Origin of the sequence: Pleurocapsa minor HA4230-MV1, assembly GCA_019359095.1 — a bacterium.
In the GTDB taxonomy this organism is placed as follows: domain Bacteria; phylum Cyanobacteriota; class Cyanobacteriia; order Cyanobacteriales; family Xenococcaceae; genus Waterburya; species Waterburya minor.
In genome coordinates, this window is sequence record JAHHHZ010000013.1 from 230,687 (window position 1) to 285,311 (window position 54,625).

The window sequence follows — 54,625 nt, forward strand, 5'->3', positions numbered from 1 at the left end:
CCAAAACGAAATGGTGGCCCTTGATAGGTATAGCCCAAAAAACAGCACAATAAAACTAAAATTGCTACCGTTGGGTCATGCTGCCACCAGGATAAAGCGAAAATCCCACCAATGCCGACACTCAGACACAGATTAGCAACCCAAAACACTAAGCTTTTGTTGCCTGTTAAATTTACTACGGAATGGGCTTTATTGATGTCAATACCTGTCTCGGAATCAAAGACATCATTGCTAAGATTTAACCAGGCAATAATCAGGATTGCCGAACCGAGAAAGGTAAAGAAATATTGAGTATTAAATAGACTTGTTGCTGCAAAAGCTACTGCTGTCCCTACGGCAATGGGAGCGATCGCTACACTGTAGATTGGAGGCTTAATTGCAGCTAGCCACAATTGATTTTTCTGAGTTATTTGCTTAGTGGTCATAAAACAAATTGTGTAACAGCGAAAAACTCGGATATTACACGATTAGAGACAACATTTAGTACCCTATCAGCTATGACCGCTAGTATTGAGCAAGTTTCACGAAAGTTAAAGTTTTACTAGCACAACTCAGATTTAAGCTGGATTAATCAACTGAATCAAATGTTTACTCCTGTTTGCTACCCAAAGATGATATTTATTCAGGTTCTAGTTGGGGGTATTGGCTAGAACTATTGCAGACAGTATCTTATAATGAAACTCATAAAATTATCTTTTTTAGTAACTATTTACTAATAAGCAATTAACTTAACTTTTATTTCCTGCCGAAACTTTGAGGAAATGACACAAACTACAAGCTCTATGTCTTTTGCAACTCAGCCTGGTAATTTAATTTTAGATAATAATATTAATGCAGAAATAAATAATTTTTGGCACGGTGAAAAACTGAGTTTTGCTGTAGATCGGGATACAGAAATTATTAGTTTGGCGATTCAAATTCCTACTGTCGATCCTCTTGTTTGTCTGCAAAAACTAGGTCATAGTAAGACACTAAACTTCTATTGGGAAAACTGTAGTAAGCAGGAAGCTGTAGCTGCTTGGGGAACAACTATTAGGGGCAATACCCAGCCTGATTCTAGATTTAGTTCGGCTCAAGACCTAATTCAAAGCTGGTTTAAACAAATCACCAGAGAAGGAGCAAATACCCTGATTCTAGGGAAGCCCAGCGTATTCTGTGGGTTTACCTTTTTTGCAGATGTTGAAGAATCTGAACCCTTTAAGTCAGGAACTTTATTTTTACCTCGTTTTCAAATAGTCAAAAAAAATAAAACCTGCTGTTTAATTGTTAATTTTCCTTTACACAAAGCACAAGATAAAAGTTATGTTTTAGAGCAAATTAAGCAAAAGGTAAATACTATTAATTGGTCTAGCTTAAAGTGCTTAGATGAGAACGATCATAGTTTACTGTCTGTCGATCGCAAGCAGTCTCAAGACCCTGATTACTTTAAATCTGTAGTAAAATCCGCCTTAAGCTCAATTGCTGCGGGAGAAATGAGTAAAATTGTAATTGCTCATACCACAGAGATTAAATCGGCAATTCCCTTTGACGTGATTAAGTCTCTAGGCAATTTAAGAAAACTTCATCCCGACTGTTATATTTTCTCCACTAGCAATGGTCAAGGGCAAAATTTTGTTGGTGCAAGTCCCGAACGTTTGTTGAGCGTACAAAACCAACAACTTGTGACAGATGCTCTAGCAGGCTCTGCTCCTAGAGGAAATAATAGTACTGAAGATCTTCATCTAGCAAATCTGCTCCTAAAAAATCGCAAAGAAAAACGAGAACATCATGCCGTGCGTGATTTTGTGATTGAGCGTCTTAAAAATATTGGTTTAAAACCCCAGCAGCTACCTCTACAAATTTTAAAACTGTCGAATATTCAACACCTATGGACACCAATTTATGGACACCTCCCCGCAGATATCGAGCCATTAGAAATTGTGGCATTACTTCATCCCACTCCTGCTGTTGCGGGAGTCTCGACTGAATCTGCCTGTGAAAAAATTCGTTACTACGAAAAATGCGATCGCTCTCTTTATGCTGCGCCTTTTGGTTGGGTAGATTATGAAGGAAACTGTGAATTTATTGTTGCTATTCGTTCGGCTCTAATCGATGGTAAACTGGCGCGGCTATATGCTGGTGCGGGAATTGTGTCTGGTTCTAATGCTGATAAAGAATTTGACGAAGTACAGTTAAAACTACAGTCTTTGCTAAAAGCGTTAGTGTGATTAGTAATTACTGAGTACTGATTACTGATTACTGACAATTATTGTTTAGTAATCTTCTACTGATTGCATGATTGATTTTCGTAACGTAAATACTTTATGGGCATCGGTACTAGTAGAAACATTACACCGTTGCGGTGCGACTACGGCAGTGATTTGTCCTGGTTCTCGTTCTACGCCTTTGACCATAGCCTTGGCTAATCATGCCCATATTATCGCTATTCCTATTTTAGATGAGCGCTCGGCTTCTTTCTTTGCCCTTGGTAGAGCGAAAAAAACGGGTTTACCCACAATCTTAGTCTGTACTTCGGGAACAGCAGGGGCAAATTTTTATCCCGCCGTAATTGAAGCTCAACAAAGTGGTGTTCCATTGATCATCTTGACGGCAGATCGTCCAGCAGAACTCCGTAATTGCCATGCAGGACAAACTATCGATCAGGTAAAGCTCTATGGTAATTTTCCCCACTGGCAATGTGAACTTGCCCTCCCTGAAGCTAGTTTAGCCATGCTGAGCTATCTACGACAAACTATAGTTCAGGCTTGGCAGCAGTCTTTATTACCCACTCCAGGAGTTGTACATCTCAATCTACCTTTCCGTGAACCTCTTGCACCGATCAAGCAGCCGTTATCGCAGATCGAGACTCAATTCCCCGCAGATTTTTTTGAGACAATAACTAGTCATCTACCAGCTAAAAATTTTATTTCCCTACCCTGGCAGAATTGGCGAGGAAAGTCGGGCATAATTATCGCAGGATTAGCTCAACCTCAAGATCCTGAAGCTTATTGTCGGGCGATCGCATTTTTGTCTCAACAGCTATCTTTTCCTGTCTTAGCTGAGGCTTTATCACCGCTAAGAAACTATGCTCAACTTAATCCTTATTTGATTTCCACTTATGATTCAATTCTGCGTCAGCCAGCAGCACAGCAGTTAATTCCTGAAGTGGTGATTCAAGTTGGCGAATTACCCACCAGTAATCAGTTGAGAAATTGGCTCAAGGACATTGATGTACCTCGATGGGTGATTGATGCTAGGGTTGATAACTTCGATCCACTACACGGTAAGACAATTCATTTTCATGCTTCTATTACCCAAGCGATCGATCATACAAAGGCGGAAAATAATCCACAATCGCCCTATTGTCAGCAGTGGTGTAAGTTAGAAGCAATAACCAGAGTAAATATCGATCGTACTTTGACATCTCTCAATCAAATGTATGAAGGCAAAGCAGCTTGGTTGATTTCTCAGACTCTGCCACCAGGTACACCGATTTTCCTGGCTAATAGTATGTCAGTGCGCAATGCTGAATATTTTTGGCAACCTAACTACAAAAAGCTAGTTCCTTATTTTAGCCGTGGTGCTAATGGCATCGACGGGACTCTTTCAACTGCCTTGGGCATTGCTTATCAAGATGCAGGAGTATTATTAACAGGAGATTTAGCATTATTGCATGACACTAATGGCTTTCTGATTCAGCAAAAGTTTCAGGGACATTTAACAATTATCTTGATCGACAATGACGGTGGTGGTATTTTTGAAAACTTACCTATTGCTGATTTTCCCTTGTTTGAGGAATATTTCGCCACGCCTCAAACCGTCGATATCGCTAAACTCTGTATTGCCTATGATCTTGAATATCTTAAAATTGATAACTGGCAGCAGCTAGCAGATTTAATCGCCGACTTACCTAAGACAGGTATTCGAGTCTTAGAATTAATTTGCGATCGCCATGCTGATGCTGCTTGGTTAAAAAGTAATTTAGCTCTATTTGGCAAGCATAATCTGAGTAACCCTAACGAGCTTGGAGTGTAAATGATCACCAGCTTTCCACTCCAAGCTCGTTTGGCTATTGATGATCAATTGATGAGATCAACATCATAAGACTTGAACTTGCGATCGCGAGTAACAATAGTTAGATTGAGACATTGAGCTTGAGCGATTAAAATACGATCAAAAGGATCTTGATGGTGCATTGGTAGTTTTTCCACTGCTAAAGCTTGTTCGATAGTAATCGCCAGTGGTTGAAAATTTTTGGCGTTGATTTGTTCAACTAAATCATCTGGAGTTTCTAGTTTCTTGATTGATTTTTTGATAGCTATTTCCCAAGCAGATGCAGCAGAGACAAAAACTAAATTACAGGGATTGGCAATTTCTTTATAGGCTCGTGCTGATAGTTTGACGTCTTTACTTAACCACCAAATTAAAGCATGAGTATCCAAAAGAAGTTGCACTATTCTTCTTCTCCCATAAATCTAGCTAAAAGTTGGGGTGGAAGTTCTTCATCAAAATCATCCGCCATGATTACTTTGCCTTCCCACCCTCCAGGGATTCTTAGTTTCTGTTCTTCTTGATAGGGTATGAGCTTTACTAAAGGTTTTCCTGCTTTGGCAATAATAATTTCTTCTCCTGCTAATGCCGACTCAATTAATTTAGATAGTTGAGACTTAGCCTCATGGATATTGGCTATTTTCATTTATCGAATTATTTTAGCTAAACTTAGCTAAGTTTAACATACCCTATTTTTCGCCTTGTTGAGTAAAAAAGAATTGTTTTAAAAATGCGTTTTATAAGCATCCAGTTTTATCAGTTGAGGATGCGGTATTTATTGGTCAGCGCTTCTATAGATTTGTGGCTGACGATATTTATCTACCAGCGCTTTTATAAGTTGGTGGCTGGCTCTGTTTATATAATTATATTAATGAATATTAAGTTTTTTCGCAACAAAATCATAAATATTTTTAAAGCTATAAATTTGAATGAACAAAATTATACTTATAAAGCTATAAAAGACAAAGCTCACAAACATATTGGCGCTGAATTTCTTTTTTCACACACTTTCTCATAATTAATACATAAATATTTGACTGATGAGAGAGATGAACAAAATTTACCTCAAGACAAGCTAGAGACAATCAGCCTCAACATTTACAGTTGCAGAAGCACAAGTTTAGGGATTTTTCTAGTAATTAAGCAGCCGTATTTTGCTTGGCTTCTCGTAGATAATTACGCCACTTTGCTGCTAGTAAGATATCCGTAAAGGGGATACGAATCGATGTTTGGTTATGTAAGTCAAATTCTAGGCTAGGTTTTCCTTGAGTTGGTAAATTTTCCAAATCTGCATCAACAAGGCGATCGCTTACCAAGAGATTAATCTGTTCAACCTCATCTAGAGAAAAACTTTCTAGTTTCATCATTCCCTTGCGAGTAGGTTTTCCCCAGGTGATTTGACGTTCTTTTCGACCTAACACGGCATAGATGTCAAATTTAGCATTATCAAAATCTGTTGCCCAAATTTTATAAGCCTCTAACTTTTGATATTCATTTCGACCACTCCAGGCTAACCAGATAAACGCTACCAGTAAAGGTAGCCATAACAATCCTCGTTCCATATTTAATTGCTCGCAAATTTTGTATGAGGAAAGCAAAATATCGCCTTCCCCCTAACCAAATTCTAATCTTCAGCTATTTCAATAATCCCGCCACCCAAAACCAGATCTTCGTTATATAAAACCGCTGCTTGTCCTGGGGTGACACCAAACTGATGCTCTTCAAACATGATTTTGATCCGCGAGTTGCCTAAAGGAATAATTTGTGCGGGTACAGACGCAGAACGATAACGAATTTTGACTTGAGCGCGAATTGGCGTGGTGGGTTCAGCAATTGAGACCCAGTTCATTCTAGCAGCAGTACATTCTAGTCTACCTCCCGTATGGCGATCGCCTACGATAACTCGGTTCATGACCGCATCTAACTTAATTACATATAAAGGTTCTGGTGCAGCAACACCTAAACCCCTGCGTTGTCCAATGGTGTAGTGATGGATGCCTGTATGTTTACCCAAAACATTTCCTGCCATGTCGACAATATCGCCTTCTTTCTGGTTAATATAGCGATCCAAAAAGGTCTGCATTGAACCATGAGCTTCAACCAAACATAAATCTTGGCTTTCTGGCTTCTCTGCCGTAGCCAAGCCAAATTCAGCAGCGATCCGTCGAGTTTCCTCTTTAGTCTGATTTCCCAGGGGAAACACCGAACCAGCTAATAATTCTTGAGTTAAATCGTATAAAAAATAAGACTGATCTTTATTGAGATCTACGGCTTTTAATAACTGATAGCGATCGCTGTTTTGATCGTATTGAATTCTGGCGTAATGTCCTGTGGCAATTTTGTCTGTCCCTAGTTCTTGTTGAGCATAATTTAACATCGGCGCGAACTTCACGGTACGGTTACACTGAGAACAAGGCAGAGGGGTAACTCCTGCTTCGTAACCGTTTACCAGATAATCAATAATGTGTTCTTGAAAAACATCTCGACTATCGACAATATGATGGGGAATTGCTAATTCTTCGCATAGCCGTGCAGCATCTACCATGCCTTCGGAGCAGCACTGTCCCTTACCCTTCATTAACCAAAGAGTAAGACCAATAACTTCATAACCTTGATGATGGAGGGTGGCAGCGGCAACTGAACTGTCTACGCCACCTGATAAGCCGACAACGACCTTATTCATGGAACTGATTCGGGAATATTTAACGTTTATTAAAGATAGACTATCTATTATTATTGCTTGTCCTTAGTGAGTCTGCTCAAGAATATGTCCATCATAATAAATCCTGTTGGTATACCACATTTGAAAGTTGAGCAAAGGTAATGGGTAATTTGAAAATCGGATTTAATATCACAACTCTTAGCTGGCTAAAAATAGGTTTAAATCTTCAATTAATTGAGTTAGTTCAGCTTCACTGGTTAAGCGAATGCGATCGTCTCTTAGAGTCAAAAGAATTTTGGCAGCAAAAGGACTGGGGTAAATATTTGGATTACAAAAGATTTCTAAGAACACATCTCCTGTATAACGATATTCCATTGATTCTTGTTTCACAGGACGATTACCCGCTCCCGTAGTAGCTGTGGCGATCGCCTTAAGACTTTGCATTAGTGTAGCTATTTCTTGTTGTAACTGTTTGGCAGCATCTTCAGAGAAACTGAAACTAACTGCCCCTTGAACTAAATTGAGGGTTAACTGAGCCATAGGGAAAAACTTAATTTAAACTTAATTTAATTTAATAACTAAGAATTAATGCTAATTTATCTTGTTAAATTCTTAGTTTGAATCTATCAGATCTCTGAGATTTAATGATTTATTTGTCAGAAAATATCTCAATAAGTTACGTTTTTCTAAATAACTCAACATTGCGATAAGCACGGTCAAATAGAGACCACGGCTGGTTTTTAAACTATGATTATAGAGCAAAGCATCTGGGAAAAATTTTCATTCTTATATGGTGCAGGATAATCGCTCGCAAGTTCGCCGTGTTCTTTGGCTTACTTTACTACTAAATTTGTTTGTGATGACCCTCAAGTTTGTTTTGGGGATAGCCACTGGCTCCTTAAGCCTCCAAGCAGACGCTCTTCACAGCGTTACGGATAGCGCCAATAATATTTTAGGTTTGGTAACCAATCGGTTTTCTTCCCCCAAACCAGATCGCGAACATCCTTATGGACACCAGAAGTTTGAGGCAATCGGTGCATTAGGTATTGCTGCATTTTTAGGAATTGCCTGTTTTGAAATCCTGCGGGGTGCTGTAGAAAAGATCTTTTTGACCTCGGAAAATGTTGCCGTCCAGATAGCGCCGACGGAGCTGTGGCTATTACTAGTTGTTTTAGGAATTAATATTTTTGTCGCTTTTTATGAACGTAGTGTCGGTAGAAAAGTCAATAGTCCAATTTTGATTGCCGATGCCAAACATACGATGAGCGATATTTGGGTGACAATTATTGTGATCGCTGGTTTGATTGGAGTCTGGCAGGCAGAAAAACTTAATTTACCGCAATTACTCTGGCTGGACGTAATTTTAGCTTTTCCCGTGGCGCTATTGGTGTTTTATAGTGGCTGGGAAGTAATTAGGGAAAATCTCCCCTGGCTAGTTGATGAAATGGCGATCGCTCCAGAAGCAATTTATGATGTGGTAATGAAAGTTCCAGGGGTAATCAACTGTCATGATATTGCCTCGCGAGGAATGTTAGGTAGGCAAGTGTTTATTGAGATGCACCTGATTGTCAATACTGATGATTTAATCATTGCTCATGAAATTACCGAACAAATTGAAGCTAGGTTAGAACAGCGTTTTGGTACGGTAAGGGTCATAATTCATGTCGAACCACGGGAATATGAAGAAGAAAGCATTAGCTTTGGCAGTACCGATGCGATCGAGTAGTAGATCGTCAAGTTTGAATTGATGGGTTGAGATTAGGTAGTCCTAAAGGACTTGTCTCGCATAGTTGGAGATACCGCTTCGCATATAGGTAGTAGGTAGTAGGTAAAGTTAAGTCAGCTTAATTCATCACTTTCAAAACACTTAAACCAAATAAAGTCCAGCCAGCAAGAGAACCGATCGCAAACATTAAAGATCGCCCTAAAGGAACATTGATAATATAAAAGACAGAATAGAGTAAACGAGCTACTACCCAAGCGATCGCTGCAATTCTTGCCCAAGTAGATTCTACTCCTGTAGCATAAGCCATCAGCGCAGCTAAACCATAAATAGTTAAAGCCTCAAAGCTATTTTGGTGCGCCCAGGTAGCACGCTTGGCGTAATCAGGTAGTTGCTCAAACATAGCGCGGGGTGCTGATTGATCGTAACCAACCTTTAATCGCCCCCAAGCAACCACTAGAAAAGGTGCATAAGTCAGAATTACTGCTCCCATAATTGAGTAGAGCAAACTTAAATTAACGGGTAAATTCATCAAGATATTAAGATTAATAAGATAAATAAAAGTAATTGGCGATCGCTATAAGCAAAAGCGAGAACATCCTGCATTGTATAGCAAACAAAGCCTAAAGATGGAACAAAATCAAGAAACTATTGTCAAGATCCCAGTTGTCATCGTTGATAAAATAACGCAAGATATTGATGACGATCTTTTATCGTAGCAACCATCAAAAGAATGATATTTCAAAATTTAAAGTCGGTTAATTTTATTGTTCAATCCTTATTTTTAAATAAACTATCTTGGCTATCTTGCTCGATCTGGTTTTTAATTATCCTGCCTACTCAAGCAGTCGAATTAAAAGTAGCGATCGAGAAAGAAGTTGAAAGCTTAAAAGTAGGTAGTTCTACTGCTGCCATTGTTAAAGATGGTGCAGGCAGGCAGCTTGGCGAACTTAATCCCATGTCGGCTCTGGCAGCTAAGTTAGACGGCAACAGTATTATTATTGCCGATCGCGTTGGTGCAGGAGAATTAGTCATTGAGCCAAAAAATAATGGTTATGTTTGGATTGGCGATCGCTGGTATCGAGGAACAACTCGTTTAATTCGTCAAAACAACGGCATTACAGCAATTAATAAGGTTGATTTAGAGCAGTATTTATATAGTGTCGTCGGTGCTGAAGCAGTTTCTAGTTGGCCAATTGAGGCTCTCAAAGCTCAGGCTGTTGCTGCTCGTTCCTATGCTCTTTATAAGCGTAAAACAGGAACAAACGGTCTTTATGACGTTGATACGACAATTGGGACTCAGGTTTATAAGGGTTTAGACACCGAATATACCACCACTCATCAGGCGGTTGACAGTACTTTGGGTCAGATTATGACCTATAACAACCAAGTGATTTTAGCTGCGTTTCATTCTTCTTCTGGCGGATATACAGAAAATGTCGAAGATGTTTGGACTTCTCCCCTACCTTATTTGCGAGCCGTAGTCGATTACGATCAGCAGTCTCCTGTATTTGAATGGCAGCAAATAGTTCCTGTCAGTAAAATTCAAAGTTTAGTAGCTGGAGTGGGTAAGATCAAAGCTTTTCAGCCCAAGGAAATGACACCTCGTGGTCGAGTGGTGACGATGAATATAACAGGCGATCGCGGTAGCACAACTGTTAGTGGAAATGACATCCGAAAAATTCTCGATCTCCGTAGTACTCTATTTCGTGTTTCTACTCAGGGGGATAACCTGGTGGTTAAAGGGCGGGGTTTTGGACATGGACTTGGCTTAAGCCAATGGGGTGCTTATTATTTGGCAAAACAAGGAATTAACTATCATCAAATTTTGGCACACTATTATCAAACCGCTCATTTGAGTCGTATGAAGCAATAAAACAAGATTTTCACAATTTGTATTAACTGCATTAATAATTGGCTTAGCACGTACACAGAGCATGATGCTTGGCAAAATTTTGCTGTAGTAAATTTAATTCAAACAATAGTCAAAAAGTAGCTCGGTAGGTTAAAAATATATATCACTACCAAATATTAATTTATCGAGCTTTGTCTTACTAAACTATTGAAATTTTTCTACTATGTCTAATAGTTCTTCTACAGATATAAATCGAACGCCTCGTATTTTAGTTGTCTCTGTTCGTGGATTCCGTTTTCAGGTAGCAAACTGCTGCATCTATGAGTTTGAAGATTTATTAACCGACTTAGAGTCAGCACAACTGCATGTATCAAATCCAACTCGCGACTTTGACATTGCTTGTAAGATCTATCGTGGGGCTAAATATTTCGGTAGTTCAGACAATCTTGCTTTAAAAGCCACTCCTTTTCCCACAGAATTGGTGCTAGAACATGAATATGATCTACTTTTTGCCGTACTAGATAATCCATTTCAGTTTCATCTTCTAGAGTCGATTAAAGGATGGCGCGAAAAATGCCGTCACACAGCCTGTTTCATTACTGAGATGTGGCAGCCTGACTTGCAGATTAAACGTTTATTTAGAGAGCCTTGGTCAAATTTCGACCACGTATTTTTAGGTGTGACTCAATGTGTTGAAGGATTGAGCAAGCTAATTAAGCCCCCTGTTACCTATATTCCTCCAGCAGTTGACACCCTCCGCTTTTCACCTTATCCCAATCCACCTCAACGTTCGATTGATGTTTCTTATGTAGGTAGGCGATCGCCAAATATTCATGACGCTTTGGTTAAAAGAGCTACCCAAGATAATTTCTTTTACTATCACGACACCTTAAAAGGTAAATTAGAAATTGATAATCCCAGAGAACACCGCGTCTTACTCGCCAACCTCTTCCAAAGAAGTCGCTATAACATTACCAACTACGCCAAATTCAACTCCACCGCAGAAACAGGGGGAACCCAAGAAATTGGCTATCGCTTTTTTGAAGGAGCAGCAGCAGGTACCGTAATGGTAGGTATGCCCCCTGCTGGAGACGCTTTTGCGCGTTATTTTGATTGGTCAGAACCAATTATTCAAGTCGATCTATCTGGTACAGATGTGGTAGAGGCGATCGCCGAATTGGATGCTCAACCAGAAAGACTAGAGCGCATCAGTCGCCGTAATGTGGCTAATTGCCTACTTAAGCACGATTGGTCTTATCGCTGGCGAGATATACTGGCTGCTTTTGATTTAAAACCCAGTCAGGCAATGATTGAGCGAGAAAAATATTTACATCAATTAGGTCATAGTATTTTGGCTGAAGATAACGAAGGCTGAAAGGGAAGATTTGCTCGCTTTAATTATTTATTCTCAAAGTGGTAACATCAGAACCCAAGGTTACTAATACGTTTATTTTTAATAGGGCTCTATTTTTAAGCCACTGTCTTTCAATTCCAATACCTACCGCCAAGAAAAATCCTATTAGCAGACGAATTGCAAAAGTCGTCCAGGTTATGGTCATATTGAGATGCTACAACTGATTTCTAATCTAAGATTTATTGATGGACTAAGTTGGTAAGTTAAGTACTAGTAGAGATCGCCTCGCCCAGGAGGAGCTAATACTGCTTGAATTTCACTTTTAAGAATTTCACGATCGCATTAAGAATTGGTAATTATCAATTTATCAATTGCTCAATTTAGAAATTTTAAGCTTTTTGTTACAGGTTTTACACTTTGCTTTTGCTCAACCCCTCTTTTAATTAGCCAGAATCAATTATTAGAGTCGATCTATTGGGTACAGATGTGGTGGAAGCGATCGCCCAATTAGATGCTTAATCAGAAAAACTAGTATTTTATAGTTGTGTAAATTTAAGCTTGAATTTTATTGATTTAAAATAACATTGTTCTTAACAAAGATTAATACTGTATACTTTTATTAACAAAAAAATTTAGACACGGAAACTTACACATGGTAGATCAATTTCCCTGGCTTACCGCGATTATTTTTTTACCTCTAATAGCAGCTTTAGCAATTCCGCTCATTCCTGATAAAGATGGTAAAACCGTACGTTGGTATGCTCTCAGTGTCGGTATTATAGATTTTATCTTGATGGGATATGCCTTCTGGAATAACTACGATGCCAGTAGCGCCCAATTCCAACTAACCGAAAGCTATAGCTGGATTCCTCAACTAGGCGTTAGTTGGTCAGTCTCAGTAGACGGCATCTCTGCACCTCTAGTTTTATTAGCAGGATTCGTTACAACTCTGGCAATGTTATCTGCTTGGCAAGTAGATCGCAAGCCTCGCTTATTCTACTTCCTCATGCTGGTACTTTATTCAGCGCAGATTGGGGTATTCGTGGCGCAGGATATGTTGTTATTCTTCGTTATGTGGGAGCTTGAGTTAGTTCCTGTATATTTGCTTGTTTCAATCTGGGGTGGTTCTAAGCGTCGTTATGCAGCCACTAAGTTTTTACTCTATACCGCAGCAGCCTCGATCTTCATCCTGGTAGCAGGTTTGGGTATGGCTTTCTACGGCGACAACCTCACTTTTGATATTGCTGCCCTAGCTTTAAAAGATTATCCCTTGGCTTTAGAAGTTCCTTTATATGCAGGTTTACTAATTGCCTTCGGGGTTAAATTAGCTATTTTCCCTTTGCATACTTGGTTACCTGATGCTCACGGTGAAGCTTCTGCTCCAGTATCAATGATCTTAGCTGGTGTACTTCTTAAAATGGGTGGCTACGGTTTAATTCGCTTCAACATGGAACTGTTGACCGATGCCCACGTTTACTTTGCTCCTTTATTAGTCACCTTGGGAGTAATCAATATTGTTTACGGCGGTTTTAGTTCCTTTGCTCAAACCAACATGAAACGCCGTTTAGCATACTCCTCAGTGTCACACATGGGATTTGTACTGATCGGAATTGCTTCCTTTACAGATATTGGCACCAGTGGCGCAATGCTACAGATGCTATCCCACGGTTTAATTGCCTCTGTATTGTTCTTTTTAACAGGAGTAACCTACGATCGCACCCATACTTTATTCATGGATCGTATGGACGGTATTGCCCTAGTCATGCCCAAAGCTTTCGCTCTATTTACCGCAGCGGCAATGGCTTCTTTAGCTCTCCCAGGAATGAGTGGCTTTGCTAGTGAAATTGCCATATTTGTCGGCATGGCTACCAACGATGTCTACAGTCCAGCCTTTTCGACGGTAACCATCTTCTTGGCTGCGGTAGGAATTATCATGACCCCGATCTATTTACTGTCTATGCTCAGATTAGTGTTCTTCAACTCTAATGAAGCTCTAGCCTGCGACATTGACCAAGCCAAAATGAGAAAGCCAACTAACGAACCTGCGGTATGTTTTGGGAATAGCTGCGTCTTACCTGGAGAAGCTCCCTTTAATGATGCTAATCCCAGAGAAATCTTCATCGCCGTCTGTTTCCTCGTCATGATTGTAGGTATCGGACTTTATCCTAAGCTCTTTACTCAGATGTATGACATTAAGACCGTAGCGATTAATGCCGAAGTTCGTCAATCACAAGTAATTGTTGCTCAACAAAAGCACATGACCTTAGCTCAAGCACCAGTAATCGGCGGGGTGGCTAAATAACTATCGATTATTTAAAAATTAAGACCGATTTTCCAAGAGACTGATTTGCTCAATTTGTAGCTATTGTTAGTCTCTTACTTATTTTTAATCGATATTTTTGTGACTAGCGCTCGCCTGTAGTTAAATCTTTGCTTTTTGTTGGTTTTCACTTCGTTCTACCTAATCCGCAAGATCTTATTTAGTGTTTAATAGAGCGATCGCCAATAGAATAAAAGGCTAAATGCTAAAATTTTATGGCTAGTATGTTCTTTTAAATCAAGCTTATATATTTCGGCTTTTTTTCAGAATAACTATCTGATGAAAGTCTACAGCGATCGCTTTTTGATGCAACTTACCCTCGAATTGACATAGGTAGTCTTGGTTTAAAATCTAATATTTTTTTTTCTTTTCCCAAATCCCACTCAAGTTCTATGTGGTGTTCAACACCTTCAGCAATAGAAATAAGATTCTGCTCACAAAACCACTTAACCCCTGGTGAAATATTTTGAGCTGACGGCATCTTTATCTTTACCTGGGTTATTGTACGTTTACTTCCTCGGTGTTCAGTTGAAAAGCGCTCAAATGGTGCTTTGGCTACTGGAGACAAAAAAATTAAAGGCTCTTGAATTGAATTGGGAGGTGTAATTATGGGAATACTTGCACCATCAGGCAAAAAGGGGGCATGATAAGACCACGTTGACACAGGGAGGTTTTGGTTTGTATCTTTCACAAATCTAAAAGCTACTCCGAAGGGATTTGCGCCTGTATGTTTCCATCTTAACCGTTCCCATAAAGATATAGGTTTTACTGGCTGAGATTGTAATTCTCGATCATTGTTGCGTAAAAGCAACTCTAAATAAGCATTATTGAAGAAAGCGCATTTATTAGCTGTTCCTTGACCTGGATAAATTCGTCTAGCTGAGAAATTTAAGCCAAATTCACTTGGGATATTGGTAATATCAAGTTCATTAGGAATACAAACGAATATATGGTTTAATTCCAGCATTGTTCTAGTATTTATCTACAACGAAAAGTCTAATCCAAATTTACAGTCAGTCAGCAATTTCAATTACTGCATTAGACAAAAAGTGCGATCGCACTTGGCACGATCATTCACCGTAATGAGACCACATTCGGATAATTTTGACAGTTTTTTCAGAATCGATAACCTCATAAACTAAGCGATGTTGCACATTTATCCGTCTGGAATATGCTCCTTTAAGATCTCCCTGTAGCTTTTCATAAGATGGAGGATTCATAAACGGGTTTTGCTTGAGAAGTTCCAAAAGCCGTTGCGTTTTGACCTTTAAACCAGATGCAGCAATTTTTTTGGCATCTTTTTGAGCTTGTTTCGTAAACTTCAGTTGCCATTTAGGCTCTACCATTCCAATTCTTCTTCAGAAACACATTCAGACAAAGGGGTGTTCATTCCCTCGGCGATAGATTCCCTCATACCTGGAATAGATTGTAGATAGAGCGTTTCCTGGATACTTTCCCAATCGTCTTTGGAAATCAAAACTCCATCTCCTCGGCGTGAAGTTATGATCCGTGGTTTGCTATCTTGATTAACCTGCTCTAATAGTTTAAACAAATTAGCTCTAGCTTGACTGGCACTAAAAATATCCATGATCTGGTTTATTTATTGTACTTTTTATTGTACCATTTAGATTGAAATTTAATTCAACTACCAATTTAATAAGTAAAGATAAATTGTCAAACAAAAGAGCGATCGCCATCCTAAATAAACAATCCAACATCTTTGTCTAATTGTTCGCCAAAAAAATAGCGCCCTATCGAAATAGAGCGCTGTTAAACCTAACTAATGGAGGTTAGAAAATTTTTAACCGTTAATAGCGGGTGCAGTCATTGCCACAGGAGTAGCTTCACCACTAGCTAAATCTAGAGGGAAGTTGTGAGCATTACGTTCGTGCATTACCTCAAAACCAAGGTTAGCGCGGTTTAGTACGTCAGCCCAAGTATTAATTACACGACCTTGGGAATCAAGAACGGACTGGTTGAAGTTAAAACCGTTAAGGTTAAACGCCATGGTAGAAATACCCATAGCCGTAAACCAAATACCAATTACAGGCCAAGCACCAAGGAAGAAGTGTAAAGACCTTGAGTTGTTAAAAGAAGCGTATTGGAAAATCAGACGACCAAAGTAGCCATGAGCAGCAACAATGTTGTAAGTTTCTTCTTCTTGACCAAACTTATAACCATAGTTTAAAGACTCAGTTTCAGTTGTTTCACGCACTAGAGAAGACGTTACCAACGAACCGTGCATCGCCGAGAATAAAGAACCACCAAAGACACCAGCTACACCCAGCATATGGAAAGGATGCATTAAAATGTTGTGTTCAGCCTGGAATACCAACATGAAGTTGAATGTTCCACTAATTCCTAAAGGCATTCCATCGGAGAAAGAACCTTGACCCAAAGGATAGATTAAGAACACGGCGGTTGCTGCGGATACGGGTGCAGAATAGGCAACACAGATCCAAGGACGCATCCCCAGACGGAAGCTAAGTTCCCACTGACGACCCATCCAGCAGAAAATACCGATGAGGAAGTGGAAAATAATTAGCTGATAAGGGCCACCATTATAGAGCCACTCATCTAAAGAAGCTGCTTCCCAAATAGGATAAAAATGCAGACCGATCGCATTACTGGAAGGAACAACTGCACCAGAAATAATGTTATTTCCGTAGATCAGTGAACCAGCCACGGGTTCGCGAATACCGTCGATATCTACAGCGGGTGCTGCAATGAAAGCGATGATGAAACAGATAGTAGCTGAGAGAAGACAGGGGATCATAATAACGCCAAACCAACCGACATAAATACGGTTATTGGTGTTAGTAACCCAGCGGCAAAATCTTTCCCAAACACTATAATTGCCATCTTGGCGGATAGTAGTTGTCATGGATTATGTATAGCTGAATATGTTTTTTATCATTTTGAGATAGAGTAACTATCTCACTTCCTCAGTATATTTACATCTCTTCTGATTGGAGCATATAATTTAGTGAAATTTTTCTACTTTATATTAAGTAATTTAATTATTTTGAAATAGTTAGCAATATATAAAAGTTTTGTTGCTAATAATTAATAAAATTAAATGAGACTGATGTATTTATTTAAAGTTAAGTAACTTTTTTGTTTCACTGGGTGATAATTCGCGCCATTCACCAGGATTTAAATTAGCAAGATCTAATTTGCCAGCATCACTACCAATAGATACTCTAACTAATCTTAAGGTAGGAAAACCAACCGCAGCCGTCATTCTCCTAACTTGGCGATTTTTTCCTTCGGTGAGAATCATTTCTAGCCAACAGGTAGGGATGGATTTGCGATCGCGTATGGGTGGAACACGAGGGGGTAAATTAGGTTCAGGAGACAACAGGCGTACCTTGGCTTGACGAGTGCGATAGTTTTTAATTGTTACACTACTACGTAATTTATCTAGCGCTGACTCATTAGGAATTCCCTCAACCTGAACATAGTAAGTACGGGGATGGGCAAACTTGGGATTAGCTAAGCGGTTTTGTAATTGACCATTATCTGTTAACAATAAAAGCCCTTCACTATCTCGATCTAATCTACCTACGGGATAAATTTCAGGAATGGAAATATAGTCTTTTAAAGTTGCACGAGGGTTATCACTATTGTCGGTAAACTGACACAACACTCCATAGGGTTTGTAGAACAAAAGATATTTCATAGCGATCGCTAGTAATTTAACTAGATCATTTAACCAGAATTTGAGATTGGTTACTAAACTGCAACTTTTTTGACTGAATTATTGACCAATCTGCCATCTTCCAGGTGAACAAGGCGATCGGCAATATCTAAAATGCGATCGTCGTGGGTTACCAATAAAATAGTGCTACCCTGTTCTCTAGCGAGCTTTTGCATAATATTAACTACATCTCGCCCTGATTTGCTATCTAATGCTGCCGTCGGTTCATCAGCTAGAACAATTGCAGGGTGGGCAACTAAAGCACGAGCGATCGCCACTCTTTGTTTTTGTCCCCCAGAAAGGTTATCGGGATAATAATCAATTCTGTCTCCCAAGCCTACCTGTTCTAACATAGCTATGGCGCGATCGCGTCTTTCTTTTTTGGAGTATATACCCTGTACTTCTAAACCCATCTGGACATTTTCGGTAGCAGTTAAACTATGGTGTAAATTATGTGCCTGAAAGATATAACCATTATTACGTCTAGCTTGCACCAATTCTGCTTGGCTTGCACCACAAAGTTCTTTACCGAGTATTTTGCAGCTTCCAGACTGAGGCGATCGCAAACCACTAACAAGGGTTAATAATGTTGTTTTACCTGAACCAGATGGCCCTGTCATTAAGACAATTTCGCCTCTATTTATGGTTAAATTAATGCCAAATAAAACTTGTTTATAAAGTTCACCTTTACCAAAGTAATGATCGAGATTTGTAATATTAATTACTGGTTGGCTTAATTGTTGATTGTTCATGATTTGTTGATTGTTCATGATTTGTTGATTGATAATTGTAATTGTGATGTAAATATAACGAATAGCAAATTTACCAAAATTACAGAACTGGATGAAATACAAAATGTTAAAGAACAAGCAAATTCTTATTACACTCGTCTTTCTCGACTACTATTACAAATTGCCCAATCCCAGCTTGCAGCTAATTCTGCTACGCTAAATCTATTGTCTCAATCATTAGCTCAAACTAAGGCGATCGCTGATGCAGGACAAGCAAGTTTAGTAGAAATCAAAAGAAATTGGAACTTGATATGAATAACCAGCCTAAAATACCTGATTCAGTTACCAGAGAGCGTTCTATTACTAAAATGCGAGAAATATCCATGATGTTTGATGCTCAAATTATGGTGTTAGATGAATTAATTGCTCAAGTAGAAGCTCAAAATCGTCAAAATCCAATTAATGTTTACCGTCAAAAACAAGGGAAACGTTTATTAACATCTCTTCAGCAAGAAATAGAAAATTAGTAACTTTAGCTAGTATTTAGAGCAAAATTTAGTTTGAGTAAGCATTAATTTACCACTTGATATAATTATCGAAACAAGTAGGTGTAAGCTTAGTTGATTTTTCTGAATACACATTGTCTATTGTATTAAGGCTCATCTGACATTTACGTATTTCTAGAAAAATATGTTTAACGGCTTCGCCAATGATTTGCAAATTATAAATTACAGCATCAAATGTTAGTTCGTCTGCTATTAATTGCTCTCGATTCATTCCTTTTTTATAGCGTTCAATTTTTTTGATACTGTTAAGAATATCGTCTGGGTAAAGTTTGAAATTACGTGACATCGATCGCTTCTTGGAGAATTTTTTGACTAATTTCTTTTCTTAAAGAACGCTTCGTAACGAGATCGACGGGTTTATTAAACAGATCTTCGAGCCAGAATTTTAAATCCATGTAACGATCAAAGGTAGTTTCACCTTCAAACTCGACTAAAAAGTCTAAATCACTGTTGATAGTATTATGACCACGAGCAAAAGAACCAAACAAGGCTAATGAACACACACCAAAATTCTGGATTGTTTGATGATGTTTACTTAAAGTTTTTAAAATATCATTAGTATTTAGCTGGTTAGAAACCATACTTAATTCACTCCAAGTTTACGAATTAATAAACTTTACAAATCACTATTACATCATCTTAAAAGATGTCTGCTGGATCGGCTGAGTGGAGTTTACGAGTTGCGATCGCTCCTGAAATACCACACATTGTCATCGTCATAATCAAGACAGTGACAGCTCTAGATGCAGGTAAGACGATAGGTAAAGCAGTTGCTGCTGCGGTTAATTGATATAACCCTGCTGCGATCGCTACACTGGGAATAAAGCCAATAATGGAGAGAATAATTGCTTCTTCAAACACCACACCGAGTAAATAGGAGTTTTTATATCCCATTGCCTTAAAAGTGGCGTATTCTGCCATGTGATCGTTAACATCGGTGGACAGCACTTGATAGACAATTACAATTCCGACAATAAAACCCATCATTGTCCCCAAGGTAAAGACAAAACCAATTGCCGTACTACTTTGAATGTATTTTAGTTCGGCATCGACATATTCTTGATAGGTATAAGCCTGAACATCATCGGTAAGATAATTATTGAGATATGTTCTTACTTTTTCTATATCCTGACCATCTTTGAGATTAATTACGCCTAAACTAACTAATCCTGGTTGTTTGCGCGGAAATAAGCGCATAAAGGTCTGATCGCTGGTGATTAATGCCCCATCATCAGCAAAAGAAGCCCCAACTTTAAATAAACCAACAATAGTTAGGGTAGTGCGATCGCTTTCTGTCGTCACAGTTTTTCCCTGTTGGATCTGACTGATAACTTGGTCATATTCCCCCCTAGAAGCCTGATCGAACAAGACTGTATCGGGAATTTTGAGTTTATCTAATTGACGATTAACTTCTGGTAGATCAAAAGCAGGTTTAGCTGGATCGAAACCAACCACCATCATCGAAGTTTTTTCTTTAGTTTGGGGGTTACGCCAGTTAAGAGAACCAATATATACAGGTTCTGCCGATTCTACTCCTGGTATATCCATCGCTTGATACAATCTGCGACGGGGAAAAGTATAGGGTTCATTAAAATTAGTTGCTTGGGTACTGGTTAAAACTAGATCGCCCTTAATTGTGCGCGGATATTGAGTATTAGAAGTATACAAAGCATTCATAAAACCCAACTGCATAAAGATGAGGATGTCTGCAAAAGCAATCCCCGATAATGCAGTTAACAATCGAAATTTATCGTGTTTGAGTTGCAACCAACCCAAGGGAGTACGGTTTTTTAAGGATTTGAACATTGTTTTTAATTGATAATTGCTGATTAGGGACTGGGGAATGGTGACTGGTAATTAGGCAATAGGTGTTACTCATTACTCATTACTCATTACTTTGCAAACCAATCCTGACATCCACCAACAAATTAGTTAGCCCTGCTACTTGCTTACTAGACTCTGGATCTAACTTGACTTTCACTTGGACAACTTTGGCATCAATATTAGCTGTCGGATCTGTATTAACTACTTCTTGTCGTTCGACTTCCAAACCAATGCTATCTACTGTACCTGTAAGTTTTTTAGCCAAAGCACTACTGGTAACATTAACTGGTTGTCCTAGTTTTACTTTCCCAATATCGCTTTCATAAACTTCTGCCACAGCATACATCTGACTGGTTTGTCCAATTCTGACTATCCCCTCATCACTTGCCACTACCTCCCCAGGGCGAGTCATAATTTCAATTACTGTTCCTGCTTGAGGAGATTTAATATATGCCTGATCTAACTCTGCTTGGGCGGTTTGGACTGCTGCTTGTGCCTCTCTTACCTCCGCTTCAGCTACGGCTATATCTACTGGGCGTACTTCGGCGATTTGATCTAAGGTTGCTTTGGCTTCAGCAAGTTGCTCTTGTTGTCCTGATTCAATACGATTTAAATTAGCTTGGGCTTCCGCTAGCTGTTTTTTTGCCGTTTCGAGAGTGAGATATTTGCTGTCTCTTTCTGATGCCGAGATTGCCCCATCTTGATATAGGGTTTGATAGCGTTGATATTCTACTTGAGCATTATTTAATTCCGCTTGCATTCTTGCCACCATTGCCGTTTGGGCAGCAATATTGTTATCTCTTTCAATTTGGATGCGAGCGATCGCTGCTTGTTGTGCCTGGATTTCTCCTGTTTTTGCCCCTGCTTTAACTAAGGCTAAATTTGCCTGGGCTACTCTTACCTGTTCTTGTGCTTGATTTAATGCTGCTTGCAGGCGATCGCGACTGTCCACAACTGCAATTACATCACCCTGTTTAATTTGATCTCCCTGTTTGACTAACAACTCCTCAAGCCGATTTCCTGATGATGTCGAGTCAGCAGATATTTCAATGATTTCCCCACTAGGTTCTAATCTCCCTAATGCAGTCACAGTTTTGATTTCTGGCATTACTGGCGGTGGTACTTCCGTTTCAGATACCGAAGCCTGACGCAATCTATATATAGTTGCGCCACCCAGAATTAAAACCAAACCAATCATAATTGCAGGGAGGTTTTTAATCAGGGGTTTAGAGGGTTTATTTTGTTTGTCTGTAATGTAGTCCATGGCGATCGGGTTCGTTTACGACTAAACCGTTTAGTTCAATTAACTATATTATAAAACTAGACCGATTAGTTTAGCAATAATCAATTTTGACTCAATTCACCAGAGTCACTAGTCGAGCGATAAACACGTACGGTTATAGGAAAAACCCAAAAATTGACTCCCTAGTATCAGCTTATTTGTTCACACTTTTTAAACAAAATCGAGTTTTTAATTTAAAGATATCGCGATCGCTCTCCTTAAAGATTGTCTTCAAATTTGTCACGCTCCATACTAGAAGTAATATTGTAATATTTATAGAGTTTAAATTAATGAAAATAACTTCTTTTGAAATATTGATGCAGTTATTGCGCGATCGCACCAGTTTTTTAACAGAAATCGAACAACAGAAAAATTTAGATAGAAAAATTGTAGCGCTACTGTTTTGTAGTTCACTTTTTCTAGCACTATATGGTGCAATTATCGGTTCGACTAATGGTGTATTGCAGATGTTAGCTTCTGCTTTTAAATTACCTGCTTTATATCTACTGACTCTTTTAATTTGTTTGCCGACTCTTTATTTTTTAGATATTGTTTTTGGCTCTAAGCGAACTTTTAATCAATATGTTGCCTTGTTAATGGCTTCCATGGCAATGATTAGTGTAATGTTATTTGGGTTTGCTCCTGTAACTTTATTCTTTCGCTTATCTATTCTTGATTATCGCTTTTTCTTATTATTAAATTTAGTGGTTTTATCGATTACTGGTGTAATTGGTATCAAGTTTTTCTATCGTTCAATGATGTCTTTAATCGAACAAGAAACCGACTCTGTGCCAAATAGACATAAATTAATTAAAGCTTGGTTATTTCTTTATGGCTTCGTCGGTAGTCAGTTAGGATGGACTCTGCGACCTTTTTTTGGTTCACCAGATTTACCTTTTGAATTATTTAGAGAAATAGAAAGTAATTTTTTTGTACAAGTAGTTAAAATAATTGGTGCTTTTCTAGGACTAAACTAATTATATAATATCTATTTAATCAGCTATAGAAATGTCAGTCAACTGGGAAGAACTAGAAATTAATTCAATAGAATTAGAAGAATTGATGAGCTTCAATCTAATATCGACTTGGGCGCTCGATTTCAGTCGAGTCTTTTGCTTGCGTAATCGCGCATATATTAGTTCTTTATTATTTACTGAAGGTTGCAGTTTATTTTTAGCTTATTTATTATTTTTTCCCATACTTTTAATTTTATTTCGCAATCTGGGCTGGCTAAATAATAATTTTAATGGCTTGCTTCTAGTGTTACTTAGTACGGCGGGTTTATCTTTAGTATTAGTTTTCCTATTAAATTTTCATCTTTGGCATCAAGCTAAACAACTCAAAGTATTTGCAATTTTATTAGAAAAAGTAAAGCAATATAATGGTTTAATTGCGCATCTTAAATTATTTGCTGAATTAGATTCCCTAAGTTCTACTACTCAGATTAATCATAATTCTCAAGGACAAATAGAATTAAAAGCAGCTCTCGAACTAACCAAAAATAGTTTGCTTAAAAGTATTGAACTAGAAAAAATCCTGAATCGCGATCGCCATTTAGCCAATAATCGTTATCAGTTACTAGCTAATTTAGAATCTAGTTTAATTAATCTAGAATCATTTTCTCAAGATGAAGCTAATAATTATCAGCAATTACTAGCTGAAGTAATCGAAATTGGTTTAAGCGTTCATAAAGAAGTCCGTAAAACGCGCATTTTACGGGAGTAATTAACTGGACTTTAATTATTGCAATTGGATTTGGTATGACTATGCTATCAACTTGAGCGATCGCAATCAAGATTTTTTAAAGAATTGGCGATCTCTTGATCTAATGTAGAGCGTAATTACACGCTTGCAAGTTATAGGCTCAATCCACTACATTTTATTTAGAAAATTACTAGTTTTTCCGAGATGTTTTCATGGTAATTCCATACAATGTGTCATTTGCTTGTTTGAAGTGTTGTAAATCGTTTAAAAGAGAATATCAAATTGTATCTAAAAATTATTTTGATACACTAAAATGCCCAAATTGTGGTGATAATGCACATAATTTTGGTCGTCACTTTAAAGCTCCAAAATCAACTGATAAAAAGCAATGGGAAAAAATACGCTTTCTATTTGACAATGGATTTATATTTCAAAAAATACGGATAGGCAGTAGTCATCATGATATAGTTACCTATCCTAAAACATTAAAAGATGCTAAGAATTTTGTCATAAAGTATAAAAAATATGCGTTAAATCAACCTAAAAAGAACTTATAATTTATTTATAGAAAAGAAAATGATTCATAATTAAATACTAGAAGAATTTCCTTGAAGATAAATAGTTGTGATCGGTGAAAGTGTCTGGGTAATGGAAGTAGATCTCCTTTGTTATATATTTACATTTACAACTTATTCAACAAAAAAGAACTTCAAATCTATTATTAATGATTAATCTTCTTGTTCTAAAATAGCCTTTTTTAAAATCTGCTCTTGTTCCTCCGCAGTAGTATTAGCAGCTATAGTAATTACATTGTGTTTTGGTCTTGACTTTAATTCTCTTAAAGCTTCTTTGTCATTTCGATTATCTAAAAGATACTGCTTTAGTTGACTTTTGGTCATTGATTTATATTGCATCTTCAATTTCTACTCCTACTGTCGAATCTGGATATATAGTTACTTCTATTCTCGCTCTTTTTCCTGCCAGGATAAAAAATTCACTCGTGTTTTCATCATAAAGAAATAATAATATGTCTTGCCTCATATCTGAGAGAGCATGGCATATCTGAACAGTTTTGAGTAGCTGATCGTAATTTGGCATTCGTTTGAATTCATACCAGTTTAATTGTGCATCTTGTAAATCAGCTTAAAATAAATAGGACTAAATAAAGATAAAAATGAGCAAAACCAAGCAAAATTTAGAACGTTCCAAATCAGTAGAGAAAAGTGCCATTATTTTACAAGGTGCAATGCAAGAATTCCTCAAACATGGCTATGCAGGCACTAGCATGGATCAAATAGCCAAAGTTGCGGGAGTTTCTAAAGCGACGGTTTATAGTCATTTTGGTGATAAAGAAAGCCTGTTTAACGCTGTGATTCAAGATTTGGTTCAGGAAAAATTCCAGACAGTAATGAGTTTAGATCGACCTCAATCTTTAGGACAAGATCCCAAAAAGGTGTTGTCGGAGATGGTAACTAAAACGCTGGAAAATACTTTAAGCGATCGCAACTTCCATAATTTTATTCGCATCATTATTGGTGAATCAGGACGTTTTCCCGAGTTAGCTAAAGCCTATGTTTACAATCTTGCCAAGCCAGGGATTGAAGCTTTGACCAAATATCTTAAATCTCATCCCGAATTGAAGCTTGAAGATCCTGAAGCCACCGTCAGAATTATGGTGGGTAGCTTAGTTTACTTTGTAATGCTCCAAGAAATGCTGCACGGTAAAGATATGTTACCGTTAGAAAGCGATCGCCTGACTAAGACTTTGATTGATTTAATTATTAGAGAGCGAGATTGAAACTTAGATACACTTGGCATTACGACTACTACTTTGCCGATCCTTGGGTGCCAAGCTGAATCAACTCAATTTTATAACCGTTGGGATCTTCAACGAAAGCGATTACAGTACTGCCGTGCTTCATCGGGCCAGGCTCACGAGTTACTTTGCCTCCTTGAGCTTTAATGCGATCGCAAGTACCATAGATATCATCGACACCCAAGGCAATATGCCCATAACCTTTACCCAAGTCGTATTCCGATACGCCCCAATTGTAGGTAAGCTCAATTACGGTGTTGTCTTGCTCCGATCCATAACCCACAAATGCCAGGGTGAACTCGCCACTAGGATAATCTTTGCGTCGTAAAAGCTCCATGCCCAAAATATCGCAATAAAAGGCGATCGACTGATCCAAATCTCCCACGCGCAACATGGTATGTAGCATTTTCATGTTATGTTCTCCTTGGTCAATAACTTTTCAACAACCATTAAGTAATCTTAGATTAGCGAATTTTATCTTTAAAGCGGAATTAACTCAGGGAAGTTTAATAGTAGTTGTTCACCATCAAGTTCATCACCTAATCTGGCGGGGGAAAAGTGGATTTGAATTGCCCGCAGCTTTTCTTGATAGTGCAGATTAATTAAAGCTTTCAGTCCATATTCTAAGGCTTCAATGTCCGCCAAATTATTTTCTAAATCGGCTGATTCTCCTTCAAAAGCAACAGTTAGCATAATCACCAAGTTGCGCGTCACAGGTAAAGACAAAGGCTCGTCATCATCGGTAGATTCAGCAGTATCCGTTCCACTTAAATATCTTTGCGCAGAATCAGTAAAGAGTTCGTTCACATAATCTCCTGCTTCCCCCTCATCCCAGAAAACATCGCCTTCATTCCCCGCCGATTGCCAATATTCACTCATCTGGAGTATTTCTTGAGCCAAGGAGACTAAACCCTCTCCCAGTACTGCTAAATCTCCGTCTGCTTCTACTGCTTCTCTGGCAACACGATTGAGAGTACCGAGCATGGGAGCAATTTCTGAACCTGCCAGGTGGATAAAGATGCGGGATACTACAAAGCGAGTTTTACCGCTAAATTGGGAAATGCGATCGCGCCAAGAAGTCATAGTATTACTAGATGCTTATGCTAAAGAATACTTAATTAAACTACCATTTTTGTGGTGGCTAGCTAGATTATCGTTAGAATTGTGGCGAATTATTAGCTTCTAGTTTGATCGAGTATTCATGAAGATTTTATTTTTACATCCTAATTTTCCCGCTCAATTCCGCCACCTCGCTACGGTTTTGGGTAAAGATCCGCACAACACAGTAGTTTACGCCACGAATCGTCTTGAAGGCAGTATTCCAGGGGTGAATAAGGTGGTGTACGAAAAGTCCCGCACTGCTCGTCCTGAGACTCATCATTATGTTAGACCATTGGAAAATGCTGTCCTAGAGGCTCAAGGGGTTTATCGGGTAGCACAGAAGTTAAAAGAGCAGAATTTTTATCCTGATGTAGTTTATGGTCATTCAGGATGGGGGCCAACTTTGTTTATGAAGGATATTTTTCCCAGAGCAACTTTACTTTGCTATTTTGAATGGTATTACAACGCTTATGGCTCGGATGCCAACTTTGACCCAAGTGACCCGATTAATGCTGATGATGAAGCCCGAATTCGCACGAAAAATGCACCAATTCTGCTAGATTTAGCTAGTTGCGATCGCGGTTTATCCCCCACAGCCTGGCAGCGATCGCAATTTCCCCAAGAATTTCAGAGTAAGATTAAAGTCCATCATGATGGCATTGATACTAGCTATTTTCGACCAGTTTCTGGGGCAAAATTAAATCTGCCGCGAATTAACCTCGACCTCAGTGAAGCGGAGGAGATTGTTACTTATGTGGCTAGAGGTATGGAGCCTTATCGCGGTTTCCCACAATTGATTGAAGCGATTTTTCTGTTGCAAAAACAACGACCTCAGTGTCACTTTGTGATCGTCGGCAAAAACCGAGTGGCTTATGGTAAAACTCTGCCTGATGGCAAAACCTATAAAGATGCCATGCTGGAGAAATTTCCTTTAGATCTCAGTCGGGTACACTTTACCGATCTATTACCTTATGATGAATATCTTCAGGTACTACAGGCTTCCTCGGTGCATATTTACCTGACTCGTCCTTTTGTGCTGTCTTGGTCGATGCTCGAAGCTTTATCTACAGGCTGTTTGATTTTGGCTTCTGATACTGCTCCTGTAACCGAAGTAATTGAAGATAATGTTAATGGTTTGCTAGTAGATTTCTTCTCTCCTCAACAAACCTGCGATCGCGTAATTGAAGCCTTAGATCGGCCTGAAAAAATGGCAATAATTCGCACTAAAGCCAGAGAAACTATTCTCGAGCAATATGATTTAGCTAAGTTACTTCCTCAACACTTACAATGGGTCAAAGATTCAGTCTAAGCTAAATTATCAATTATTGGTTACCGTCGATGAAAAATAGATCTAAGGGAAAACTCAGAAAGTTTGAGTTATTTTTTGAAGCCTTAATTTGGAATTGTCGTTTTTTTATTTTAATTCCCGTTATCTTTAGTTTACTCAGTGCTTTACGCCTAATTTTTATTGGCACGGTTGACGTTTGGGTAGGATTAAATATAGCTTTGAATTATCAAGATCCTGAAGGGGAAATGACGATTAAGACAGTTACTTATATTATCGGCGGTGTAGATTATTATCTAATTGGCATTGTGCTATTAATTTTTGCGTTTGGAATCTATGAATTATTTATCTCAGAAATAGAACTTAAACATCGAGATGATTCCAGTATTCTTCAAAGTAATAGTTTAGAAGAATTAAAAGATAAGCTGGTTAATGTTATTGTGGTGGCATTAATTGTTAGCTTGTTTAAACAAATGCTGAGTATTGAAATTGGCAAACTAAGCGATATACTTTATATTGCTGTAGCAATTTTACTAATTTCTATTAGTCAATATTTATTGCACTTGGGCCACACAAAATCTACCATACATCTACCAAAAAGCGATCATTCCAATACTGGCTCTATTAAACTTGAAAAATGAGAGACAAAAGAGTTGTTTGCCAATTGTCTCTCTTAGAACGCCAATCTTTACGTAATTAACTAGACAACTTTACTCAAACTCAAACTATTTGACGATGCGGCTTAAATATTAGTACTGATTTACTGCTCGTCTTCGATTACTTGACGAATACGCTGTTCCAGTCGATCTAAATCCAAACCACCCTCATCACGGTTGATTCGGCGTACAGTACCGTTGATCTGACTCAAATCACTGAGTAAATCCCGTAAGATTTCTTGCTGTTGTCGAGATTGAGTAATTTCTTTGGGTTCTTGAACAATATCTCGCACAATAGTTGACTCTGAACGAGATGCAACTAGTGGTAAATCTTCACCTTCTAAATAAACAAAGGTACGTCTTCCTGAACCTCTTTCTTCTTCAATTGGGACTAAAGCAGTAACGCGATCGCTACGGACATATTTACCAAAACCAAGAGGAACTAGTACCGATGATTGTATTTTCATAAAATATTTAAGTTGCAGATATATATTCATTGATTGCACTGCATTAATATTATTATAGAAAACTCACATGGCTTATCATATCTAGTTTTCACCTATTCTAGATAGTGGTTTCTCCCCTGGAATTAAACTAATTTTTCTGCTAGTTTTTAGTTAACTATTATGATGAGAATGAATCTTTAGATAGAAGCGATCGTAGTCTTAATTAACCTAAATTTTAGTTAAAGTTATTAATAAATATTAGCTCGATGATTTATACAGATGCTTTAACTATTGAAGGAATTACCAAGCCAGCTATTATCAATTATTTTGTGACAGTTAATCAGGCAGAATTTTTGAAAACAGCATCTTTATTTGCTGATCGGGGAACTTTGTTAGCGCCTTTTGAAAAACCCATTGTTGGTAGAGGAAAAATAGCAGCTTATTTAAGTAAAGAAGCCAAGGGAATGAAACTGTCCCCGCAGCAGGGAATTTGTGAAACTGAATCAGCAACTGAATCAAATTGTGAAACATACAAAATATTAGGCAAAGTTCAAACTGCTCTATTTAGCGTCAATGTTGCCTGGTACTTCACTTTTAACCAAGACGATCAAATTGCTACAGTCCAAATCAAGTTACTAGCCTCGCCTCAAGAGTTATTAAGCTTGAAGTCAAAACGTAATCAGTAATTACTCACAATATCTATCTCTAGTTGAAGATCGATTTAAATACTTATCTATCTTGTTATAGTTTCCTGTCATTTCAAACACCAATAAGTTAGTAACTAGTGAGCTTTAACAACAAAGCTGAAAAATATTAAATTGGAGCTGAAAAAATAACATGGCTACAGGAACTTCAGAGCAGAATATCTCCCGCGCACTCGGTTCTTACGGTAATCTATCGACAGATGATAAATTAGCCTTTCTTTGGTATGTATACACAAAAATGGGAACATCAGTTACCCCAGCAGCACCAGGCGCAGCATCAGATGAAATTGTGGAAGGACTATTTAATCAAGTCAAAGAACTGTCTCATGAGGAACAGCTAGACGTACAGCGTAAAATTATCGAATCGCAAGATAGCCTTATTTCCCGCGAGTATGGCGCTTTTAGTGAAAACAGCAAACTATATTTTTGGTATCGTTTGGCGCAAGGAATGGAAGCAGGAACAATTATTCCCATGCCTGAAAATTACCAGCCTAGCGGTAGTGTAACCGAGCTATTATCTCAAATTGAAAGTATGGAGTTTGAGCAGCAAATTACTTTACTAAGAAATGCAGTTGTAGACGCTGGTGCAGAAACAAAACCTGGCGCAGAAATCTAAGCATCAAGCGATCGCGATTAGTAAAATAACTAACTAACTACACTGTATTTGGATATTCGTCTCGGCTACGGATGTCCATATTTTTTGTTTATTTTTTGCTCAACAGACATTTTTAAAATACTACTTCCGTCTTACGAAATTTCCTCAACGCGGGAGACCCGCGCAACGGAATTTCGCGCTATTTCCTACTTCCTAAAAATATCTGTTTAACTGTTGTCAATAGTTTCTATCTATCAAAAGAATTGGTAAATACGATCGCCATCAGTGCCGAAATTTCGATAAGGTATTTCTAGAGATATTTTTAACTGACGCTGATAATTTTTGGGTTGTGCTTTTGGCTTAATCAGTCTTGAAAAATTGGTCTGGTTTAACTTAAAACTTATCGCTATCAAAAGGAGATGTAATTTAGATGTCTGACAATCGAAGAAGCCGAGCAGTAACTCAAGGAAACCAGCGATCGCCTAACCGTGCGATGTTGCGAGCAGTGGGTTTTGGCGATCATGATTTTAATAAGCCTATTGTTGGTTTGGCTAACGGCTATAGCACGATTACTCCTTGCAATATGGGAATTAATACCCTGGCGCTACGTGCAGAATCAGCATTAAAAGACGCGGGGGCAATGCCTCAGATGTTTGGCACAATTACGATCAGCGATGGTATTTCGATGGGTACGGAAGGGATGAAGTATTCCTTGGTATCCCGTGACGTAATTGCCGACTCGATTGAAACCGCCTGTAACGGACAGAGTATGGATGCGGTGCTGGCTATTGGTGGCTGTGATAAAAATATGCCAGGAGCGATGTTAGCGATCGCCCGCATGGATATTCCTGCTATTTTTGTTTATGGTGGCACGATTAAACCAGGTAAGCACAACGGTGAAGATTTAACGGTAGTCAGTGCTTTTGAGGCTGTAGGTAAGTTTAGCGCTGGTAAGATCGACCAGGCAGAATTGGACGCGATCGAGCATAAAGCCTGTCCAGGAGCGGGTTCTTGTGGGGGTATGTTTACCGCTAATACTATGTCTTCGGCATTTGAAGCGATGGGGATGAGTTTGCCCTATTCTTCGACGATGGCAGCAGAAGATGCAGAGAAAGCTGAAAGTACTGAAAAATCTGCCTTTGCTCTAGTTGAAGCCATTAAAGCGCAAATACTACCCAGTCAAATTCTGACTCGTAAAGCTTTTGAAAATGCCATCACTGTAATTATGGCGGTGGGGGGTTCGACTAATTCTGTTTTGCATCTCTTGGCGATCGCTAATACCATCGGTGTAGAACTAACCTTAGATGATTTTGAGACTATTCGTCAGCGCGTCCCCGTACTTTGCAACCTCAAGCCATCAGGAAAATACGTCACCGTGGATTTACATAACGCTGGTGGTATTCCTCAAGTGATGAAAATGCTTCTAGCACATGACTTATTACATGGCGATGCTCTAACGATTTCGGGTCAAACCATCGCCGAAGTCTTAGCCGATATCCCCGAAAATCCTCCCACAGAGCAAGACGTAATTCGTCAGTGGTCTAATCCTGTATATCCAGAAGGACATTTAGCAATCCTCAAAGGCAATCTAGCGAGTGAAGGTTCGGTAGCCAAAATCAGCGGGGTTAAAAATCCTGTAATCACTGGGCCAGCTAGAGTATTTGAATCTGAAGAAGCATGTCTAGCTGCCATTTTAGAGGGCAAAATTAAAGCGGGGGATATCATCGTCGTACGTTATGAAGGGCCAAAAGGTGGGCCAGGAATGCGGGAAATGCTAGCGCCAACTTCCGCGATCATTGGTGCAGGATTAGGCGATTCTGTCGGCTTAATTACCGATGGTCGTTTTTCTGGCGGGACTTACGGAATGGTTGTCGGTCATGTTGCCCCAGAAGCTGCTGTAGGCGGGACAATTGCTCTAGTTCATGAGGGAGACAGCATTACTATTGATGCTCGTCAAAAACTGTTGCAGCTAAATGTTGACGATGCAGAGTTAGCACAACGTTACAGTCAATGGCAAAAACGTCAGCCTAAATACCCTAGAGGTGTTTTAGGTAAATACGCCAAGCTAGTTTCTTCTAGTAGTCTGGGTGCGGTGACAGATTTAGATTTGCATAGCTAACTGATGTTAGGCAAAGAAAAACTAGTAGCTGTTAATTACTTAGGGAGTTCGGGGGTTATACCAACTCTCTATGAAAATGCACTAAATGAAATTTAATTCTTTGCCCCAACAGCGCGATTATTCAAGGCGAAATGAATTCGCCGAATCTCGCGCTCAAACTAAGCGGGATAAACGTCTCTGCGTCTTTGCGACGCGAAGCTAGTGCTAAAGCACATTGTACCCTTGTGGTATACCGCTTCGCATATCCTTTAGGGCGCGAGATTTACAATCAAAATATTAAGTGCAACTTTAAGGAGAAATGGTATTAAGGAGTTGATTTATTGCCCCATATCCCCATATCCCTATCATTTAATTTTAAGCATCATCGAACTCGCTTTAATTCGCCCTAGACGTTTAAAATATAATTTAGATTGACAAAGCCATCAAGATATAAATAGGTATGCCACTAATCACTACGGGAAAATCATTTATTCGCGCCCTCGAAAAAGCTGGAGCATTGGGGCTATATATGCCCTTAGAAGGAGGTTCAGAAGGACGTTACCAAAGGCGTTTGCGTGCTTATGGATACCATACAATTAATATTACTGCTAGAGGATTAGGGGATTTAGCAGCTTACTTAACCAGTGTACACGGAGTACGTCCAGCTCATTTAGGTAAAAAAACAATCGGCAGAGAAGCCTGTGTCGGTGACATTTACTACATTCCACCGATTGCTACTTACGAATTAAATTCTCTACCTGCTAATGCTAAAGGATTAGCCATGTGGATTATGGAAGGACAAATATTATCCCGTCAAGAAATTCAATATTTGGTTAATTTGACCAAAGAAGAGCCAAAATTAAAGATCGTGCTAGAAATGGGTGGCGATCGCTATGTAAACTGGAAACCTTTGGCAGACACTTTAGCAGCGGCATAATTCATAATATAAATAAGCGTCAACTAGATCTTGTGAATAGGTTACGGGGTGGTATCGGTGTCAGATAAAAATATGGATGATTTACTGGCTCAGTTAAAAGCAGAATTTGAGCCACAGCAGCCACAGTCAAAATCACAGCCAAAATCAAAAGCTAATCAATCCTCTGCTAGTAATAAGTCTAAATCGCCACCACCCCAAACAGCTACTCAAGCCTCAATGGAACAAATGTTAGGGGAACTGAGGCAAGAGCTGGAATCTGGTAGAGGTAGAGCAAATAGTACACCTAGTACGTCTAGTACATCCCCGCAATCATCGGCTTCCGCACCACGGCAGCTAAGCGCTAAAGATGCAGCGCAAGCTCGTCAACGTCTGAATGCTTTAATCGACCAAGATTACCAAGCACAAGCCCAAAAACGAGAAGCTAAACTAGCTGAAATTAAACGTCAAGCAGAAGCCAAGCTAGCCGAGGAAAAGCGCCAAGCAGAAGCCAAGCTGGCAGAAGAAAAACGTCGCCAACAAGAATTAATTGAACTTCAGCAGCGAGAAGAATTGCGCGATCGCCGAAGACAAGAAGCTTTACGCGAAGAAGCTAAAACATGGCTACTAAAATTAAATCCTCGCAGCGAAGAAGGTAAATGGTTTCAAGAATTTTCCTATTCCTACGAAAACAAACTTCAGGCAGCGATCGATTATCTTGAAGCCATGCAAGAAACTGGGCTTTAATATCCTGGATATTTTTACTAGTTTTACTTCTACTTGCCAAAAATACCTAACTCAATTGCGATCGCTCTTTCAATTTGCGCAAGATAGCTATTTTCTAAAACCCCTAATTTAGAGCCAAAGCGACTATAGTGAGCTACCCGCATCTGGCTAAAATTCAAACCTCGTCGGCGATCTAATCCATTCTCTGGAGACGGCTCTATGTTGACGACAAAAGGATATGACTTTGGCTCTAGAAAAGGTACGATCATGGTGAGATCACTGTATTGATTGCCCAGATCATTTTGTAAAATTAAACACGGTCGAGTTTTTTGAGCTTCATTTCTTTTAGTCGGGTCAAGATCTATCCACCAAATCTCAAGTCTACGATAATCAGGCTTCTTCATCTAAGCCATCCCCAACAGTTGAATCCCATAACTCAAATTCTGACCAAAAGTGAGGATCATTATTTTGGTCAATATAGGCAGCTTTGAGATCGGCTTGCAACTTTTCTTGTTGAGCTTTAATCAATAGATCATTAATTGTTTTACTGCGATTACCTCCTTGAGAATCAATAAAACTGACAACTTCATCGTCTAAGGTAATTGATATTTTAGTAGTCATCTGCTAGTAAGATTATTTAATCTTACTATTTTATCTTATTTAGTTAGCGATCGCCGACACGAGTTTACTGATATAGCGATCAAAGTAAAGGTCTAGGACAATAAAAATTTGATCTCGCGCAAAGGCGTTTATCCCGCTTAGTTTGGGGCAAAGACGCAAAGGGACTAAAAGATGTCTTAATCTATCGTTCGATGGCTATACTTTAGTGATGCTACTAATTAAGCGCTTCAGCAGTATCAGGGGATTGAGCTAATTCTTCAAGCCGATCCTGCTGATCCTGAGAAATACAAGATTGAACCATTACATCAATGTCTCCTTCTAAAGCGTTAGCCAAAGGAAAGTTTTTGCCCAGACGATGATCGGTAATGCGATTGTCTTTATAGTTGTAGGTGCGTATTTTCTCAGAACGTGAGCCTGTTCCTACCTGAGCTAGCCTTAAACCTCGGACTTCTTTTTGCTGTTCTGCCAGCTTGATGTCGTATAGTTTAGCTCGTAAAATTTGCATAGCTCGCTCTCGGTTTTGCAGTTGCGATCGCTCTTCCGTACAAAAAATTCTAATTCCTGTAGGCTTGTGGATTAAATCCACCGCTGTTTCTACCTTGTTGACGTTTTGTCCCCCAGCACCGCCAGAACGCGCCGTTTTTAGCTCAATATCTTTGGGATCGATATGAATTTCGACATCATCTACTTCTGGCATCACAGCAACGGTAGCAGTAGAAGTATGTACCCTACCACTGGCTTCAGTTTGTGGTACTCTTTGTACTCGATGCACTCCTGCTTCAAACTTGAGCTTGCTGTATACCGAGTCTCCCGTAACTTCAAGGATCGCTTCTTTAAAACCACCCATGTCTGCTGTTGATTCACTCAGCAGAAACACTTTCCAGTTTTGGGTTTCCGCATAACGCGAGTACATTCGCACTAAATCGCCCGCCCAAATACTGGCTTCATCTCCCCCTGTTCCCGCACGAATTTCTAACATGATATTTTTATCATCATTAGGATCGCTAGGTAATAACAAGATTTTGAGCTGTTCCTCGAGCTGTTCTAGCTGTTCTTCTAGTTCGCTAGCTTCCATACTAGCCATTTCTTTCATCTCAGGATCGCTCGCTTCCTTGAAAATTTCTTTCGCTTCTGCCAATTCAGCCCTAGTATCTTGCCATTTCTGATAGGTAATAACCGTCTCTTCCAGGGAAGAACGAGCTTTAGCTATTTTTTGGAGTTCGTCAGGATTTGTGGCAATATCAGGATCTGCTAGGCGATGAGTAAGTTCTTGGAAAGTTTGGGCTACAGATTGGAGTTTGTCTAATAAATATGCTTCTGCCATTGGTTTTCTCTAATCAAAATAGGTGATTTACTGAGTAAAATCGATCGAGATACAACAAACCCAGCAGTCAATCAAAACTAACTACTGGGTATATATTTGTCTTAAAATGGCTAATTTTCAGCTTTGGATTCGGCTTTGGATTCGGCTTCGCTAGTAGGATCGAGCATACCGTATTTACGCAAGAAGCGATCGACACGACCTTCTGTATCGATAATTTTTTGCGTACCAGTATAAAAGGGATGATTACCCGACCAAACGTCAACGCTAATCTCTGGCTGAGTTGAACCAACGGTCATTACTACTTCACCGTTACAAATAACCTTGGCATCAGGATACCAAGTAGGGTGTATTTCAGGTTTTGGCATTTTATTATTCCTTAAGGAGTCACTTTGATTAATTAACAGCCACTGAATAACTTAAATTTAGACTTTTAATCAATAATCAAGCTAATAGCTGATGGCTGAGCGCGAAGTTGCGTTGCCCTAAAGGACTAGCTTCGCGTCGCGGGGGTTTCCCCCGTTGAGCAAACTTCGTAAGAAGAGCTAATAGCTGTAGAAAAAATTATCGTTTCGAGAATTGAGGAGCTTTACGCGCTTTCTTCAAACCGTATTTCTTTCTTTCTTTACAACGGGGATCGCGAGTGAGATAACCTTCTATTTTTAAAGGCTGACGATTATTAGGGTCTTGTTTGCACAATGCACGAGCTACACCTAGTTTGACAGCATCTGCTTGACCAGTCAAACCACCACCATGAGCATTGACCAAAATATCATATTCGCTCTCAAAGCCTAAAGTTTCTAAAGGCCCTTTGATCGACATCAGATAGCTGGGAATACGATTAAAATAATCTTCTCCAGGCTTATCGTTAACTACTAGCTTACCCTCACCAGGTACTAAACGTACTCTAGCGATCGCTGATTTACGGCGACCAGTCGCCCAATATACTACTTTATCTTGTGTTCCTTCCATGTTTTAGTTACTCTTGGGAATAGTGTTGACGGTTAAAGTTTCAGGATTTTGGGCAGCATGGGGATGATCTGACCCAGTATAGACTTTTAGTTTAGTGAATAGTTTGCGTCCCATCGCGTTTTTGGGCAACATCCCTTTAATTGCTTTTTCCACAATGCGTTCGGGAATACGGTGCTGTAGCTGATCGAAAGTTTCAGTTTTCATCCCCCCTGGTCTACCAGAGTGGCGACGATATAGTTTTTGCTCGTTTTTTCTGCCAGTTACAACAACTTTTTCGGCATTGATGACAATCACAAAATCGCCAGTATCCATGTTAGGCGTAAAACTAGGCTTATTCTTGCCTCTTAGAATCATGGCAATTTCAGTTGCTAAACGGCCTAAGCGCTGTCCTTCGGCATCAACTACGTACCAACTATGTTCTAAAGTATTTTGGCTTGGGAGGGGAGTTTTGTTCATTTTCCGTGATATTATTTTGTGGATTATTTTAAATAAAGAGATTCACCGAGCTAGATTGAAAGTAGGCTGGGCATCAAACCACAGTGATTGAGCAAAAGGGAACTCAGGATAACCTACTCTCAATAAACATAAACCTTTGGCTGGAGCTGAATATTTTACTTCCAGACGGCGTTGATTTTGCCAAACTTCCGTAAAATTTTCTGGCGATCGCTTACCAATACCGACTTCTACTAACATCCCTACGAGCAAACGTACCATGCCATACAAAAAGCTGTTTGCCTGAATTTCCAGGTATAAAAATGCTGATTGACGGTAACATTCAGCAGCCTGGACTTCCACCTGAGCATCAATTCGGTCAGAACCAGATCTTTTAAAAGCGGCAAAGTTGTGTTCTCCTAACAAGGAATTTAAAGCTTGCTGCATCAAAGACTCGTTTAGTCCAGATTGATAGTAGTGCCAGCAGGTCTGATCGATAAACAGATTAGGTCGTTTCTCGGTATAGATGGTATAGCGATAACGTCGCCAGATAGCCGAAAACCGAGCGTGCCAGTCATCCTCAACCTGTGCCGAAGCCCTTATTAGTATACCCTCTGGCAGTCTTCCATTAATAATTTTTGACCACTTATGAGGAGGAATCGGCCCTAAATACTCAAAGTGAGCTACTTGAGCGGCAGCATGGACTCCAGCATCAGTCCTTCCCGCACCATAGATATTTACCTTGTAGCCAGTAACGCTGGCGATCGCTTGTTCAATATAGCCTTGGATACTTACCTGATTGGGTTGTTTTTGCCAGCCATGAAAGTTAGTTCCTAAATATTGAATTAGCAAAGCTATTTTCATGAACAGTCCTGATTAGCAAGTTATCACCGTTAGGTTTAAATGTTGGTTTTTAGTTTAAACTAGCTCAATGAGTGCCATTTCAGCGTTATCACCACGACGACGCTTAGTTCTGACGATGCGAGTGTAGCCACCATTACGTTGACCATAACGCTCACCCACGGCATTAAACAGCTCACTGACTAAATCTTTATCATAGATATAGCCTAAAGCCTGTCTTCTAGCTGATAAAGAACCATCCTTAGCTAGGGTGATCATCTTGTCCACTTCACTACGTACTGCTTTAGCACGAATCAAAGTAGTTTTGATTTGACCATGACGAATGATCTCCGTTGCCAGAGAACGCATTAGTGCCTTACGTTGGTCTGCTGGTAGTCCCAGCATTTTTACTTTACATCGATGTCGCATGATTGATAATTTTGCTAATTAGCTATATTGACTATTTACTTACCTGATTTTTCTTGTGCCAGAGTAATTCCCAAGCGTTGCTGCAAAGCTTCAATTACTTCGTCTGCCGATTTCTGACCGAAATTTTTAATTTCCAAGAGGTCTTCTTGTGTATAGTCGAGTAAATCGGAAACGGAGTTGATTTGCGCCCGTTTTAGACAGTTGTAGGCTCTAACCGATAACTGCAATTCTTCAATAGGAATTTGGCTGGTAGGATCTTCTTCATCTTGGTAATCTGGTTCAATCTCTTCCAAAGTAAGATCTTTGAGCGGATTAAACAGATCTACGACAATTCCCGCAGCTTGCGACAAGGCTTCTTCTGGCTTAATACTGCCGTTTGTCCAGATTTCCATCAACAGACGTTCACGAATGCCTGAACCATCAACTCTAGCATCTTCAACACTATAGTTAACCTTAGTCACGGGCATAAAAACAGCATCTATTTGGAGAAAGTCTAAAGAACTCCCCTCTTCCTTCCCTCGTTCAACAGCACGATAACCCTTTCCTTTCTCCACCTTAAACTCCATCTCTAGGCTGGTGCCTTCAGCGATGGTAGCTACGTACTGGTTAGAATCTACTGTCTCTACTTCTGAAGGTAATTCAAACTGGGCAGCGGTAACTGTTCCAGGGCCAGTCGCTACTAAACGACCAATTTGAGGTTGATTAGTGTAGCTTTTAAGGACTATTTCCTTCATATTGAGAATAATCTCTAAAACGTCTTCTCTAACGCCCTCAATCGTGGCAAACTCATGAGTAGCAAAGCCAAACTTATGCTCTTGTCTGCCTTCATCTTTTGCCATACCACCGCCAATGCGGATAGCTGTAACGGCTGCTCCTTCTAGGTTAGATAATAAAACTCTCCTTAAAGCATTGCCCAAAGTAGTTCCCTGGCCACGATCTAAAGGTTCTAAGACAAATTTGCTATACTGGTGTTGATTTTTTAGGGTTTTAGACTCTACACACTCAATTTGAAATTGCGCCACAGGCTGCTCTCCCTCTTATTCGACAAGCGATTGGATAAACCGAAATCAAAACAGTTGCCCTCTTTTGGCAACTGACAAGCTTTTGATAATTGAAAAAAAGTTATACTCTACGTCGTTTTGGTGGACGACAGCCATTGTGAGGTATGGGGGTGACATCGCGAATTAAAGTTATTTCTAATCCTACGCCCTGCAAAGCTCTGATGGCGGTTTCACGACCAGCACCAGGCCCACTGACCATTACCTCTACCTGACGCATTCCTTGATCCATTGCTCGGCGACCTGCGCTATCTGCTGCCGTTTGAGCAGCAAAAGGAGTACCTTTCTTCGCGCCCTTGAATCCGCTTGCTCCCGCCGAAGACCAAGAAATAACATCACCTCTGATGTCGGAAATAGTCACAATGGTGTTGTTGAAAGTGGACTGAATATGCGCCACACCATTTGGCACGTTCTTTTTATTTTTTTTCGCACCACTTCTTCGTTTTGGTTGCGCCATGTTGCTTTTGTTTGAATGTGATTAGTATGTGGATGTACTTTTGAGGTTTATTTCTTACCAGGAGCTTTCTTCTTACCAGCTACTGTCAATCTTCTACCCCTTCTGGTGCGGGCATTAGTCCGAGTTCTCTGACCCCTAAGAGGTAAGCCCATACGATGACGACGACCGCGATAAGTACCAATATCAGCGAGTCGCTTGATATTCATCGCTTCCCAACGTCTTAAGTCTCCTTCTACCTGATAATTATCTTCAATGTATGCTCTAAGTTTAGTAACATCTTCATCAGATAAATCTCGAACTCTCGTATCTGGATTGACTCCAGTTTCGGCGATCGCTTTTTGCGCCCGCGATAATCCCACCCCAAAAATGTAGGTGAGGGCGATCTCCACGCGCTTATCACGGGGGAGATCTATGCCAGAAATCCTTGCCACTTTATTACTCCCTTATTTACTGCTGTTACTCTGTTTTGCCTAAATTGCTGTTAACTGAATCTGACGAGCTATTGTAGCTACCCTTGGCGCTGCTTATGCTTAGGATTACTGCTACAAATCACCATTACTCTGCCGCGTCTTTTAATTACACGACATTTTTCACACATTTTTTTTACGGATGGTCTAACTTTCATGCCTTACTTTGGCCACACTGCAAGCCTATTATTATATGAATTAATTTGGATCTGTGTCAAATAGCTATTACTTAACTGTCTGACTATGTTCGCTACTTGTTTTTGAGACGATAGGTAATCCTGCCTTTGGTCAGGTCATAGGGAGTTAATTCCACTTTGACGCGATCGCCTGGTAAGATTTTGATATAGTTCCGGCGAATTTTGCCTGAGATATGAGCTAAAACATTAAAGCCGTTATCTAGATCGACGCGGAACATGGCATTGGGCAGAGACTCTGTAACAGTCCCCTCCATTTCGATTAAGTCTTGTTTAGCCAATGTTGACCTCTCTTACTTTTTGATAAATAATGAGCGATAATCAATATTTATCAGTTTACTGGGCGAGCTGAACTGCCCTAATCACAGCACTTTTGTTACATTTTGGGCTTATTTTGGGCTGAGTGGATACACAAGATTAATAAGCTTGAAGATCGATTAACCAGCTATTCTTCAAGCGATGGCTGAGTTGAGCTGTTCTGTAACCTCTTCCATAGTGCGATCGCCATCAATAGTTTTTAGAGTTGCTCGCTGCTGATAAAAATCTATGACTGGCACTGTGTCCTGGTGATAAACTTCTAGACGACGGCGAATAGTTGATTCATTGTCATCTTTGCGCTTTCTTGCCAGTAGGCGAGATACTAAAACCTCGTCTGGCACTTCTAGATTAAGAACGCAATCAGCATTTTGCTCTAATTTCACCAGTAACTCTTCTAAAAAGGCAGCCTGATGTATATTACGAGGAAAACCATCAAGAATCCAGCCATTGGTCGTATCTTCATAACCAAGACGGTCTTGAATTAAGCCCAAGATCAGAACATCTGGAACTAATTCACCTCGATCCATATAATCTTTTGCTTGCTTGCCCAAAGTAGTTTGTTGAGCTACAGCTGCGCGCAGAATGTCACCTGTTGAAACATGAGGAATTTGATGATTTTCAGATATAATCTGAGCCTGAGTTCCTTTTCCCGCACCAGGAGGACCTAAAAATATTAATCGCTTTGCCATATCAACTTATTAAAATTGAGTTTTTATCAGCAGGTCTAAAATTCTCTTCAAACCTGCCTAATACCAAACAGGATTACTGCTTCACCATTCCTTCATAACGTTGAGAAATAACGTAGGTCTGGATTTGTTTAGCCGTATCAATTGCCACCCCAACTAAAATAAGCAAAGATGTTGCACCAAAACCGCTAAAAACTGTAGTTCCAGCAGGAATCGCACTTTCTACTAAAGTAGGCACTGTCGCTACTACACCTAAAAATATGGCCCCCAAGAGAGTCAGGCGATTTAGCACTTTTTCTAGATAAGCACTGGTTGCCTTTCCTGGTCTAATTCCTGGAATAGACGCGCCCATTTTCTTCAAATTCTGAGACATATCAACAGGGTTGACAATCAAAGAAGCATAAAAGTAGCTAAAGAACAAAATTAAAACTAGGTAAACGGCAACATATGCCCAATTTCCAGGCTGAATTGCCGTAGCAATTTTGGCAAATATTTCTTTAACTGGGCCATCTCCAGGCAAAAACCCTAGGAGTTGAGCTGGTAAAAACAAAACGGAAGAGGCAAAGATGATGGGCATTACTCCACCCTGATTTAATCTTAAAGGAAGATAATTGCTTCTCTCGCGATAAACTCGTCTACCTACCTGACGGCGCGCCGAAATAATCGGAATACGCCGAGTTCCTTCTTGAATAAAGACAATGCCAATAATCATAGCTAGAAAGACCAGCAGTAGAACAACTACCTGGGCAATTTCGCCTCTACCTCCACTTTGAGCGAACTCAATCGTAGTAGCTAAAGTCTTCGGTAATACAGCCACGATGTTGACAAAAATTAATAATGAAGCACCATTACCAATTCCTTTTTCGGTAATTAGCTCAGAAATCCACATGACAAACATCGAACCAGCCGTTAAAGCCAGTACGGTCTCACCAATAGGAATAATGCTTTTGGCAATAATGCCGTTGTTGACTAATAAACCGAGGGTAAGCCCAAAACTCTGAATTATTGCCCCACCCAAAGCAACATAGCGAGTAATTTGCGAGATTTTCCGTCTTCCTGCTTCTCCTTCATTCTTTTGCAGATCTTCCAAACTAGGTATGGCAGTAGCCAATAGCTGCATGATGATCGAAGCATTAATAAAGGGTAAAATTCCTAGCGCAAATATTCCCAAGGCGGAGATTCCCCCACCCGTGAAGATATCTAAAAATCCTACGATCGAAGAATTGCTAGAATTACCGATAAATTCGCCAAAAAGTTCCCGATCTATTCCTGGGACAGGAATAAATACTCCTAATCGGACTAATATCAAAAGACCAATGGTGACCAGCAGTCTACCTCTGAGACCCGCTGCCTGAGCCATTTGCAAAAAAGTCTCCTGTGCTGATGGAGTCTTTTCTCTAACCATATAGTACCTCTTATATACTTGGTATTAAATAAGTTGTTTACGGAGAAATATTAACTAAATTTTTAATAAATTTGTTTTTCTACCTATGCTCCCTATGATATACCAAATACTGTGTGCGCTTACTTGGCAATAACTTCACAACTACCGCCAGCAGCTTCAATTTTTTGCGCTGCACTTTTAGTAAATGCTACTGCTTTGACATTTAGCGCGACACTTAATTCACCATTCCCTAAAATTTTTAGTGGGCCGTCATTACTGGTGGCAATGCCATTTTCTAATAACGATCCTAGAGTGACATCCGTATTAGCAGGCAATGAGCCTAAAGCTTCAACGTTGATGGTAGTGTAATGCTTCTGATTAACCAGAGTAAAATGTTTGAGCTTAGGAACTCGACGATAAAGGGGCATTTGACCACCTTCAAAACCAGCTTTAGTTCCAGTACCAGAACGGGACTTTTGACCCCGCATACCAAAACCACAGCTAGCACCTTGACCAGCGGAGATCCCACGACCCACTCGGCGCTTACGCCTTTTTGACCCTTCTTTAGGGCTAAGATTTTCTAGTTTCATGGTTGTTTAATGTTAAATGAGCTAGGCGTACAGTTGTTCAATCGGAATATTCCTTTCCTTTGCTACTTCGCCAAAAGTACGAAGACCAGCCAAGGCATCAACCGCTGCTCTAGCATTATTTAAAGGGCTATTAGAACCTAACTGTTTTGCCAAAATGTTTTTGACTCCAGCAAGTTCTAGCACGGTACGCACCGCACCACCAGCAATTACCCCAGTACCAGGAGAAGCAGGACGCATAAATACTTTGGCGCCACCAGCAATCCCGTTAGTAACGTGAACAATTGAATTGGACTTGGTTAAAGACACTTCTACTAGCTGTTTCTTCGCATCGGCGACTCCTTTACGGACTGCACCAATTACGTCAGCAGCTTTGCCTACACCAACGCCTACCTGTCCTTTTTCGTTACCGACAACAACGATCGCTCGGAAGCTGAGTTTTTTACCACCCTTGACTACCTTGCTGACTCGGCGAATCTGCACCACCCGCTCCTGCCAGGCGGAATCTTTCTCCTTAGCACGTCCTTTCTTGCGTGACTTATTATTAGCTTTAGCCATAATGATTTTCCTTGATATTTTGCTCTAAAAATCTAATCCAGCTTCGCGAGCTGCTTCAGCCAAAGCTTTAACTCGACCATGATAGAGATTACCACCGCGATCGAATACTACTTTCGCCACGCCTTTTTCTAAAGCTCTTTGGGCTACCAGTTTACCAACTTCAGCCGAAACAGCACAGGTGGAACCTTTAGTTTCAACATTAAAGTCTGATGCTGCTGCTAGGGTATGCTGCGCGACATCATCAATGACCTGGGCATAAATATGATTATTGGAACGGAACACGCACAAACGAGGGCGTTCGGGAGTACCACTGACTTTTTTACGTACCCGTCGGTGACGGCGTTTTACTGATTCTTTGCGTGAAAGCTTCATAATTTCTACTTACCTGTCTTACCAGCTTTGCGTCTTACTTGCTCATCAAAGTAGCGTATTCCCTTGCCTTTATAAGGTTCAGGTGGTCTAACTGCTCTAATCCGAGCTGCAACGTTGCCAACTATCTCTTTACTGATGCCACTAATAATGACTTCAGTGTTTCTATTTTCTACGGCTACATCGATACCGTCTGGCATCTCCATGTCTACAGGTTTGCTATAACCAACATTAAGAGTTAGTTTTTTGCCTTGGGCCTGCGCTCTGTAACCAACGCCTTGAATTAACAACCGTTTTTGAAATCCTTGGGATACACCGTCTACCATGTTTGCCACTAGGGTACGGCATAAACCATGACGCTGACGACCAATCCGAGAATCATTAGTTGGGCGGACAATGATGTTATCTCCCTCCTGCTTGACTTCAATTGGTTCAGGAATTTCTCGTTCTAGAGTACCTTTTGGCCCTTTAATCGTAACGTGTTGCCCTGAAATTTGAGCGCTCACTTTATCAGGTATGGGAATCGGCAGTTTGCCAATACGAGACATAATTTACTCCTGTTAAATTACCAGACATAACAGAGAATTTCACCGCCAATTCCTTGACTGCGAGCTTCTCTATCGGTCATTACTCCACGGGAAGTGGAAACGATCGCAATACCAATACCGCCCAATACACGAGGAATATCTTGCTTGCGAGAATAGACTCTAAGTCCAGGTTTACTAACTCGCTTTAGGGTACTGATGATCGGTTGGCGATTTCTACCTTTATACTTTAGAGAAATTTCAATAAATTTTTGGGGTATTTCCCCTGTTTCCTCAAAACTAGCGATAAAGCCTTCACTTTGCAAAACTTGGGCGATCGCTTTTGTCATGCGAGTGGAAGGAACTTTGGTGGTTTGATGCTTGACCATACAGGCATTGCGAATGCGGGTCAGCATATCTGAAATAGTATCGGTTGCTGCCATTATTTCCTATTGTTATTTTTTGAGGCTAAGAAGGTTAATTTTCACGAAAAGGCATTCCCATTTCTTTGAGTAAAGCTCGCCCTTCTTCATCGTTAGCTGCGGAAGTGACGATGGAAATATCCATCCCTCTAATTTGATCGATGCTATCGTAGTCAATTTCAGGGAACATTAGCTGTTCTCGAACTCCTAGACTATAGTTGCCGCGACCATCAAAACTTTTGGGACTAATCCCCCGAAAGTCACGAATTCGAGGCAAAGCCAAGGCGATTAATCGATCTAGAAAAGCATACATTTTTTCGCCACGAAGAGTCACCATAATCCCTACGGGCATTCCTTGACGAATTTTAAATCCAGCGATCGCTTTTTTAGCTCTGGTGACTACTGGTTTTTGCCCTGTAATTACCATCATTTCGTTAATTGAAGATTCTAAAGCCTTGGCATTTTGTGATGCCTCTCCTAAACCGCGATTAATCACGATTTTGACTACCTTGGGAACTTGGTGAACGTTAGTAAAGCTAAACTGTTCTGTTAGCTTGGGAACGATATCTTCTAAATATCTAGTTTTAAGTGGTTTTGGCATAATAATTGGGTTTTCCTGGGCTTGGTCAGGAGACAATGAATGATTAAGGCGCAATTACTCAAATTAATCGATGATTTCGCCTGTTTTTCTCAGCATACGCACTTTGCGACCGTCTTCTGTGAAGGTATAGCCTACTCGACTAACCGTTTTCTCCTTGGTGGAGTACAGCATGACGTTAGAGCTATGGATCGGTGCTTCAAAGGTGATAATCTGACCCGATTCTCCTTCTTGCTGGGGCTTGACGTGCTTGGTGCGAACGTTTACTCCTTCGATAGTCACTTGACTAGTCTTGGGATTCACGGTGGTAATCTCACCTACTTTGCCCTTATCCCGTCCAGAGATAACTTGGATAGTATCTCCTTTCCTGACGTGCATTTTTTGACGGATTGCTGTTTTTTTAGTTTTCGCCATTTATATTACCTCTGGAGCTAAAGAGACAATTTTGGTAAAGTTACGCTCTCTTAATTCTCTTGCCACAGGGCCAAAAACCCTAGTCCCTCTAGGATTGCCCTGCTCGTTAATGATCACGGCTGCATTATCGTCAAAACGAATGCTCATACCGCTAGGACGATTGACGGACTGCTTAGTTCTGACAATCACTGCTTTGACGACCTCAGATTTTTTGACTCCCATATTGGGGAGAGCATCTTTGACTACCGCCACGACGACATCGCCAATAAAGGCATAAGGACTGTTGCCCTTGCCAATGACACGCAAACACATTAGCTTACGAGCGCCACTGTTATCTGCGACGTTTAAATAGGTCTGTTGTTGAATCATTTTGTCACTTCGACCGAGGTTGGTTGATAAAAATTAATTTTGTTTGGATTCAATAATTTCCTCGACCGTCCAGCGTTTAGTTTTACTGAGGGGACGAGTTTCTTTGATGCGTACGCGATCGCCAATTTTGCATTGGTTCTCGGCATCATGTACCTTGTACTTTTTGGTTCGGACGACAATTTTGCCGTACTTGGGGTGGGGAGAACGGTTTTCAATTGCCACGACAATGGTTTTATCCATTTTGTCGCTCACTACGTCTCCAACTCTTTCTTTTACTGCCATAGTCTATTCTCCTTTTGCAGTAGCGATTTCGCGCTCACGTTCTACGGTTAATAGTTGTGCCAAACGGTGTTTGGCGTGCTTGAATAAGTGAGGTTTTTCTAAACGGCGAGTCGCCTGTTCTAACCTCAGTTGAAATAACTCTCGCTTAACCGCTAAAATTTCTGCTGAGAGATCATCCCCATCTAGTTTTCTAGCGTCTTCAATCTTAGGTAGAGCCATTACATATAATCCTCATCGCGAGTAATAAATTTAGTCTTGATGGGTAGTTTTTGAGCAGCTAAGCGCATCGCCTCTTTGGCTATGTCTTCAGGGACTCCAGCCATTTCAAACATGACCCTGCCTGGTTTGACTACCGCCACCCAAAATTCAGGTGAACCTTTACCCGAACCCATCCTGGTTTCAGCTGGACGCATGGTAACAGGCTTGTCAGGAAAGATCCTAATCCAAATTTTTCCACCCCGTTTTACATAGCGCGTCATGGCTCGACGAGCAGCCTCTATTTGACGCGCAGTGATCCAGGAAGGTTCAGTCGCCTGTAGGGCATAATCACCGAAGTTAAGAGTGTTACCACGGTACGCCATCCCTCTCATCCGACCACGGTGTTGTTTACGATATTTCGTTCTTCTGGGACTAAGCATAATAGTATTATTTTGCTAAAGTAAGTCTTGTTAATAGTTAATTACTCTGAGCGATCGTCAAATTTTTGACGGCGACGTTGACGGCGAGGAGCTTGAGTAGGCGCAGCGGCTTCTTCTTGTCCAGGAATGATTTCGCCTTTGAAGACCCAGACCTTGACACCTAAAATCCCATAGATGGTCAAAGCGGTACGGTAGGAGTAATCAATATCAGCTCTGAGGGTATGTAGTGGGACTCGACCTTCCCTGACCCATTCTGTACGGGCAATTTCTGCACCGTTTAAGCGACCGCTAACCTGGATTTTAATCCCCAAAACTTCAGCTCGTTGCGCTCTTTGAATCGCTTGACGAACCACTCGGCGAAAGGAAACCCGACGCTCAAGTTGTTGACAGATATACTCAGCGATCAAGGCAGCATCCGCATCGACGCGAGGAACTTCAATGACGTTAATGCGAATCTGACGGTTATTGCCGACTTTCTCTTGTAGCTCTGTCCGTAGTTTTTCAATTCCTGAACCACCACGACCTACTACTACCCCAGGTCTAGCGGTATTAATTGCCAGGTCAATTTGATCTGCTTTGCGCTCGATTTTGACTTGAGCAATACCTGCATTGTTCAACTCTTTGTTGACGTATTCTCTAATTAAGCGATCTTCTTGTAGTAGTTCGGGATAACGTTTAGAGTCCGCATACCAACAAGATTGGTGTTCTTTGGTGACTCCTAAACGAAAGCCTGTTGGGTGTATCTTCTGTCCCACAAATGTTTCCTCGTATAGTAATTAAATTCGGCTAAATTCGGCGAATTAAGATTTTAATCGGTTACTTCTGGCGCTACGGCTACAGTAATATGACAGGTTGGCTTGCGGATTTGATAAGCTCTACCTTGCGCTCTGGGGCGATAACGTTTGAGAACAGGGCCACCATCAGCAAAAGCTTTACTGACTACCAAAGTTGCAGGATCTAAACCATTGTTATGTTCTGCATTAGCTACTGCTGACCGCAATGCTTTTAAAATTGGGTCACAGGATTTATAGGGCATGAACTCTAAAATAATTAGAGCTTCTCGATATTGACGACCGCGAATTTGGTCTAAAACTCGTCTGACCTTAAACGGGGACATCCGAATATATTTGGCGATCGCCTTAACTTCGTTACTTGTATCTATTGCCATAGTATTATTTACGGTCTAGCGTCTCCCTTTTTTGTCGCCTTTAGCATGACCCCTAAAGGTACGGGTAGGAGCAAATTCTCCTAGTTTATGTCCTACCATTTGATCGCTGACAAATACAGGAATGTGTTGGCGACCGTTATGTACAGCGATCGTGTGTCCTACCATTAAGGGTAAAATGGTTGAAGCTCTAGACCAAGTTTTGATTACTTCTTTTTTGTTATTGGCGTTCAACCTTTCAATTTTTTTGAGCAGGCTGTCAGCGATGAAGGGCCCTTTTTTTAAAGAACGGCTCATAATTTATAGATCAACTTTTAAAGATCAACGATGAATTAACGACGACGACGAATAATTAGCCTGTTGCTGGGTTTGTTTTTCTTGCGAGTTTTCTTACCCAAGGCTGGCTTACCCCAAGGAGATACAGGCCCACTTCTACCGATAGGAGCGCGGCCTTCACCACCACCATGAGGGTGATCGCAGGGGTTCATCGCACTACCACGAACTTCAGGTCTTCTGCCACGGTGACGCATCTTACCTGCTTTACCGAGCTTCAAGTTGCGGTATTCGACGTTGCCTACCTGTCCGATAGTGGCGTAACATTCTTTACGCACCATTCTGACTTCTTTGGAGGGAAGACCAATAGTAACGTAGTCACCTTCTTTGGCCATAACTTTAGCAGCAGCACCAGCAGCGCGCACAATTTGTCCACCTCTACCTGCTACTAATTCAATGTTATGAACTGTTTCACCCAAGGGCATTTTGCTCAAGGGTAAAGCATTCCCGACTTCAATCGGCGCGTCTTCACTGGCAATAATTGGTGTCCCAACCTGCATCCCCACCGCTGCCAAAATATAGCGTTTTTCGCCATCTTCGTACTGCACTAAAGCAATACGAGCATTACGGTTAGGATCGTATTCGATCGCAATTACTTCACCTTGAATATTACGTTTGTCACGGCGGAAATCGATGATCCGATAGAGACGTTTATGTCCGCCACCACGACGACGACTAGTAATTACACCACGGTTGTTACGACCTTTTTTACGGTGCTTATATTTGGTTAACGATTTTTCGGGGTTACTCTTGGTAATTTCCGCAAAATCGGGGACTACTGCTTGGCGAGTCCCTGGTGTGTATGGTTTAAATGAACGAGTACCCATAATTTGCTTTTGCTAGCTTTTTCGAGTGCGAGTTTTTATACGTCAGGGAATAAGGCGATGGAATCACCTTCTTTCAAGGTCACAATTGCTCTTTTGTATTGAGCCTTGTATCCTACAAATTTACCAACGCGACGCTTTTTACGAGGTAGGGTCAAGGTGTTTACCTTAACCACGGTGACATCAAACAAGCTTTCAATGGCTGCTCTAATATCAGGTTTGGTCGCTTTGGGTAAGACATCAAAAACGTACTTACCTAGCTCCATTTGGATTGTGCCTTTTTCGGTAATAATCGGTTTAAGGATTAAGTCGGCTAAATCTCTTTCTTTATACCTAGTCACTATAAACCTCCTGGATCTGTTCTAAAGCGTCTTTGGAGACGACAATTTTATTAGCGTGAAGCACATCGATCACGTTAAGATTAGTCGCTTTAATCATTTTGACTTTAGCGATGTTGCGGGTGGACAGATTTACGTTGTCGGAAACTTCTTTGAGGATCAACAACACTTTTTCGTCGGCACCGATACCCCAACGCTCTAAAGCGGCAAGAACCTCTTTAGTTTTAGGACGGTCAAGCTCAGCACCAAAATTCTCGACGACAACCATGTCTTCTAGACGAGAACTAAATGCTGTTCTCAGCGCTAAGCGTCTTTCCTTACGATTCATCTTGGTGCTGTAGTCTCTGGGTTTTGGCCCAAAAATTACACCACCACCACGCCACAGTGGAGAACGAATCGAACCAGCACGAGCGCGACCAGTTCCTTTTTGTCTCCAAGGCTTGCGTCCACCACCACGGACTTCCGCACGAGTTTTACTGGAAGCTGTTCCTTGGCGAGCATTATTTAGCTGACGAACTGCTGAGCGATGCACAATATGTTCAGCATTCTCTGGCTTTGCTACTTTTAGCTCAAAAGATGTCTCGCCTACATCTTCCCCCTGCCAATTTTTGACTACACAATTAACCATGGTTATTTGTTATTTTATTTGTTCTTCAATACCTAATGAGCTGTTATTTCTCTATCCCACAATCTTGCTGGGAGAGATACTTAAAAGAGAGCCAGGCTTACCAGGAATTGCTCCTTTAATCAGTAGTAAATTCTGTTCTGCGTCAACTCTGACAACTTTCAGCTTGCGAGTAGTTACTTGCTTTCCACCATAACGTCCAGCCATTTTTTTACCAGGATAGGTACGACCAGGAGTAGTACCTGCACCAGTAGAACCAGGCGCACGGTGGCTTTTAGAACCGTGACTCATTAAACCACGGTGAAAATTGTGGCGCTTATGATAACCTGCAAAACCACGACCCATGGTTTTACCACTAACATCAACCGTTGTTTCTGTATTGAAAATTTCAGCAATGTCTAAAGCTTTTCCTAGCTCATAGCTTCCTGTATCTTCAAGACGATACTCTTTGAGATGACGTAGAGGAGTTGCACCTGCTTTATTTAAGTGACCCAATTCAGGTTTGGATAAAGCTTTTTCTTTTACTTCACCGTACCCAACTTGAATGGAACTATAGCCATCCGTTTCTTTAGTTTTGATTTGAGTAACGATACAGGGCCCAGCTTGAACCACAGTAACGGGAATTGCATTCCCAGATTCTGGATCGAAAACCTGAGTCATACCTAACTTAGTGCCAAGGATACCGACAGACACGAATTGAACCTCACTAATATTGCAACACAATAAGCCAGCCTTAGTTTGATTTAAATTTGGGCTGACATATATTTACCGCAGACTACACCGCCTTACAGCGTAGCTCTAACTGACGAAAAACAGGCATCATGTCATGATCTAGAAAATCTAGTTATTTAATGATGTCTAGCAGCAAATATATAATTTTGTTTTCTAAGATTTACAGTTAGATACAGCTTGAGCCTAAACTCTGCCACGACTAACTTTTAAAGTTACCTTGACCCTCTAAGACTTAAAAGAAGTAAATTCTGTCAGTTTCTTGAGGAGGTAGCAAACCCTATAAAATTTCTCACTAGCCCCGTAACAAGGTTGTTTTTTGTGATTACACAGTTAAAACTCGCTGGTTTAGCCTTCAAGACTATGATTAGTGACTCTTGGGCTGGGGGATGATTAGACTTTATATCTATATAGTGTGAGATTTGCCAGTTTTGACCACAATCACTAATGATACATGATACTGTCAGTTTCTGACAAGAATATTTTATGATAGTTGGGCAGATTCAACAGACAATTTGTTAATTGCGATATTCAAGAAGATACTGTTCAATCTGAGTTTGCTCCCCTTCAATAAAGCGATCGCAACTCACTTGAGTTAATCCTAATTCAGTAAATTGTGACAATTCGACAGTGGATAATGCCCAAGGTGGCCCATCTGGGATCGTATTAGCCTCACGGTGACGAGTAACAACTAGAAGTGTTCCGTTGGGCGCGATTAAAGCAGCAATTTTTTGGATAACAAGCGATCGCACATTTAAAGGTAATGCCTGAATCGTGCGACATTCAAAGACAAAATCAAACTTGCCTTGCCATTGGGGATCGAGGTTAAATAGATCTGCTACTAGATAATTGACTGTAGATTGAGGAAATCTTTGTTGACACCAAGCGATCGCTGTTGGGGAAATATCAAATGCCGTCACTTGATAACCTATACTATTAAGCAGCTCAGCATCGTCTCCTAAACCACAACCAATCACTAAAGCGGTTTTGCCCTGTGCTTGAGGTGAAGCGTTTAACCACTGCTGTAGATAAGGATGAGCCTGATTTTTTGCCCAGGGTACTCGCGCTGTATCACCTTTTGCCTCTGCATATAAAGGTTCAAACCAACCAGTCGGATTTTGCGGGTCTACTGAATTGTTAGCCAAGGATTTTACGTTTGATTGACAATACTTACGTTATGTTAGTTATTCAAACACATAATTTATATTTAAAGAAATATCCAATCCCTAGCTTGTGAGATGAATAGCTACACTCTTAACCTAAAACCACTAGCCAATAAGATTACAGTTGAACATTTCGAGCAACTATGTCAGCTTAATCCTGAACTAAAGCTAGAAACGAACTATCGAGGAGAATTGATTATTATGTCTCCAACTGGATATGAGACTGGGATGAATAATGCTGGATTAATTGCTCAATTTTGGAATTGGAATCGACAAGATCGATTAGGGATAGTTTGTGATTCGTCTACAGGGTTTATCCTCCCCAACGGTGCAATTCGTTCTCCTGATGTTAGTTGGATTGCTCAAGCGAGAGTTGCTCAATTTAGTAAGGAAGAGAAAGCTAAATTTTTACCTCTCACGCCAGATTTTGTCTTAGAGTTAATGTCTCCTAGCGATCAATTGAAAACTCTTCAAGCAAAGATGACGAGCGACCCCGCGTCGTCCGAAGGCGCAAGGGCGCCAGTGCGGTTTATCCGTGAACGCGCGAGGATGCAGGAATATCGAGATAATGGAGTTAAATTAGGCTGGCTAATTAATCCGCAGCAGCAGCAAGTAGAAATCTATCGTCCAGCTAAACCAGTAGAAGTAGTTAATCAACCCAGTTTTTTATCTGGAGAAGACATATTGCCTAATTTAGTTATCGAGTTAGATTTTATCTGGCAATAGTTATGCTGTGTGGTAGTTGTGATCTCCAGAACAATAGATGAAATTTGATTATTTACGGCGAATTTATTTAAGCGATACCGATGCAGCAGGAGTAGTTTATTTTGCCAAAGGATTAGAAATCTGCCATCAAGCCTATGAAGAGTCGTTGACTCAGGCAGGAATTAGCCTGAAGCAGATGATCGAAGAGGGAAAGACTGCCTTACCGATTGTTCATGCAGAGATCGATTTTTTGCGTCCTCTTTTTTGCGGGGATCAAATCCAGATCGGCTTAGTTGCCAGTTTAATCGATCAGCGTGAATTTGCGATCGCCTATCAGATATCTCCTGTCGATAATTTAGAACAAATTTTAGTTAAGGCTCAAACTCGTCATGTTTGTATCAATCCTCAAATTAGACAGAAAAGAGATTTACCAGCAATCATGCTTGAGTGGTTAGGAATTTAAACCTTCTTTTTGACGAGCTAAAGGAAGTTTATACCAAGGTAAATTTGGATATTGGTGATGTTCCCAATGGTAGCCAAAATGGTAACAGGCAATAAAAGACCAAAACACTGAGTAATTATTACTTATAGCTCGATGTCGATCTGGATATTTTTCATTTGTTTGGCGATGAGGTAAAAAGATCCCAAAAGTAAAAAGTTGCAAGGAACTTATTAAAATAGGAATCACCCAAAATAAAAATATATTAATTATA

General features: G+C 40.2%; 78 protein-coding genes (2 of these 78 cut by a window edge). 21 read left to right on the forward strand and 57 right to left on the reverse strand.

From position 1 onward, the window contains the following. Positions 1-425, reverse strand: partial view of a 2-carboxy-1,4-naphthoquinone phytyltransferase gene (menA, locus tag KME09_05810; GenBank protein MBW4533435.1) — the 5' portion only. Its footprint begins 478 nt before the window's first position; the window shows 425 of its 903 coding nt (coding positions 1-425); its start codon is at positions 423-425; its stop codon lies off the left edge, out of view. Between the two features lie 357 nt (positions 426-782). Here menA and KME09_05815 point away from each other — a divergent pair, with 357 nt between their 5' ends. Both KME09_05815 and menD read left to right on the forward strand, forming a co-directional pair. Beyond that, a complete protein-coding gene (locus tag KME09_05815; protein MBW4533436.1) occupies positions 783-2,207 on the forward strand; it encodes an isochorismate synthase in 1,425 nt (474 codons plus the stop codon). Between the two features lie 67 nt (positions 2,208-2,274). Then, a complete protein-coding gene (menD, locus tag KME09_05820) occupies positions 2,275-4,014 on the forward strand; it encodes a 2-succinyl-5-enolpyruvyl-6-hydroxy-3-cyclohexene-1-carboxylic-acid synthase (GenBank protein ID MBW4533437.1) in 1,740 nt (579 codons plus the stop codon). Positions 4,015-4,058: 44 nt separating this feature from the next. Here the strand turns inward: menD and KME09_05825 are convergent, their stop codons facing one another. From KME09_05825 to KME09_05845, 5 genes are all read right to left on the reverse strand, one after another. Beyond that, the gene (locus KME09_05825) at positions 4,059-4,433 is read right to left on the reverse strand and encodes a type II toxin-antitoxin system VapC family toxin (protein ID MBW4533438.1); all 375 of its coding nucleotides are present in this window, start codon (positions 4,431-4,433) and stop codon (positions 4,059-4,061) included. Then, positions 4,433-4,675: a type II toxin-antitoxin system prevent-host-death family antitoxin gene (locus tag KME09_05830; GenBank protein ID MBW4533439.1), complete on the reverse strand. Its 243-nt coding sequence runs from the start codon at positions 4,673-4,675 to the stop codon at positions 4,433-4,435. The genes KME09_05825 and KME09_05830 overlap by 1 nt, the downstream gene beginning before the upstream one ends. A gap of 493 nt (positions 4,676-5,168) precedes the next feature. Further along, positions 5,169-5,591 carry a hypothetical protein gene (locus KME09_05835; protein ID MBW4533440.1) on the reverse strand — a complete coding sequence of 141 codons (423 nt, stop codon included), beginning with the start codon at positions 5,589-5,591 and terminating at the stop codon, positions 5,169-5,171. A gap of 62 nt (positions 5,592-5,653) precedes the next feature. Beyond that, positions 5,654-6,712, reverse strand: coding sequence for a tRNA 2-thiouridine(34) synthase MnmA (gene mnmA, locus KME09_05840; GenBank protein ID MBW4533441.1), 1,059 nt, complete (start codon positions 6,710-6,712; stop codon positions 5,654-5,656). 177 nt (positions 6,713-6,889) lie between these two features. After that, positions 6,890-7,231 carry a hypothetical protein gene (locus KME09_05845; GenBank protein MBW4533442.1) on the reverse strand — a complete coding sequence of 114 codons (342 nt, stop codon included), beginning with the start codon at positions 7,229-7,231 and terminating at the stop codon, positions 6,890-6,892. 250 nt (positions 7,232-7,481) lie between these two features. On the opposite strand from KME09_05845, the gene KME09_05850 reads away from it, so the two are divergent. Further along, positions 7,482-8,417, forward strand: coding sequence for a cation diffusion facilitator family transporter (locus KME09_05850; protein ID MBW4533443.1), 936 nt, complete (start codon positions 7,482-7,484; stop codon positions 8,415-8,417). Positions 8,418-8,535: 118 nt separating this feature from the next. Here the strand turns inward: KME09_05850 and KME09_05855 are convergent, their stop codons facing one another. After that, positions 8,536-8,946 (reverse strand): MAPEG family protein, encoded by a 411-nt coding sequence (locus tag KME09_05855; GenBank protein ID MBW4533444.1) that lies wholly within the window; start codon positions 8,944-8,946, stop codon positions 8,536-8,538. Between the two features lie 201 nt (positions 8,947-9,147). On the opposite strand from KME09_05855, the gene KME09_05860 reads away from it, so the two are divergent. The 3 genes from KME09_05860 (at position 9,148) to KME09_05870 (ending at position 13,925) form a co-directional block, all read left to right on the forward strand. Then, complete coding sequence (locus tag KME09_05860; protein ID MBW4533445.1) at positions 9,148-10,290, forward strand: SpoIID/LytB domain-containing protein; 1,143 nt, start codon at positions 9,148-9,150, stop codon at positions 10,288-10,290. A 202-nt stretch (positions 10,291-10,492) separates the two neighbouring features. Then, positions 10,493-11,644 (forward strand): glycosyltransferase, encoded by a 1,152-nt coding sequence (locus KME09_05865; protein MBW4533446.1) that lies wholly within the window; start codon positions 10,493-10,495, stop codon positions 11,642-11,644. Positions 11,645-12,275: 631 nt separating this feature from the next. Then, entirely contained in the window at positions 12,276-13,925 is a 1,650-nt protein-coding gene (locus KME09_05870) for an NAD(P)H-quinone oxidoreductase subunit 4 (GenBank protein MBW4533447.1), read from the forward strand. A 331-nt stretch (positions 13,926-14,256) separates the two neighbouring features. Here the strand turns inward: KME09_05870 and KME09_05875 are convergent, their stop codons facing one another. From KME09_05875 to KME09_05900, 6 genes are all read right to left on the reverse strand, one after another. After that, complete coding sequence (locus KME09_05875; protein MBW4533448.1) at positions 14,257-14,910, reverse strand: VOC family protein; 654 nt, start codon at positions 14,908-14,910, stop codon at positions 14,257-14,259. Between the two features lie 103 nt (positions 14,911-15,013). Continuing rightward, positions 15,014-15,289 (reverse strand): Txe/YoeB family addiction module toxin, encoded by a 276-nt coding sequence (locus KME09_05880; GenBank protein MBW4533449.1) that lies wholly within the window; start codon positions 15,287-15,289, stop codon positions 15,014-15,016. Continuing rightward, positions 15,283-15,531: a type II toxin-antitoxin system Phd/YefM family antitoxin gene (locus KME09_05885; protein MBW4533450.1), complete on the reverse strand. Its 249-nt coding sequence runs from the start codon at positions 15,529-15,531 to the stop codon at positions 15,283-15,285. Before KME09_05885 ends, KME09_05880 begins: the two co-directional genes overlap by 7 nt. Positions 15,532-15,744: 213 nt before the next feature. Next, positions 15,745-16,827 (reverse strand): photosystem II q(b) protein, encoded by a 1,083-nt coding sequence (gene psbA, locus KME09_05890; protein MBW4533451.1) that lies wholly within the window; start codon positions 16,825-16,827, stop codon positions 15,745-15,747. Positions 16,828-17,037: 210 nt separating this feature from the next. After that, the gene (locus KME09_05895; GenBank protein ID MBW4533452.1) at positions 17,038-17,625 is read right to left on the reverse strand and encodes a pseudouridine synthase; all 588 of its coding nucleotides are present in this window, start codon (positions 17,623-17,625) and stop codon (positions 17,038-17,040) included. 53 nt (positions 17,626-17,678) lie between these two features. Further along, the gene (locus KME09_05900; protein MBW4533453.1) at positions 17,679-18,395 is read right to left on the reverse strand and encodes a DevA family ABC transporter ATP-binding protein; all 717 of its coding nucleotides are present in this window, start codon (positions 18,393-18,395) and stop codon (positions 17,679-17,681) included. Between the two features lie 21 nt (positions 18,396-18,416). Here KME09_05900 and KME09_05905 point away from each other — a divergent pair, with 21 nt between their 5' ends. Further along, positions 18,417-18,689 (forward strand): hypothetical protein, encoded by a 273-nt coding sequence (locus KME09_05905; protein ID MBW4533454.1) that lies wholly within the window; start codon positions 18,417-18,419, stop codon positions 18,687-18,689. Then, complete coding sequence (locus KME09_05910) at positions 18,686-18,901, forward strand: hypothetical protein (GenBank protein MBW4533455.1); 216 nt, start codon at positions 18,686-18,688, stop codon at positions 18,899-18,901. Before KME09_05905 ends, KME09_05910 begins: the two co-directional genes overlap by 4 nt. 49 nt (positions 18,902-18,950) lie before the next feature. Here the strand turns inward: KME09_05910 and KME09_05915 are convergent, their stop codons facing one another. The 4 genes from KME09_05915 to KME09_05930 form a co-directional block, all read right to left on the reverse strand. Further along, complete coding sequence (locus KME09_05915) at positions 18,951-19,226, reverse strand: DUF86 domain-containing protein (GenBank protein ID MBW4533456.1); 276 nt, start codon at positions 19,224-19,226, stop codon at positions 18,951-18,953. After that, positions 19,216-19,521, reverse strand: a complete 306-nt coding sequence (locus tag KME09_05920) for a nucleotidyltransferase family protein (GenBank protein ID MBW4533457.1) — start codon at positions 19,519-19,521, stop codon at positions 19,216-19,218. The genes KME09_05915 and KME09_05920 overlap by 11 nt, the downstream gene beginning before the upstream one ends. 58 nt (positions 19,522-19,579) lie before the next feature. Beyond that, entirely contained in the window at positions 19,580-20,746 is a 1,167-nt protein-coding gene (gene devC, locus KME09_05925; GenBank protein MBW4533458.1) for an ABC transporter permease DevC, read from the reverse strand. 79 nt (positions 20,747-20,825) lie between these two features. After that, entirely contained in the window at positions 20,826-22,028 is a 1,203-nt protein-coding gene (locus KME09_05930) for an ABC exporter membrane fusion protein (GenBank protein ID MBW4533459.1), read from the reverse strand. A gap of 308 nt (positions 22,029-22,336) precedes the next feature. Here KME09_05930 and KME09_05935 point away from each other — a divergent pair, with 308 nt between their 5' ends. The 3 genes from KME09_05935 to KME09_05945 all read left to right on the forward strand — a co-directional run bounded on the left by KME09_05935 (position 22,337) and on the right by KME09_05945 (position 24,307). After that, positions 22,337-23,023 carry an actin-binding WH2 domain-containing protein gene (locus tag KME09_05935; protein MBW4533460.1) on the forward strand — a complete coding sequence of 229 codons (687 nt, stop codon included), beginning with the start codon at positions 22,337-22,339 and terminating at the stop codon, positions 23,021-23,023. Between the two features lie 31 nt (positions 23,024-23,054). Then, positions 23,055-23,771, forward strand: coding sequence for a hypothetical protein (locus KME09_05940; GenBank protein ID MBW4533461.1), 717 nt, complete (start codon positions 23,055-23,057; stop codon positions 23,769-23,771). A 191-nt stretch (positions 23,772-23,962) separates the two neighbouring features. After that, positions 23,963-24,307 carry a hypothetical protein gene (locus KME09_05945; GenBank protein ID MBW4533462.1) on the forward strand — a complete coding sequence of 115 codons (345 nt, stop codon included), beginning with the start codon at positions 23,963-23,965 and terminating at the stop codon, positions 24,305-24,307. Positions 24,308-24,478: 171 nt separating this feature from the next. On the opposite strand, the gene KME09_05950 is transcribed toward KME09_05945, so the two are convergent. Together KME09_05950 and KME09_05955 are read right to left on the reverse strand one after the other, a co-directional pair. Beyond that, positions 24,479-24,664, reverse strand: a complete 186-nt coding sequence (locus tag KME09_05950; protein ID MBW4533463.1) for a hypothetical protein — start codon at positions 24,662-24,664, stop codon at positions 24,479-24,481. Then, the gene (locus KME09_05955) at positions 24,654-24,848 is read right to left on the reverse strand and encodes a hypothetical protein (GenBank protein ID MBW4533464.1); all 195 of its coding nucleotides are present in this window, start codon (positions 24,846-24,848) and stop codon (positions 24,654-24,656) included. The genes KME09_05950 and KME09_05955 overlap by 11 nt, the downstream gene beginning before the upstream one ends. A gap of 76 nt (positions 24,849-24,924) precedes the next feature. Between KME09_05955 and KME09_05960 the strand changes: the two genes are divergently transcribed. Next, positions 24,925-25,548: a TetR/AcrR family transcriptional regulator gene (locus KME09_05960; protein ID MBW4533465.1), complete on the forward strand. Its 624-nt coding sequence runs from the start codon at positions 24,925-24,927 to the stop codon at positions 25,546-25,548. A 28-nt stretch (positions 25,549-25,576) separates the two neighbouring features. On the opposite strand, the gene gloA is transcribed toward KME09_05960, so the two are convergent. After that, positions 25,577-25,978: a lactoylglutathione lyase gene (gloA, locus tag KME09_05965; GenBank protein ID MBW4533466.1), complete on the reverse strand. Its 402-nt coding sequence runs from the start codon at positions 25,976-25,978 to the stop codon at positions 25,577-25,579. Between the two features lie 68 nt (positions 25,979-26,046). Then, a complete protein-coding gene (locus tag KME09_05970; protein ID MBW4533467.1) occupies positions 26,047-26,649 on the reverse strand; it encodes a DUF1517 domain-containing protein in 603 nt (200 codons plus the stop codon). Between the two features lie 118 nt (positions 26,650-26,767). Between KME09_05970 and KME09_05975 the strand changes: the two genes are divergently transcribed. Continuing rightward, positions 26,768-27,976, forward strand: coding sequence for a glycosyltransferase family 4 protein (locus KME09_05975; protein MBW4533468.1), 1,209 nt, complete (start codon positions 26,768-26,770; stop codon positions 27,974-27,976). Positions 27,977-28,005: 29 nt separating this feature from the next. After that, a complete protein-coding gene (locus KME09_05980) occupies positions 28,006-28,593 on the forward strand; it encodes a YqhA family protein (protein MBW4533469.1) in 588 nt (195 codons plus the stop codon). A gap of 119 nt (positions 28,594-28,712) precedes the next feature. Here the strand turns inward: KME09_05980 and KME09_05985 are convergent, their stop codons facing one another. Further along, positions 28,713-29,075 carry a hypothetical protein gene (locus KME09_05985; protein MBW4533470.1) on the reverse strand — a complete coding sequence of 121 codons (363 nt, stop codon included), beginning with the start codon at positions 29,073-29,075 and terminating at the stop codon, positions 28,713-28,715. Positions 29,076-29,323: 248 nt separating this feature from the next. Between KME09_05985 and KME09_05990 the strand changes: the two genes are divergently transcribed. From KME09_05990 to KME09_06010, 5 genes are all read left to right on the forward strand, one after another. Beyond that, a complete protein-coding gene (locus KME09_05990; protein MBW4533471.1) occupies positions 29,324-29,740 on the forward strand; it encodes a nuclear transport factor 2 family protein in 417 nt (138 codons plus the stop codon). A gap of 151 nt (positions 29,741-29,891) precedes the next feature. Further along, positions 29,892-30,374 (forward strand): Orange carotenoid protein, encoded by a 483-nt coding sequence (locus tag KME09_05995; protein ID MBW4533472.1) that lies wholly within the window; start codon positions 29,892-29,894, stop codon positions 30,372-30,374. 409 nt (positions 30,375-30,783) lie between these two features. Then, the gene (gene ilvD, locus KME09_06000; protein MBW4533473.1) at positions 30,784-32,472 is read left to right on the forward strand and encodes a dihydroxy-acid dehydratase; all 1,689 of its coding nucleotides are present in this window, start codon (positions 30,784-30,786) and stop codon (positions 32,470-32,472) included. 439 nt (positions 32,473-32,911) lie between these two features. Beyond that, positions 32,912-33,388, forward strand: coding sequence for an NAD(P)H-quinone oxidoreductase subunit N (locus KME09_06005; GenBank protein ID MBW4533474.1), 477 nt, complete (start codon positions 32,912-32,914; stop codon positions 33,386-33,388). 57 nt (positions 33,389-33,445) lie between these two features. Further along, positions 33,446-34,111: a hypothetical protein gene (locus tag KME09_06010; protein MBW4533475.1), complete on the forward strand. Its 666-nt coding sequence runs from the start codon at positions 33,446-33,448 to the stop codon at positions 34,109-34,111. A 29-nt stretch (positions 34,112-34,140) separates the two neighbouring features. On the opposite strand, the gene KME09_06015 is transcribed toward KME09_06010, so the two are convergent. From KME09_06015 to KME09_06180, 34 genes are all read right to left on the reverse strand, one after another. Beyond that, positions 34,141-34,494 carry a type II toxin-antitoxin system PemK/MazF family toxin gene (locus KME09_06015; GenBank protein MBW4533476.1) on the reverse strand — a complete coding sequence of 118 codons (354 nt, stop codon included), beginning with the start codon at positions 34,492-34,494 and terminating at the stop codon, positions 34,141-34,143. Next, on the reverse strand, positions 34,481-34,711 hold the full coding sequence (locus KME09_06020) for a hypothetical protein (GenBank protein MBW4533477.1): 231 nt from the start codon (positions 34,709-34,711) through the stop codon (positions 34,481-34,483). Before KME09_06020 ends, KME09_06015 begins: the two co-directional genes overlap by 14 nt. Positions 34,712-34,925: 214 nt before the next feature. Next, positions 34,926-36,035 carry a peptide chain release factor 1 gene (gene prfA / locus KME09_06025; protein MBW4533478.1) on the reverse strand — a complete coding sequence of 370 codons (1,110 nt, stop codon included), beginning with the start codon at positions 36,033-36,035 and terminating at the stop codon, positions 34,926-34,928. A gap of 110 nt (positions 36,036-36,145) precedes the next feature. Continuing rightward, positions 36,146-36,400 carry a 50S ribosomal protein L31 gene (gene rpmE / locus KME09_06030; protein ID MBW4533479.1) on the reverse strand — a complete coding sequence of 85 codons (255 nt, stop codon included), beginning with the start codon at positions 36,398-36,400 and terminating at the stop codon, positions 36,146-36,148. Positions 36,401-36,596: 196 nt separating this feature from the next. Continuing rightward, a complete protein-coding gene (gene rpsI, locus KME09_06035) occupies positions 36,597-37,004 on the reverse strand; it encodes a 30S ribosomal protein S9 (GenBank protein MBW4533480.1) in 408 nt (135 codons plus the stop codon). A 3-nt stretch (positions 37,005-37,007) separates the two neighbouring features. Continuing rightward, positions 37,008-37,460: a 50S ribosomal protein L13 gene (gene rplM / locus KME09_06040; protein ID MBW4533481.1), complete on the reverse strand. Its 453-nt coding sequence runs from the start codon at positions 37,458-37,460 to the stop codon at positions 37,008-37,010. Positions 37,461-37,502: 42 nt separating this feature from the next. Next, positions 37,503-38,300, reverse strand: a complete 798-nt coding sequence (gene truA / locus KME09_06045; GenBank protein ID MBW4533482.1) for a tRNA pseudouridine(38-40) synthase TruA — start codon at positions 38,298-38,300, stop codon at positions 37,503-37,505. A gap of 54 nt (positions 38,301-38,354) precedes the next feature. Further along, on the reverse strand, positions 38,355-38,705 hold the full coding sequence (gene rplQ / locus KME09_06050) for a 50S ribosomal protein L17 (GenBank protein MBW4533483.1): 351 nt from the start codon (positions 38,703-38,705) through the stop codon (positions 38,355-38,357). A gap of 35 nt (positions 38,706-38,740) precedes the next feature. Next, a complete protein-coding gene (locus KME09_06055; protein ID MBW4533484.1) occupies positions 38,741-39,727 on the reverse strand; it encodes a DNA-directed RNA polymerase subunit alpha in 987 nt (328 codons plus the stop codon). 100 nt (positions 39,728-39,827) lie between these two features. Then, the gene (rpsK, locus tag KME09_06060) at positions 39,828-40,220 is read right to left on the reverse strand and encodes a 30S ribosomal protein S11 (GenBank protein ID MBW4533485.1); all 393 of its coding nucleotides are present in this window, start codon (positions 40,218-40,220) and stop codon (positions 39,828-39,830) included. A 47-nt stretch (positions 40,221-40,267) separates the two neighbouring features. After that, positions 40,268-40,651, reverse strand: coding sequence for a 30S ribosomal protein S13 (gene rpsM / locus KME09_06065; GenBank protein ID MBW4533486.1), 384 nt, complete (start codon positions 40,649-40,651; stop codon positions 40,268-40,270). Positions 40,652-40,728: 77 nt separating this feature from the next. Further along, on the reverse strand, positions 40,729-40,845 hold the full coding sequence (rpmJ, locus tag KME09_06070) for a 50S ribosomal protein L36 (GenBank protein MBW4533487.1): 117 nt from the start codon (positions 40,843-40,845) through the stop codon (positions 40,729-40,731). Between the two features lie 92 nt (positions 40,846-40,937). Continuing rightward, positions 40,938-41,162: a translation initiation factor IF-1 gene (infA, locus tag KME09_06075; protein ID MBW4533488.1), complete on the reverse strand. Its 225-nt coding sequence runs from the start codon at positions 41,160-41,162 to the stop codon at positions 40,938-40,940. A 171-nt stretch (positions 41,163-41,333) separates the two neighbouring features. After that, positions 41,334-41,888, reverse strand: coding sequence for an adenylate kinase (locus KME09_06080; GenBank protein ID MBW4533489.1), 555 nt, complete (start codon positions 41,886-41,888; stop codon positions 41,334-41,336). Between the two features lie 73 nt (positions 41,889-41,961). Continuing rightward, the gene (gene secY / locus KME09_06085) at positions 41,962-43,290 is read right to left on the reverse strand and encodes a preprotein translocase subunit SecY (GenBank protein ID MBW4533490.1); all 1,329 of its coding nucleotides are present in this window, start codon (positions 43,288-43,290) and stop codon (positions 41,962-41,964) included. A 119-nt stretch (positions 43,291-43,409) separates the two neighbouring features. Beyond that, positions 43,410-43,859, reverse strand: coding sequence for a 50S ribosomal protein L15 (gene rplO, locus KME09_06090; GenBank protein ID MBW4533491.1), 450 nt, complete (start codon positions 43,857-43,859; stop codon positions 43,410-43,412). Between the two features lie 21 nt (positions 43,860-43,880). Continuing rightward, positions 43,881-44,414, reverse strand: a complete 534-nt coding sequence (gene rpsE / locus KME09_06095) for a 30S ribosomal protein S5 (protein MBW4533492.1) — start codon at positions 44,412-44,414, stop codon at positions 43,881-43,883. 24 nt (positions 44,415-44,438) lie between these two features. Further along, the gene (gene rplR, locus KME09_06100; GenBank protein ID MBW4533493.1) at positions 44,439-44,786 is read right to left on the reverse strand and encodes a 50S ribosomal protein L18; all 348 of its coding nucleotides are present in this window, start codon (positions 44,784-44,786) and stop codon (positions 44,439-44,441) included. 5 nt (positions 44,787-44,791) lie between these two features. After that, the gene (gene rplF, locus KME09_06105) at positions 44,792-45,331 is read right to left on the reverse strand and encodes a 50S ribosomal protein L6 (GenBank protein MBW4533494.1); all 540 of its coding nucleotides are present in this window, start codon (positions 45,329-45,331) and stop codon (positions 44,792-44,794) included. Between the two features lie 17 nt (positions 45,332-45,348). Continuing rightward, entirely contained in the window at positions 45,349-45,750 is a 402-nt protein-coding gene (rpsH, locus tag KME09_06110) for a 30S ribosomal protein S8 (GenBank protein ID MBW4533495.1), read from the reverse strand. Between the two features lie 34 nt (positions 45,751-45,784). Next, positions 45,785-46,330 (reverse strand): 50S ribosomal protein L5, encoded by a 546-nt coding sequence (gene rplE, locus KME09_06115; GenBank protein ID MBW4533496.1) that lies wholly within the window; start codon positions 46,328-46,330, stop codon positions 45,785-45,787. Positions 46,331-46,393: 63 nt separating this feature from the next. Then, positions 46,394-46,741, reverse strand: coding sequence for a 50S ribosomal protein L24 (rplX, locus tag KME09_06120; GenBank protein MBW4533497.1), 348 nt, complete (start codon positions 46,739-46,741; stop codon positions 46,394-46,396). Continuing rightward, positions 46,742-47,110, reverse strand: coding sequence for a 50S ribosomal protein L14 (gene rplN / locus KME09_06125; GenBank protein ID MBW4533498.1), 369 nt, complete (start codon positions 47,108-47,110; stop codon positions 46,742-46,744). Positions 47,111-47,143: 33 nt separating this feature from the next. Next, positions 47,144-47,392: a 30S ribosomal protein S17 gene (rpsQ, locus tag KME09_06130; GenBank protein MBW4533499.1), complete on the reverse strand. Its 249-nt coding sequence runs from the start codon at positions 47,390-47,392 to the stop codon at positions 47,144-47,146. Positions 47,393-47,395: 3 nt separating this feature from the next. After that, positions 47,396-47,611, reverse strand: a complete 216-nt coding sequence (rpmC, locus tag KME09_06135) for a 50S ribosomal protein L29 (protein MBW4533500.1) — start codon at positions 47,609-47,611, stop codon at positions 47,396-47,398. Then, positions 47,611-48,030 (reverse strand): 50S ribosomal protein L16, encoded by a 420-nt coding sequence (rplP, locus tag KME09_06140; protein ID MBW4533501.1) that lies wholly within the window; start codon positions 48,028-48,030, stop codon positions 47,611-47,613. Before rplP ends, rpmC begins: the two co-directional genes overlap by 1 nt. A gap of 41 nt (positions 48,031-48,071) precedes the next feature. Then, entirely contained in the window at positions 48,072-48,785 is a 714-nt protein-coding gene (gene rpsC, locus KME09_06145; GenBank protein MBW4533502.1) for a 30S ribosomal protein S3, read from the reverse strand. A 53-nt stretch (positions 48,786-48,838) separates the two neighbouring features. Next, complete coding sequence (gene rplV, locus KME09_06150; protein ID MBW4533503.1) at positions 48,839-49,198, reverse strand: 50S ribosomal protein L22; 360 nt, start codon at positions 49,196-49,198, stop codon at positions 48,839-48,841. A 15-nt stretch (positions 49,199-49,213) separates the two neighbouring features. Then, the gene (gene rpsS, locus KME09_06155; protein MBW4533504.1) at positions 49,214-49,492 is read right to left on the reverse strand and encodes a 30S ribosomal protein S19; all 279 of its coding nucleotides are present in this window, start codon (positions 49,490-49,492) and stop codon (positions 49,214-49,216) included. Between the two features lie 35 nt (positions 49,493-49,527). After that, on the reverse strand, positions 49,528-50,355 hold the full coding sequence (gene rplB, locus KME09_06160; protein MBW4533505.1) for a 50S ribosomal protein L2: 828 nt from the start codon (positions 50,353-50,355) through the stop codon (positions 49,528-49,530). A 35-nt stretch (positions 50,356-50,390) separates the two neighbouring features. Continuing rightward, a complete protein-coding gene (locus KME09_06165; protein ID MBW4533506.1) occupies positions 50,391-50,696 on the reverse strand; it encodes a 50S ribosomal protein L23 in 306 nt (101 codons plus the stop codon). After that, complete coding sequence (rplD, locus tag KME09_06170; protein ID MBW4533507.1) at positions 50,686-51,318, reverse strand: 50S ribosomal protein L4; 633 nt, start codon at positions 51,316-51,318, stop codon at positions 50,686-50,688. Before rplD ends, KME09_06165 begins: the two co-directional genes overlap by 11 nt. 51 nt (positions 51,319-51,369) lie before the next feature. Beyond that, a complete protein-coding gene (gene rplC, locus KME09_06175; GenBank protein MBW4533508.1) occupies positions 51,370-52,008 on the reverse strand; it encodes a 50S ribosomal protein L3 in 639 nt (212 codons plus the stop codon). A 554-nt stretch (positions 52,009-52,562) separates the two neighbouring features. Beyond that, on the reverse strand, positions 52,563-53,189 hold the full coding sequence (locus KME09_06180; protein MBW4533509.1) for a methyltransferase domain-containing protein: 627 nt from the start codon (positions 53,187-53,189) through the stop codon (positions 52,563-52,565). Positions 53,190-53,282: 93 nt separating this feature from the next. On the opposite strand from KME09_06180, the gene KME09_06185 reads away from it, so the two are divergent. Then, positions 53,283-53,933: a Uma2 family endonuclease gene (locus KME09_06185; GenBank protein ID MBW4533510.1), complete on the forward strand. Its 651-nt coding sequence runs from the start codon at positions 53,283-53,285 to the stop codon at positions 53,931-53,933. Positions 53,934-53,970: 37 nt separating this feature from the next. Further along, a complete protein-coding gene (locus KME09_06190; protein MBW4533511.1) occupies positions 53,971-54,375 on the forward strand; it encodes an acyl-CoA thioesterase in 405 nt (134 codons plus the stop codon). Here the strand turns inward: KME09_06190 and KME09_06195 are convergent. Further along, positions 54,364-54,625 carry the end of a fatty acid desaturase gene (locus KME09_06195; GenBank protein ID MBW4533512.1) on the reverse strand. It continues 500 nt past the right edge of the window, so only the last 262 of its 762 coding nucleotides appear in the window; its start codon lies beyond the right edge, outside the window — the gene reads right to left on this strand; its stop codon occupies positions 54,364-54,366. The genes KME09_06190 and KME09_06195 overlap by 12 nt on opposite strands.

Coding starts and splice junctions, on each gene's coding strand:
- KME09_05815 (MBW4533436.1), top strand. CDS start 783: ATGTCTTTTGCAACTCAGCCTGGTAATTTAATTTTAGATAATAATATT.
- menD (MBW4533437.1), top strand. CDS start 2,275: ATGATTGATTTTCGTAACGTAAATACTTTATGGGCATCGGTACTAGTA.
- KME09_05830 (MBW4533439.1), bottom strand. CDS start 4,675: ATGAAAATAGCCAATATCCATGAGGCTAAGTCTCAACTATCTAAATTA.
- KME09_05835 (MBW4533440.1), bottom strand. CDS start 5,591: ATGGAACGAGGATTGTTATGGCTACCTTTACTGGTAGCGTTTATCTGG.
- mnmA (MBW4533441.1), bottom strand. CDS start 6,712: ATGAATAAGGTCGTTGTCGGCTTATCAGGTGGCGTAGACAGTTCAGTT.
- KME09_05845 (MBW4533442.1), bottom strand. CDS start 7,231: ATGGCTCAGTTAACCCTCAATTTAGTTCAAGGGGCAGTTAGTTTCAGT.
- KME09_05850 (MBW4533443.1), top strand. CDS start 7,482: ATGGTGCAGGATAATCGCTCGCAAGTTCGCCGTGTTCTTTGGCTTACT.
- KME09_05855 (MBW4533444.1), bottom strand. CDS start 8,946: ATGAATTTACCCGTTAATTTAAGTTTGCTCTACTCAATTATGGGAGCA.
- KME09_05860 (MBW4533445.1), top strand. CDS start 9,148: ATGATATTTCAAAATTTAAAGTCGGTTAATTTTATTGTTCAATCCTTA.
- KME09_05865 (MBW4533446.1), top strand. CDS start 10,493: ATGTCTAATAGTTCTTCTACAGATATAAATCGAACGCCTCGTATTTTA.
- KME09_05870 (MBW4533447.1), top strand. CDS start 12,276: ATGGTAGATCAATTTCCCTGGCTTACCGCGATTATTTTTTTACCTCTA.
- KME09_05875 (MBW4533448.1), bottom strand. CDS start 14,910: ATGCTGGAATTAAACCATATATTCGTTTGTATTCCTAATGAACTTGAT.
- KME09_05880 (MBW4533449.1), bottom strand. CDS start 15,289: ATGGTAGAGCCTAAATGGCAACTGAAGTTTACGAAACAAGCTCAAAAA.
- KME09_05885 (MBW4533450.1), bottom strand. CDS start 15,531: ATGGATATTTTTAGTGCCAGTCAAGCTAGAGCTAATTTGTTTAAACTA.
- psbA (MBW4533451.1), bottom strand. CDS start 16,827: ATGACAACTACTATCCGCCAAGATGGCAATTATAGTGTTTGGGAAAGA.
- KME09_05895 (MBW4533452.1), bottom strand. CDS start 17,625: ATGAAATATCTTTTGTTCTACAAACCCTATGGAGTGTTGTGTCAGTTT.
- KME09_05900 (MBW4533453.1), bottom strand. CDS start 18,395: ATGAACAATCAACAATTAAGCCAACCAGTAATTAATATTACAAATCTC.
- KME09_05910 (MBW4533455.1), top strand. CDS start 18,686: ATGAATAACCAGCCTAAAATACCTGATTCAGTTACCAGAGAGCGTTCT.
- KME09_05915 (MBW4533456.1), bottom strand. CDS start 19,226: ATGTCACGTAATTTCAAACTTTACCCAGACGATATTCTTAACAGTATC.
- KME09_05920 (MBW4533457.1), bottom strand. CDS start 19,521: ATGGTTTCTAACCAGCTAAATACTAATGATATTTTAAAAACTTTAAGT.
- devC (MBW4533458.1), bottom strand. CDS start 20,746: ATGTTCAAATCCTTAAAAAACCGTACTCCCTTGGGTTGGTTGCAACTC.
- KME09_05930 (MBW4533459.1), bottom strand. CDS start 22,028: ATGGACTACATTACAGACAAACAAAATAAACCCTCTAAACCCCTGATT.
- KME09_05935 (MBW4533460.1), top strand. CDS start 22,337: ATGAAAATAACTTCTTTTGAAATATTGATGCAGTTATTGCGCGATCGC.
- KME09_05940 (MBW4533461.1), top strand. CDS start 23,055: ATGTCAGTCAACTGGGAAGAACTAGAAATTAATTCAATAGAATTAGAA.
- KME09_05945 (MBW4533462.1), top strand. CDS start 23,963: ATGGTAATTCCATACAATGTGTCATTTGCTTGTTTGAAGTGTTGTAAA.
- KME09_05950 (MBW4533463.1), bottom strand. CDS start 24,664: ATGCAATATAAATCAATGACCAAAAGTCAACTAAAGCAGTATCTTTTA.
- KME09_05955 (MBW4533464.1), bottom strand. CDS start 24,848: ATGCCAAATTACGATCAGCTACTCAAAACTGTTCAGATATGCCATGCT.
- KME09_05960 (MBW4533465.1), top strand. CDS start 24,925: ATGAGCAAAACCAAGCAAAATTTAGAACGTTCCAAATCAGTAGAGAAA.
- gloA (MBW4533466.1), bottom strand. CDS start 25,978: ATGAAAATGCTACATACCATGTTGCGCGTGGGAGATTTGGATCAGTCG.
- KME09_05970 (MBW4533467.1), bottom strand. CDS start 26,649: ATGACTTCTTGGCGCGATCGCATTTCCCAATTTAGCGGTAAAACTCGC.
- KME09_05975 (MBW4533468.1), top strand. CDS start 26,768: ATGAAGATTTTATTTTTACATCCTAATTTTCCCGCTCAATTCCGCCAC.
- KME09_05980 (MBW4533469.1), top strand. CDS start 28,006: ATGAAAAATAGATCTAAGGGAAAACTCAGAAAGTTTGAGTTATTTTTT.
- KME09_05985 (MBW4533470.1), bottom strand. CDS start 29,075: ATGAAAATACAATCATCGGTACTAGTTCCTCTTGGTTTTGGTAAATAT.
- KME09_05995 (MBW4533472.1), top strand. CDS start 29,892: ATGGCTACAGGAACTTCAGAGCAGAATATCTCCCGCGCACTCGGTTCT.
- ilvD (MBW4533473.1), top strand. CDS start 30,784: ATGTCTGACAATCGAAGAAGCCGAGCAGTAACTCAAGGAAACCAGCGA.
- KME09_06005 (MBW4533474.1), top strand. CDS start 32,912: ATGCCACTAATCACTACGGGAAAATCATTTATTCGCGCCCTCGAAAAA.
- KME09_06015 (MBW4533476.1), bottom strand. CDS start 34,494: ATGAAGAAGCCTGATTATCGTAGACTTGAGATTTGGTGGATAGATCTT.
- KME09_06020 (MBW4533477.1), bottom strand. CDS start 34,711: ATGACTACTAAAATATCAATTACCTTAGACGATGAAGTTGTCAGTTTT.
- prfA (MBW4533478.1), bottom strand. CDS start 36,035: ATGGCAGAAGCATATTTATTAGACAAACTCCAATCTGTAGCCCAAACT.
- rpmE (MBW4533479.1), bottom strand. CDS start 36,400: ATGCCAAAACCTGAAATACACCCTACTTGGTATCCTGATGCCAAGGTT.
- rpsI (MBW4533480.1), bottom strand. CDS start 37,004: ATGGAAGGAACACAAGATAAAGTAGTATATTGGGCGACTGGTCGCCGT.
- rplM (MBW4533481.1), bottom strand. CDS start 37,460: ATGAACAAAACTCCCCTCCCAAGCCAAAATACTTTAGAACATAGTTGG.
- truA (MBW4533482.1), bottom strand. CDS start 38,300: ATGAAAATAGCTTTGCTAATTCAATATTTAGGAACTAACTTTCATGGC.
- rplQ (MBW4533483.1), bottom strand. CDS start 38,705: ATGCGACATCGATGTAAAGTAAAAATGCTGGGACTACCAGCAGACCAA.
- rpsK (MBW4533485.1), bottom strand. CDS start 40,220: ATGGCGCAACCAAAACGAAGAAGTGGTGCGAAAAAAAATAAAAAGAAC.
- rpmJ (MBW4533487.1), bottom strand. CDS start 40,845: ATGAAAGTTAGACCATCCGTAAAAAAAATGTGTGAAAAATGTCGTGTA.
- KME09_06080 (MBW4533489.1), bottom strand. CDS start 41,888: ATGGCAAAGCGATTAATATTTTTAGGTCCTCCTGGTGCGGGAAAAGGA.
- secY (MBW4533490.1), bottom strand. CDS start 43,290: ATGGTTAGAGAAAAGACTCCATCAGCACAGGAGACTTTTTTGCAAATG.
- rplO (MBW4533491.1), bottom strand. CDS start 43,859: ATGAAACTAGAAAATCTTAGCCCTAAAGAAGGGTCAAAAAGGCGTAAG.
- rpsE (MBW4533492.1), bottom strand. CDS start 44,414: ATGGCTAAAGCTAATAATAAGTCACGCAAGAAAGGACGTGCTAAGGAG.
- rplR (MBW4533493.1), bottom strand. CDS start 44,786: ATGAAGCTTTCACGCAAAGAATCAGTAAAACGCCGTCACCGACGGGTA.
- rplF (MBW4533494.1), bottom strand. CDS start 45,331: ATGTCTCGTATTGGCAAACTGCCGATTCCCATACCTGATAAAGTGAGC.
- rpsH (MBW4533495.1), bottom strand. CDS start 45,750: ATGGCAGCAACCGATACTATTTCAGATATGCTGACCCGCATTCGCAAT.
- rplE (MBW4533496.1), bottom strand. CDS start 46,330: ATGCCAAAACCACTTAAAACTAGATATTTAGAAGATATCGTTCCCAAG.
- rplX (MBW4533497.1), bottom strand. CDS start 46,741: ATGGCGAAAACTAAAAAAACAGCAATCCGTCAAAAAATGCACGTCAGG.
- rplN (MBW4533498.1), bottom strand. CDS start 47,110: ATGATTCAACAACAGACCTATTTAAACGTCGCAGATAACAGTGGCGCT.
- rpsQ (MBW4533499.1), bottom strand. CDS start 47,392: ATGGCAGTAAAAGAAAGAGTTGGAGACGTAGTGAGCGACAAAATGGAT.
- rpmC (MBW4533500.1), bottom strand. CDS start 47,611: ATGGCTCTACCTAAGATTGAAGACGCTAGAAAACTAGATGGGGATGAT.
- rplP (MBW4533501.1), bottom strand. CDS start 48,030: ATGCTTAGTCCCAGAAGAACGAAATATCGTAAACAACACCGTGGTCGG.
- rplV (MBW4533503.1), bottom strand. CDS start 49,198: ATGGCAATAGATACAAGTAACGAAGTTAAGGCGATCGCCAAATATATT.
- rpsS (MBW4533504.1), bottom strand. CDS start 49,492: ATGAGCCGTTCTTTAAAAAAAGGGCCCTTCATCGCTGACAGCCTGCTC.
- rplB (MBW4533505.1), bottom strand. CDS start 50,355: ATGGGTACTCGTTCATTTAAACCATACACACCAGGGACTCGCCAAGCA.
- rplD (MBW4533507.1), bottom strand. CDS start 51,318: ATGGTTAATTGTGTAGTCAAAAATTGGCAGGGGGAAGATGTAGGCGAG.
- KME09_06185 (MBW4533510.1), top strand. CDS start 53,283: ATGAATAGCTACACTCTTAACCTAAAACCACTAGCCAATAAGATTACA.
- KME09_06190 (MBW4533511.1), top strand. CDS start 53,971: ATGAAATTTGATTATTTACGGCGAATTTATTTAAGCGATACCGATGCA.